The following is a 57671-nucleotide window of genomic DNA, read 5'->3' as shown; positions in this document are numbered from 1 at the left end:
TTTAGCTGCAGAATAAATTACATGACCTGTATCAGCAGAAATTAAAAAGATATCGTAATAACCATATTCTTTCATGTAATATTGAAAATACTCTTCATACTTATCAGTTACATTTTTAAATTGTTGATTATTTATATCAAGTGAAGCTTTTTTGTCAAATCCTATTTCATTAAGAGTTTTAGACAAACTATCAAGAAGAAGTAAAACATCAGTACTTTTTGATAAAACTTCTATATCTCCTACTCTTTCTTTAAAAAAACTTGTAATTTGGTTTGCTTTTGAATCTCTTGCAGAGGTAAGCATAGAGTAATTTTGAGCAATAATTCCCTCTTTTACCTTACTAACAGAAAATCCAGCTAAAACCACAGCTAGTAAACTTAATGAAATTACAATAAGCCCTATAACTTTTGCTTTAATTGTCATCTTCTTAAACATTTGTTTCCCTTATGTATAAATTTTATACATTATAAAATAAAAAGCTTTTAGTTCTGATAAAAATTATTATAAAATATTTTATAATAACGTCTTTTTTATATATAAAGAGCCTATAATTAGGTTTAACTAAATAGTTAATATTTATGAATAATTTTTATAATTAGTATTTATAACTAATAAACTAACGCTATTATCTATTTCTTATAAAAAAATATTAATCTAATTTTTTAAATTTTTTGATAAAATCAAAATAAAAACGGAATAAAATGAACATTGAAAAATATTTTGAAAAAAACAAAGTAATTGAAAATTTAGCAAAGTATGAGATTTATTATCAAGTTTCTTTAGGAAAACTATGTTCTCTTACACAAAATGAAAATATAGATTATAATATAGAACTTCAATATGCATTGGGTTCTATCTATGAACTTTTAAAAGATTTATCTTCTTTAGAGAATATTTATGAAATTTTTGAAGATGAACTAAAAAAACAAGCAGCTATGGACGCACTACAAAAGTTTGCAAATGATAATTTAGATGATGTAAAAACAGAAAAAATTGAAATAGAACACTTTGTTCATGAAATAAATGATAATAAATTTTTCAATAATACAATGACAAAAATTTGCGAAGAAAACAAAAAAACACAAATAAATAAATGGCAAGAAATAATAACTGATGATTTATCAAAAGCTATTATAGAATCTTTAAATCAACTAGAAAATAAATAAAAGTAGAAACTACTTTTATTTAAAAAGAGTGATTAAATCTTTCTTTATCTTTTACCACCTCAGCAGAAGCTACTATATTCATAATCATTTCATCTTTACTATTTGAAAACTTTCTGATTATTGTTTCACAAACTTCCAAAAGTTCATTTTCATTACTTAATTGACTTAAAATAATTGATTTATTGTATAAAGCCAAAGCTACTTGCTTTTGAATTATACCCTGCTGTTTTTCATATTTTATAACAACCTCATCATAAAGTTTTAGGGCTTTTGAAAGCTTATTTATTTCTCTATATCTTCCAGCTTTATTGACATAAGCTTTAGCAACCAACTCTCTTATATTTTCATTTTCATAAGAACTAAAGTTCTCTATTAAATAATCATAAGCTTTTATAGCCTCTTCGTTTTCATTTTCTTTTGCATGTAAAAGTGCAATATTAAATGAAGCATGAGCTAAGTTCTCAATAACTTCTGGATTTAAAGAGTCTTTAAAATTTGATAGTAACTCTTTATATGTAGCAATAGATTTTTCTCTTTGTTTCAACTGATTTGTACAAACAGCTTTATTTAAATAGGCTTTTACTAAAACAATCTCAAGTTGAGAAGAAGTATCTTCAATAAATTTTTCAAGTAAATTATTATAACACTCAAGCTCTTTATCAAAAGCTTTCATTTTTGCATATATTAATGCTTTATTATAGTAACTATATGCAAGATATCTAAAAATTGTATCATCTTTAGTATCTTTAAACTTTTCTATTATTTCATCATAAGTATCAATAACTTCTTGATCTTCATTTAAATTTGTAAGAGCTGAGGCTTTACCCATAAGTGTATAAAATATATCAATTGGCGTACCTTGGGCTAACTCTAAAAGTTCAGGTACTAAAAGTAAAGCTTCATCAAATTCTTTATCTTGCATTTTCTGATTAAACTGACCATATAAATATTCAAAATTTTCGTGATTCAATTTCATCCTTTAAAATTTAATAATTATTTTTATCAAAAATATACTTGATTTATTATTAACTTTTAGCAAAACTCTCTAAAGTTTCACCTTCAAGTCTATATCCTATCCACTCATCTTGACTTTTTGCACCAAGGCTTTCATAAAACTCTCTTGATGGAGTATTCCAGTCTAAACAAGACCATTCAAATCTTCCACAGTTTTCATCAAGTGCCATTTTTGCAAGATGTTTTAACATCTTTTTTCCTGCACCATTTCCTCTTTTTGAATCAGTAATATATAAGTCTTCTAAATAAATACCATTTTTACCAAGCCAAGTTGAGTAGTTGTAAAAATATACTGCATAACCAATAGCAACACCATTTTCTTCACAAATCAATGCTTTAACTGTAGAGTTATCTCCAAAAATAGCTTCCCTTGTTTGCTCTACATTTGTTTTTACTTCATGTTCCGCTTTTTCATAAACAGCAAGTTCAATAATAAAATCTAGTATTGTTTGTGCATCACTTGCTATGGCGTCTCTTATAACTATAGACATTCTTTTCCTTAATTTAATTTTTCTATTTTCTCTTCAAAGTTTTCAAAATAACTAATAAATAAGTCATTATTCAACTCATCTTTAAACTCATTTATATATGCTATGATATTCTCTTTTGTAGTAAACTCTTTAGCAAATTCATCTTTTAGTTTGATATAAATAACTGTTCCTGAACCCTCATCATTAATACAAGGAGCTAAGGTATAAGTAGTTAAATCTTTTGTATTAAACTTATAAGCTGTTTCCTCTGCTACTTTTTTTGAAATTATATTCACACTTTTTGCGATTAAAAACAGAAAATACAATCCTACTTCTTTTAAAGATATTTCTTTATTTTCTATAGAGCTTTCTATTTTTTTTGAAGCTTGTTCTTCAACAAAAGAGTTTAACTCTTCTTGATTCATACCAATACCATTATCAACAATAGTGATTGAGTTATCTGATGGCTCAAAATAGACCTCCATCATACCTTCCCAATCTTCTAATTCTTCTTTAAATTCTGAGCTCTCTTTTAATTTCTTTAGTTTATTTACTGCTTCATTTGCATTTAATAGTAAAGCCTTTAAAAAAAGCTCTTTTTTTAGTTCATTGTTTTGAAATACTTGTTTATACTTATTTATATTAGTTAAATTTTTAAAGTTATTCATATTAAGTTCCTTTCATTTTGAATGATAAAACTTTATCTAAAGATTCTGAAAATAAACTAATTTATATGGTATAAAATTATCAAAGTTTTGTTCTTAAATAATTTTCTATCATAGGACGATAATCTTTTCTACAAACTAAATGCGCATCAAAATCACTTTGTATTCTTGTGAGCTTTAGTTTATCTGTATAACCAAACTTATCTATGATACTTTTTGAAAGCAGTGTTACACCATATCCCGCTTTTGTAAGTCCTAGCATCAGCTCATAATTTTGTAAAGCTAATGTTTTATACTCCAAATCACTATTTTGCTTTGCATAATCTTGTAGATGAAGACAATAAGCACAAGTATCTCTATAAACTAAAAGATTATTCTTAGCTTCTTTATCTTTGGGTTCTACAAAATATATCTCATCTTTAAAGATATTTAGAATTTCTAAATCCTTATGATTTGGATTTCCATTTATAAAAGCTATATCAATTTGATAATCTAAAAGTTGCTCTACTAAATTTAGACTACTATCTATGTTAAACTCTATTTTCATATCTTGGAAGTCTTTATTTAACTGCTCTATTATAGGAATAAGTCTTATGGTTGCATTTGATTGGGTTGTTCCCATCTTTAGAACTTCTTGATGATTTATATTTCTCATTTGAGAGGTTGCTTCTTCTACTTTTTTTACAATATCAACAGCAAAAGGGTATAGTTTCTCACCCTCATTTGTAAGTACAACGCCTCTGTTAGTTCTATGAAATAGGCTATAGCTCAAGTTTTTTTCAAGCTGTTTGATTCTTGAAGTTATGTTTGACTGAGTATAGCCTAACTTTTTAGCTGCACCAGATATGCTTTTTTCATTTTTAACAGTAATAAATGCTTTTAATAAATTTGAGTCCATAAAAATCCCTATAATCTTTTGTATTTAAACAGCTATTGTTTGAACAACTAAACCAACAGCTATAATAAATAGTAAAGCTTTTAAAATCTTAGCATAAAACTTCGCATCGATTTTTTTCTTTATTTTTATACCAAAGTATAAACCAATAGCAACTAAAAACATACTAGCAAATGATATTTCAACAGCTGTACTACTAAATGCTCCAAAATATACAAAAGTTGCTATCTGCCCTACTTTTGTAAATAAAAAGCATAAGTTTGATAGCTGAATCGTATCTTTTTTAGAATATTTAAGCTCTAAAGTGTACATGATAGTCAAAGGGGCCACAACATTTGTAAGACCTGATACAACACCACCTATAAGTCCTAAACCATAAGTAGATGATTTTGGATAAGAAGAGATAAAAGTAGCTCTAACTTTTATAGCTGATTGAATCAAATAAGCAAAAATGATAAAAGCCAAGAGCAACTTAAAATACTCAGAATTAAAATAAACAAGTATATAAGTTCCAACACAAGAGCCAATCACCATAAGAAGTATAATAAACCAAAACTTCTTCAAAGCCTCAAAAAACTTCCCTTCACTTAAAATACTAACCAAGTTAACAATCATAGTAGGAACAATAATATAAGTAATAGTTGTTTGAATATCAGTAAAAAGTGCAACAACAGGCGTAGAAATAAGCCCAAACCCAAAACCAATACTTCCATGAATAAAAGAAGAAATCAGTATAACAAGAGTAAAAACAATAAGAAATTCAGTTTCCATATCATTACCTTTAATATTACATATAACTATGTATAATACCAAATAGTATTACTAATCATTATATCAGAAATTTATTAAAGGGGTTTTAAAGTAGTTATTTTAAAGTAGATACTTTAATATTGTGTTTTTTCATTAAAACTCTTGCTTTAACTTTAGTTTTCATTGATGTTTTTTTATAGCCCTCAATAAAATTTGAGGTTTCTACTGTTTTTAATATTTGAGATTTATTTACTTTAGCTATGTTCATTAATGTCAGCTTTCTACTAAAAACTTTAATATTTCTTAATATCTTCTATTTTTTCTAAAATAAAATGTAGCTTTTCAAAAGAATTAGACATATAAAATATCTTTTAAAGCATATTTTTTAAATGTACGGCTATTGTTGTCAATAGTAGCAATATCAACTTTTAGATTGAGTGACTTTTGTAAATCTTCTTTAATTTGTGAAAGCTTTGAAAAGGCTTCAAAACCTGAGTATTTTTCAACAAAAGTAGGTTCAATATCATAAAGTAAATCTAAATCACTATCTTTTGTCTGTGTATTTTTAGCATAAGAGCCAAACACTCCTACAATTTTAAACCCATCTTTTAAAAGTTTTTGTTTTTCTATTTTGATTTTATCTAATAACTCTTTTTCCATAATATGCCTTTTTAGATATGTAATTATATAATAGAAAATTAGACATACTCAATTTCTTTTAAAATCTCTTGTTTTACTAAAGGTCTTAAGTACTTTTCCCTAGCAACATCAACTTTAGTATTAAAGTAGTTTTCCCATGTCTCTTTGAATAAAGTCTTTTTTTCATGAATATCTGAAAAATTGTTTTCAAGTTCAATAAGAATATCAATGTCACTATTAACTGTAGCATTACCTTTAGCATAAGAACCAAATAAACCAAGTTTAGTAATACCAAACTTTTTTGAGAATTCACTTTTATGTTCTGATAAGTAGTTAATAATATATTGTTTTGTCACTTTTTAATCCTTTTTAGATACATAATTATATCATAGAAAATTAAACACACTCAACTTATCTTATTTCTTATTATGATTTTCAAAAATATCTATGTATCTTAATAATCTTTCTTTTACTTCTTCTTTTTCAAAAGAGTTAGCCCAATCTTTTACTTCAGAAAAAGACCAATTTTCAATAGAAATATCTTTAAAATCTTCTTTCCACTCTTCTATTTCATTATCAAGCTCTGAATCTTTTGCTTTTTCTAAAATAGTTAACATTTTGTATTGAATAAGCTCATTTTTATCATCTTTTACAAGCTGAAAATATAAATTTAAATCTTCCTGTGAATTTGCTTTATTTAGTATCAAATTTGTTTCTATTTTATTTATTAAAGCACTTGCAACTTGTTCTAAAATACTATTATCTTTTGAATCTTCAAATCTTTTTACTACTTCATCATATACTTCTAGGGCTTCTTCACTTCTATCTAATTGTCCAAGTGTTGCACCCTTATTATATAAAGCTTTTGCAACTTGTTCTAAAATACTATTATCTTTTGAATCTTCAAATCTTTTTACTACTTCATCATATACTTCTAGGGCTTCTTCACTTCTATCTAATTGTCCAAGTGTTGCACCCTTATTATATAAAGCTTTTGCAACTTGTTCTAAAATACTATTATCTTTTGAATCTTCAAATCTTTTTACTACTTCATCATATACTTCTATCTCTTCTTCACTTCTATCTAATTGTCCAAGTGTTGCACCCTTATTATATAAAGCTTTTGCAACTTTTTCTAAAATACTATTATCTTTTGAATCTTCAAATCTTTTTACTACTTCATCATATACTTCTAGGGCTTCTTCACTTCTATCTAATTGTCCAAGTCTTACACCCTTATTTACTAAAGCACTTGCAACTTTTTCTAAAATACTATTATCTTTTGAATCTTCAAATCTTTTTACTACTTCATCATATACTTCTAGGGCTTCTTCACTTCTATCTAATTGTCCAAGTCTTACACCCTTATTTACTAAAGCACTTGCAACTTTTTCTAAAATACTATTATCTTTTGAATCTTCAAATCTTTTTACTACTTCATCATATACTTCTAGGGCTTCTTCACTTCTATCTAATTGTCCAAGTGTTGCACCCTTATTTACTAAAGCACTTGCAACTTTTTCTAAAATACTATTATCTTTTGAATCTTCAAATCTTTTTACTACTTCATCATATACTTCTAGGGCTTCTTGATTTTTTTCTAATCGACCTAACGTAATTGCTTTAGACCATAGAACTTTTGATAAACTATTGTCATTTAAACTTTCTTTCTCCAAAATATTTAAATCATCTAAAGCTTCTTGATAGTTTTCTTTAACAAATTTTGAAACAAACAATTTATATTTGTCTTCAAAAGTGTAATCCTTCTGATTTTTAGATGACTTTATTTCTTGTGCTTCTTCTTCTAATTCTTTCTTTTCATCTTCTGTATACTCTTTTTCATCTAATAACTTTATTTTATCTTCTAATTTTTGAGTTAGTCCTTCATTTCTTTCAAATAGTTTTTTAGCCCTATCATCAATCTGCCTTAAATAACCATCAACTTTTGATTTAAACTCATTATCAGCTTTTTCATCTATCCATTTTTTTAGTTCTTTTTCTGCTGCTAACTTAGCTTCTTTTTTTGCACTGTTTGCGTAACTTCTATTTACTAAAAAAACCACTAAACCTGTAAGAATAGCAATTAATGAAAATCCAATCCCCCAATAATTTAAGTTCGAATGAACATCTTCTATTCTTTTATCTTGTCTATCAATTATATTTTTATAATTTTCTAAAGAGTCTTTATCTTTTCTTAATTCATCTAATTTATTTTCTAACTCTTTTATCTCATTTTCTTTTTGAATTATCTGACCCATTATAAGAGTGATTTTTTCATCATTTATTTTTTGAGCATACTCTTGTGAAGTTTTGAGTTCAAATAGTTTTTGATTTACTTCTTCATTTGAAGCGAAAAGAGAAGATACAAATATAAAAGTTAAAATTATAGATTTAAGAAAAGAGTTGTGCATAAAATTATCCCGTGAATTTTTGAACACATTTTATTATTTTATAGCTATATGTGAGGTTAAAATACTTTAGTGATTTGCTTAATAGAGCTAGTTGTATGAAGATTCAAGACGAAATTAGATTTTGACGATTGAGCCTACACATAGTAGGTGATTGAGTCAAAATCTAATTTTAACGCCGAAGGTTTATGCAAATAGCTCTATTATAAAGCTTTTGCTGTGATTCTTGATAGTCTTTGTGCAAACGCTACTGCGTCTGTGATTTCCATACCTTCACTTAATTTTGCTTGGTCTAATAGTACCCATGATACATCTTCTACCATTTTATCATCTGCTAAACCGTTTAATTTTGTTACGATTTCGTGGTCTGGGTTGATTTCTAGGATTGGTGCTGTTTCTGGCATTTCTTGTCCCATTGCTCTCATCATTTGAGCCATTTGTGCCATTTGAGCATCACCTGCGTCTTTTACTACACAAGATGGTGACTCACTTAGTCTGTTTGTAACTCTTACATCTGAAACTGACTCACCTAAAATATCTTTGATTTTTTTAGTGATGTCTTCAAACTTCTCTTCAACTTCTTTTTTCTCTTCTTCTGATTGCTCTACTTTTGGAGCTTCACAAGCTGTGATGTCTTTGAATTCCCACTCTTTGTATGCACCATACATTGGAGTTACGATTTCATCGATTTCTTTGTCATCTAAGATTAAAACTTCGATGTCATTTTTCTTGTATGCTTCTAAAAGTGGTGAGTTTCTAAGAACTTTTTCATTTTCACCTACGATATAGAAAATAGCTTTTTGTTCACTATCAGCAGCTTCTTTATAAGCTTCTAATGAAGTCATTTTTCCAGCTTCTGCTTTTGTAGATTTAAATCTAATTAACTCTAAGATTTTATCTTTATTTGTGAAGTCTTGATAAGCACCCTCTTTAAGTGGTCTGTTGTATTGTTCAATAAATTCAGCATACTTTTCTTCATCTTTAGAAAGTTTTTTGATTTCAGATAAAATCTTTTTAACAGATGATTGTTTGATGTTTGCTAAAATTCTGTTTTCTTGTAAGATTTCTCTTGATACATTTAATGGTAAATCTTCACTATCGATAATACCTCTAACAAATCTTAAGTAAGTTGGTAATAACTCTTTTTCATCATCAGTAATAAATACTCTTTTAACATAAAGCTTAACACCTGGTTGATAATCAGCTCTGTACATATCCATAGGTGCAGTTTTAGGGATATAGAAAAGTGTAGTGTACTCATTTACACCCTCTGCTTTTGTATGAATAGTAACTAATGGATCTTGAGAATCATGAGAGATTGATTTATAGAAGTCGTTGTACTCTTCTTCTTTTACTTTTGATTTTGGTTGCATCCATAAAGCTGTTGCTTCGTTGATTTTCTCATGTCTTTTTTCAACTGTTTTTTTAGCTTCTTTTCCAGCTTTTTTATCTTCTTCGCTTAACTTTTCTTCTACTTCTTCACTGTAATTTAAGAAAATTGGGTAAGCAATGTGGTTTGAGTATTTACCAATAATATTTTCAATTCTTGCTTTACTTGCGAATTCTTCTGCTTCTTCATCTTTAAGTTTGATGTAAATTACAGTTCCTGAAGACTCTTTTGTACAAGGTGATAAATCAAACTCACCAGTACCATCAGAAGACCACTTATAAGCAGTTTCTTCACCAGCTTTTTTAGAGATAACGTCTACTTTTGAAGCTACCATAAATACAGAATAGAAACCAACACCAAACTGTCCGATTAAGTTTGAGTCTTTTTTAGCATCACCTGTTAGGGCTTCAACAAATGATTTTGTTCCTGATTTTGCGATAGTACCAATAGAAGCGATTAAATCTTCTTCATTCATACCAATACCATTATCAATAATAGTTAAAGACTTATCAGCTTCATCAAAAGAGATATTAATCTCACCTGACCAATCTGCATATTGTTCTTTTAACTTATCATCAGTTAATTTTAAATAGTTTAACTTATCAATTGCATCACTTGCATTTGAAACTAACTCTCTTATAAAAATCTCTTTATTTGAGTATAAAGAGTGTGTCATTAAATGTAATAGTTGTCCTACTTCTGTCTGAAATTGATGTTTTGCCATTCTAATTTCTCCTATAATTTTTAAATTTTATTTTGATAATTTTAACAAAACTTTATAAAAGAAAGCTAAAGTTTAGATAAATTTTAGCACTTTTATCAATCAAGTGCTAATTTTATATACTTTTTCAACTTTACATTTGTTAAACAAAATTAAAATATAATTATTTATTAATTATAAAAAGGACTCAAGATGTTAGGAAATATTATAAATAAAAAAAGTATTTATTATGCGACAACTTTGTTTATTGCTTTACTTGTTGGTTTTTATGGTGGAATAGTAGATATACTTCAAACAAATGCTGTTTTTGAAGTAAATAAAACCTTACAATACCCACTATACTTTTTCCCTATGCTTGGAGTATTCAAAATCTTAGGAGCTATTGCTTTACTTTTACCTAGAAATTTTTCTACAATAAAACAGTGGGCTTATGCAGGTTTTACTTTTGATTTTATTGCTGCTTCATATTCACATTTTGCTGTTGGGGATTCAGTTGACAAAGTTATTACACCTTTAGTGATATTAGGTATACTTGCTATATCTTACTTTTTAAAAAATAAATTTTAATTTATTATATAAAAAAAAGATATAAATAGATAGACTTACAAAATAGATAAACTAAAGGATAAAATTTTGGATAAAAACAAATTTTTAGAAGATTTAAATGAAGTATATGAGTACTTAGATGCTCAAAAATCAAATATAAATAAACTAATATCACACTTAGAAAATAAAGATTATGAAAAACTAACTATCATAGATGAGTTTGCTAAAAACTTAAACTTAGATATGAAAGATGATTTAAGATTTGCACTTGTTACTAGACTTGTAAGTTTAAGAGATGATTCACTTGTTCAAGTACTTAAAAAGTACGAAAAAAGTGAAGAAGAGATTATAGAACTTCAAGAAAAAGCATACTGCTTTGTAAGAGACTTTTGGCATGAAAAGCATAAAAATACAGTTGATTACATCAAAAATAACAACTTACTAACTCCTTTTTACCAAGAGATTTTCCAAGGTGTTTACAATGTAGGTCTAAAAATGTCTTCATGGCAAAGTGCCTGGACTGCACATATTATAAATGGTATAAATAAAGAGTTATTAGCTAAATTTGATGGTGATGAGTCAAAAGTATATGAATACTTAGAGAATAATCATCTTTATGACTTAGGTCACAACGATATGATAGCAGATAGATCATACTCAGCACTTGTAAAACAAAAAGAGGATTACAAATCACAGGCATATATCAAAGCTTTCAAAGAGCAAACAACAGCTGTAATAGATGAACTTGAAGATTTTGAAGAAAAACTAATTGAGCTTGAAGATGATGTATATGGTGAGAAATGGAACTATATTTTATATATCCAATCACTAATCAAAGCCTTTAGTGAGGACAAAGAGCATAAACTAGTAGCAAAATGGGCAGATGTAGATAGAGCTTGGATGAAAGTAAAAGCACCAATTCAAATAGGACACCCTTTAGAGTACTATGAAGATCACTTTAGAAAAGCAGTAGCTCTTGAGTGGGATATAAGACTTTCAAACCCACAGTTTGCACAAAATGACCACAGAGTAACAAAAATCAAATCAGCTTTTGCAAAAGTATTTGATAGAATTGAGCAAACGCAAGAGTACAAAAACATCTATGACTTCTCACTAAAATCACTTGATAAAGTTCAACTTTATATAGGAAGACCTGCTGTGTTTTTTGGAGCTGAGTTCAATGGACTATTTTCAGCCCAAGTTGTACCAAATGATGAGATAGTTTCAAAAGAAGAAGGTAAAAAAATCTTTGCCTTTAGTGATGAAATACTTCAAAGCAGTCGTGCAAAGCCATTTTTAAAAATCTCAAAAGAGACTTTTGGACAAGAGTTACTTACAGAAGATAGAACTTTCCTTTTCAATGAAACTTCAAAATGGCATCAAGTTTACGATATCACTACTATTGGGCATGAGTTTGGTCATATTTTATGGTGTGATGATGAAACAGAATCAGCTATGAATAAAACAGGAAACTTCAAAAATATAGAAGAGTTCAAAGCTACAACAGGTGGATTAGTTTCATTTTTCTTAGATGAACAAGATGATGAAAAAGAGCTTGAAAGACAAGTACTTATTGACACAGTAAAAAGAGCTGTTGGACTTATGGGATGGATGGAAGTAGATGAAGTTCAACCATACTATTGTGAAGGGCTTATTCATTTAGCTGGACTTTTTGATAGTGGCATTTTAGATTGGGATGAGAAAAACCTAATCGTTAATATGAGTGATGAAAAACACGAAGCACTTAAAAAGTGGTATATTCAAACTTACACTGATTTAGCAAAACACTACCTTGATAAAAAAGACGCAACACAGTTCTTAAATCAATACGCAGTAAAAGAAGAAAAATACTTCATGCCAGTAAACAAAAAAATCAACTCATTTGTAAAATACTACTTCAAAAGATACCAAGAAATTGGTCAAGAGTTAGATACAGAAGATAAAAAAGAAAACTATATAAAATAAGAGGATTAAATCCTCTTATTCATACATAACAACTCTATCAAAATACAAAAAATAATGTTAAAATAATTAAAACTGTTAAAAGGATATATAATGAAAGTATTATTAACAGGCTCAACAGGATATATAGGTAGAAGATTAAAACATAAACTACTAGCAGATGAAAACATAAATTTACGTCTTTTTGTTAGAAATAAACAATCAGTTACCTTAAAAGACCCAAAAAAAATAGAAATAGTAGAAGGTGATACTTTTGATAAAGAAGCTTTAAAAAAAGCCCTTGAGGGAGTTCATACTGCATTTTATATGATTCATTCACTAAACAGAAAAGATTATAAAAACCTTGACAAAATTTCAGCCCAAAACTTTGTTGATATTGCAGCTTCTTGTGGGGTAAAAAGAATTATTTATTTAGGTGGGCTTGGAGTTGAAAATGAAAACACAAGTGAACATCTTCTTAGCCGACTTGAAACAGGACAGGTTTTAAGTTCAAATCCAAAAGTTCAAACTATTTGGGTGAGAGCTGGTGTTATTATTGGTTCAGGAAGTACAAGCTTTGAAATCATTAGAAACTTAACAGAAAAACTTCCAGTTATGACAACTCCAAAATGGGTAGATACAAAAGCCCAACCAATTGCTATTTCTGATGTATTGAGTTACTTATATGAATCAATTTATTTAAAAGAAGAAAAAAATCTTGTTATTGATGTGGGAGCTGAACAGTTAACTTATAAAGAGATGATGTTGAAAACAGCAGAAGCTTTAAATTTAAAAAGATATATTATTCCTCTTCCTTTCTTATCTATTACCTTGTCATCTTATTGGCTAAATCTATTTACTCCTGTTAGATTTGGTGTTGCTAAAGCTTTAATTGAGGGCTTAAAATCAGAAGTTATAATACAAAATGACAATGCAAAAAAATATTTCCCACATATAAAACCAATTTCATATTTAAATGCTGTAAAAAAAGCTGTAGAAGAGATTGAAAAAAATCAAGTAATCAGTAGATGGAGTGATAGGTTTGGAAAGGCTTGGGATAAAGACCATACAAAAGATTTAGCAGATGCTATATTTGTTGATAGAAAAATAGTTCATTATAAAGAAGTTTCTAAAGAGAATATTTATAAGTCTTTTATTTCTATTGGTGGTAAAAAGGGATGGTTTGATTATGATTTTCTTTGGAAAATTAGAGGTGTTATTGATAAAATGATTGGTGGAGTTGGTTTAAAAAGAGGAAGAAGAGACCAAGATAACTTAAGAGTTGGTGATAGTTTAGACTTTTGGAAGGTTGTTGATGTACAAGAAAATAAAAGACTATTACTTTTTGCACAAATGAAATTACCAGGAACTGCTTGGTTAGAGTTCAAAATAGATGATGAAAAACTTATACAGTCAGCCTACTTCTATCCAAAAGGTGTTTTTGGAAGATTGTATTGGTATGCACTTGTACCTCTTCATTATTTTGTATTTACAAATATGATAGAGAGTATTGTTAAAAAAGCAAAAGAAGAGATGTAGCTCTTCTTTTTTTATTTTATATTAGGAGTGATTTTATCCCAACCATCTGGTAGTTCTTCTATTAGATTAAATTCATCTTTAGAACTAGCTTTTTGGGTATAATCTTCTGGTGTTACAAGAACTAATCCACCTTTTAAAATACTTGTAAAAGTATTTGATTCTACTTTTGAACCAGAAAAAATAGAAAACTTAACGTTAAAACCACTTATATCATAAAACTTAGAATTTTTTCTAACTAAACTTGTATATCTATTATCAATTTGACAATGTAATATAACTTTTGAACCATCAGATGAGAGCTCTTTTTTATGTATTTTTCCTATTTGCACAAATTTATAATAAATAGGTGCATTAAGACCAGCTTTTGAAGCATGAATAGAATTTACTTTAAAAGTAATTCCTTTATGTGTTTTATCTATAGGTGGTAGTTTATCAAAACCAGCAAATGAATTTTCAAATATATTTTTAGCTTTTGAGGTTTCTACACCTATATTTACAGCCATTAAAGCTGAACCTACATCTGATACTTGCTGTAAAGATATAACTGGTTTTTTTAGATAAAAAATAGTTCCTTTTTTAGCAAATTTTTCATAGTCTTTAAAAATCTGTGCTTTAACTACTGCTTTTTGTTGTTTATTTAAAAATATATTAGTTACTTTTCCTATCTTTACACCTTTAAAAATAAGTTTTGAAAACTCCTCATGTAAACCCTCAACATCATCAAAAATAATGCTTATACTATTTGAACTATTTTTCAACTCATCATAAGAGCTGAATATTTTTCTTTTTGTATATTTTGTATCTGTATTACTTTCTAAATGAATTGAACCTTCTAAAAAAGAAGTGAAATTATCAATATTTAGATTTACACCATTTAAACTTGCTTTAAAATCAAGCTTTGATTTTTTATAAAAAGCGCTTGTGTTGTTTATATACTTTTTAAACTTCTTATAAATAAAAAGTTTTGCTTTTGACTGATTTTCATCAAAATCTATTGACTTTACAAAACCTATTTCTCTATTTTGATAAACTACAGCCATTGACTTTTCTACTAAAAAACTATTATCAAAATAGGCTGTATATAAACTTCCCTTATTATAAACCCTTTTTAAATCCCTTACATCTTTATAATTTTCATAAAGTTTAAAGCTATCTTTTGAAAGTTTTTGAGTTCTTTTTTCACTTAATATACCAATAGCACCATTTATTAGTGGCTCAAATCCACTATAATTTATATCTAAATCTAAAGCTTTAATATCTAAAAGTTTTGAACTCATATCATAAAATAAGGTATGATCATTTACTATATTTTCATATCTTTTATCAAGTGCTACTTTTATTTTTACTTTTTTAAAATTATTTGTAAAATCATAATCTACAACTTTTCCAATAGGAATATTTTTAAAATATAGTTTTGATTTCTTTGTAATAGAATTTAAATCTTTCGCATATAAGGTTATGATTTTATTATCTAAACTCTCTTTTATTTCCTGATAATCTTTAGCTATAAAAAGGTCTTGAAAATCTCCTTTTTTATAATCTAAAGAAACATAATCTCCTTTTACTATATTTCCAAGATCTTCTATTCCATCTATACTTACTTTTGGTCTTTTTATAAAAAAGTCTGTATTTGAAGTAAGTAAGTATTTATACTCATCATAAATAAATGCTTTTGTTGAAATATCTTCACTTGTAAGTCTTAATTCAACTATTTTTCCAACTGTTATACCCTTATAAATTATAGGTGTATTTTCACCTATTCCACTTGCATTTGCGAATTTTATATGAAAGTATTTTTTCTCTTTAAAGTCATCTTTACTTGTATAAAGTAAATGAACATCATCTCTTTTTATTTTTTTAGCATCTTTTTGTGGTGTTACAATAGTAATACCACCAACTATCGCAGAATAAAGTGAGCCTAATTGTACATTTAATCCACTAGGCCCATAGTTTACTTTTAAAGCACTATTCATTACAAATTTAGAGCTTGTATTTACTAGATAATTAAACTTATCATAAATATAAGCATTTAAAAATGCCTTTTCAGCTTTAAACTCTTTTGATACAACCTCTCCTATTTGATACTGATTATAAAAAATAGGTGTTCCAACTTCCAAGTTTTCTTTATCATTGACTAACAAAGTTATATAATACCCATCAGCAGATAGTTCATCATCTGGCCTACTATCAAGTCCTTCAAAAATAAATTTCTCTTTTCCTTTTTCAAACTCTTCTTTTGTTCTAAATTTAGGCGATATTTCTATTTTAAAACCACTAATCAATGTACTTAAACCAGAAACTTTAGTAAGAGAAATAGTTGGTCTTTTTATGTAAAATCTTGAGCTTTCACTTGCTACATATTTAGCAACTTCATTTTTTACAAGAATATTTACCTTTACACTTTTTAAATCTTCATGAAGTTTAATATTGGTTACTTTACCAAGTTGAAGTCCTTTATATTCTAAGGGTGTTACATTTTCTTTAAGTCCTTCTGCACTTTTAAAAACAACTTCAATGTTTGTACCTTTTTTCATATAAGACTCATAGGCAATCCATGATAAAATACCTAAAATAATTAAAGGTAAAATCCAAATAAAAGAAACAGCTCTTTTACTTTTTTCTTCTTTTGGTTTATAAACTATATTCTTTTCATTTTGACTACTCATCCCAAATTATCCTTGTATCAAATCTATATGCAGCTATCATTGTAATTACCACTACTAAAGCAAAAGAGGTTGCAGCAATTCCTCCTTTGATATTAAAAAGTTGATCCATTTGAACTATTGATGCCATAATAGCAACAACATAAATATCAATCATTGACCATTTTCCTATAATCTCAATAAACTTAAATATGAAAAGTTTTGTTTTATTACTCATTTTTACACGTACTTTTAAAGTAGAAAAAATCAGCAATAAACCAATAAGTTTAATAACAGGAATAACTACACTAGCGATAAAAACAACTGCTGCTATAAAATAGTTTTCATATTCTAAAAAACTAATAACACCTTCTAAAATAGTGCTTTGTGTTGTTACCCCAAATTTAGTAATTTCCATCATTGGATAAACCATAGCTGGAATATATAAAAGTATAGCACTTATAACTAAGGCTAGTGATATTTGTAAAGAGTGATATATTCTTTTTCTTACAATATGACCACATCTATCACATACAAAATTATCATAATTTGGCTTTTCGAAAACTTTATGGCAGTTTTTACATGAAATTAAACACTTATTCTTCAAAAACTTCCCTTCCATCAAACTTTATATTTGACATATATAAACAAAATAAATATAAAAGCATTACATAAAAACCTAAATCAAACCTTGTACTATCTGCCATTCCTACTAATTTAATATAAGTTACAATCACACTTATAATAAAAACTTCAATAAACCCCCAATGCTTAAAAAAGTTTAAACTATCATGCAATAAAGTATTTGTAAATAATTTAATATTTGTATGAATTTGAATAAATGAAAATATTATTATAATCGAATTTAAAACCGGAGCTAAAAAAATAGTAAAAAAGACTATTAAAGCAACAAAAAAAAGATTTTGCTCAAATAAAGTCAAAATAGTATCATATAATGTTGATTTTAGATGTGAATTATTTATATCCAAACTTATAAGTGGATAGATATTTAAAAGTACAAAAAGTAAAAGTGCAGATATAGCATAAAATAGTGAATCTAAACTATGATTATTTTCAATTGAAAGTTTGCTTGAACATCTAGGACATTTGATTTTTTTATCCCAGGTTTTCTTTCTTTTTTCTACAAAAAGTCCACACCCATAACATTCAACTATATTTTTTGTATCTATTGACATTGTTGGCCTATTTTTTTATTGTTATATTTTAACATAATAATCTTTTTAGTGCTTTAATACTTTTAAGTGAGTATTTTACTTTTGCATAGTATTATTACTTCGCTATAAAGCATAAATATAAACAATTTTAATTTTTCAAAGGTTACAAAAATGGAATTTAATATAACACCAGCACAAGTAGGTACTAGACCTCCTGTAGAGAAACCAAGTCATGCTGTATTAGAGTATCTTGGTGAAGAAGGTATGAGAAAACTTGTATCAGATCATTATGATTTACTAAGACAAAGTAATATCAAAGGACTTTTCCCACCAACAGATGAAGGTTTTGCTAAAGCAAAAGAACACTCAGCAGACTTCTTTATTCAAATCTGTGGTGGGCCACAATATTTTAATCAAAAAAGAGGACAGCCTATGATGGCAGCAAGACATGCACCTTTTAAAATCAATCCAGAAGCTAGAAGAGTATGGCTTGAATCTTATGCAATGGTTTTAGCACAACATGATATGCCAGAAGAGTTAAAAAAATCTTTTTGGAATTATCTTGACATCTTCTCTATTTGGATGATGAATACTAACGAAGCTTAAAAAAAAAGCATAAGATATAAAATCTTATGCTTTTATATAAATTCCAACTCCCTTTTCAGAAGCAATATCTATTTTTTCTAATTTTGATTTTAGTCTATGAATTAACTGTCTTCTTGCTACATCAGAACCTTTTTTATCTTTCCAAATAGCAGTATTTACAGCTTCATACTCTAAGATTCCACCCATTGAATTAATAAGTAATGATAATAAAATACTTTCATTTCTAGTAAGGACAATCTCTTCATCACCTTCATATATCTTTTTATTCTCAAAATCATATTTGTATACATCATTTATGTTTTTCATTTTTCTTTTTTCTAAGATTTGATATTTTGAAATAGCGATTTTAATCATAGTATCTAATTCATCAATTCTTATTGGTTTTACTAAATATCCTACCATATTTACAACATCAGAAGCTCTTTTGATTTTTTCTTCATCATTATAAGCTGTTGTAAAAATAATTGGTAAATTATATGTATTTTGTAATATTTTTGAAACTTCAATTCCATCTGTTAAACCTCTAATTTCAATATCAGAAACAACAACATCTATATTTGTATCAAAAGCAACTTCCAAAGCCTCTTCTGCTGTATCAACAATATCAACTACTTCATATCCAAAATTTTCAATAACTGATTTAAGATTTTCAGCTATCATTTTCTCATCTTCAATTAAAAGTATTCTAATTTTATCCATTCTTTTTTTTCCTTAATTACCAATAGCTAATGAATATAAAACCATACAGTTTTCATCTATAAACTCACAAACTTCATCATCATAATAAGCACCTATCCCACTACAAGATATCTTTAAGTAATTACAAGCAAGATATAACCTATGACCAAGAATACCTGCTTTTTGATATAAAGCTTGATAGTTTTTATCTTTTGAAGTTAAGTAAAAAGTAATTGCACTACTTTTTCCTAAATCTTGTTCAAGACATAGATATCCAGCTTTTGATTTAAAATCACCTTGCTTTATAAGTTTTTTATTTTTATATAAACCAATAGGCATATTTTCTACCCTATTTATTACATAAAAAATATCAATTTTCTCATCACAATCAGAGCTGATTATTTGATTTAATATATTTATTATAGATTCATACTGAGCTTTTGAAATAGACTTATTTGAGAATTCTCGTATAGATCTTCTTTTAAAAATAGTCTCTTTAAAAAGCTCTTTATTATAAATAAAGTTTGGTTTTCCTAATTGTACTATTTTATTATTTATTTTAGATGAGAGTTTATAGGCATTTTCAATTAATTCATTTTTTTCAAAAATATCATCACTATTATTTTCATTTGTTTTATGACCATCTACCCTAGGAAGATTCAAAGACAAAGGTTTTTTTAATTCATCAAAAACCTTCCCACACAAAACAATTGAAGTAAAAAACTCTTTATTATCAAAATTAAAAAGTTTATTTATTTTATTCCTATCAAAATCATAAAGAATAGAAAAACTTTTATTATAAAGATATGATGAAGCTTCAAGAGAACCTAAAATATGTCCAGCATCTAATAAACAATACCTAAAAGCTCTATTTTTATATTTCCATGAAGATCTAAAATAAATTGAAGATATAAAAAATATAAAACCATTATAACTTTTATCCAAATTTAGGTTTGCTTCTATCCCCTCTTCTTTATTTAATTTATAAAGTAAAGTTGCACTTGAAGAGCTTACTTCAAAATGATAAATACCATCTTCAAAACCTTCTTCATTTCTAGCTTGAAAATAAATTTCATTTGGATAAAGAGCTCCAGCACTTGGGTTAATTCTTAAAAAGTATTCAACACCTGGATATACTTTTTTAGCGTTTATACCTGCTGTTAAATATAAAAAATTGTGATTATCTAAATTTGTATTTATATCAATACGTTCATATTCTTTTGGATAGTTTTTAAATGTACTTGGTTGATTATTCCAATCAAGCCTGTTAGGGAAAGCCCTAACAGAATAATAAGAATGTTTTGTTTCTTGATGATATTTAAAAAAATCATAAAACTGTGTCATATTTACCTTATTTTTTACTTGTGTTTATTCCTGGATTTTCACTTGTGCCTACATAATCATCTGGTATAGACGTGCTTTTAAAATACGCAAAAACTGCTCCAACTATTAATAAAATAATTATTACATTTCTTACTGTATTTCTTTTTTCTTCAGACTCATTGCCATTGTAGTCATCTATCTTATCCATACTTAATTCATCATCGAAATCTTTTTTTTCCATAATTAAATCCTTTCATTTACTTCATATAAGTATAACTAATTTTATTTTAACAAACAAATGTTAATTATAAGTTAATATTATATTAATGAAACCATTAATTGATTAACAGTAATAGCTATATCTTTTATATCCTTTGTTTCTTTTGCCATAAAAGTATCCAAATGAGCTCTTACTTTATAAAAAATATCTTTTTCATTTGTAACAAAATTAGCAAAAGCAGTATCAGGTTCTTCATTTACTCTTTTAAACTCTAAAACTCTTTTTGTATAATGAACAACAATAAAATCTATAAACTGTAAGACTTGATTTCTTAATGTCATATCACTTTTATTTGTTATTTTTACCCTATTTAAAGCAATTACAATTTCTAAAATATTAAACTCATGAATTAATGAATAGAATAAAATAATTACATCTTTAAATGTATGATGAGTATCTTCTTTAATCATGATAGCAGCAATAGCAAATCTTAAATAATCAATTACTGAGAAAAACTGATTAAAATCAGCATCATTTTGAATTAAAACTTCTATTTTTTGGTTATGAACTTCAGATAATAGCCTAAATAGTTCTTCTTTATGATCTAAAATATGTGAAGAATCTAACTGATTTTTATTTAGGTACTTTAACATCCATCTTGTACTTGCATATAAAGTATACTCTAGTTTATTTATAAGCTTATACTGTTTTTCTACACTCATTACATAATCTTGATTATAGATTTTTTGTCTAATTACTCTAGCCCCAAATAGCTGTTTTATTATTAGATAAGATTTGATTTTTAATAAAAACTTATCAATACCTAACTTTTCAAAATCACTTACAAAAGTACACCCTTGAGAATTTATAATAATATCTGCCATCATTGTAGCTATTATTTCTCTTTTTAGTGGATGAGTAGAAATATCATGTTCATAAGCACCAACAAAAGATTTAGGGAAATATCTGTATAAATATTGTTGAGCAAATTGTTCATCAATTAAATTTGATTCTAATAATATTTTTTTAACAAAAATTTTACTGTAAGATAATAAAGAACCTAACACTGGTCTTACAATTGAACCATGTATATCTACTATTTCACTAATATTTTCATTTTTAGGAATATAGAAATCTCTTCTATTAAATGCTTCAACATTATTTTCTAATACCTCTATAGTTTTTATAAAATCATTTAAATATTTTCTTGAAAAATGTTCATCTATTGAAATTACAAAAGCTTGATCATAGTTATTTTGTAAAACCATATCTACAACTTGATCTGTTAAAGAATAAAGTGTTTCTTGAACTTGCTTTTGTGTTAAAACTCCTTGTGCTTTTATACTATTAAGTAAAATTTTTAAATTTACTTCATGATCTGATGTATTAACTCCTGCTGCATTATCAATTGCATCTTGATGAATTCTTCCACCAGTTAAAGCATACTCTATTCTTGCTCTTTGAGTAAATCCTAGATTTCCACCTTCACATACTATTTTTGCTTTAATTTCATTTGCATCAACTCTTACTGCTTCATTTTGTTTATCACCTAAATCTAAATTATTTTCATCACTTGCTTTTACATAAGTTCCAACTCCACCATTAAATAACATATCTACTTCAAGTGTTAATAACCTACGACATAATTCCTCTCCTGAAATTACTTTTTTAGTAGTTCCTAATAGTTTTTTTATTTCAGATGAAAGATTTATTTCTTTATCACTTCTTTTGAATACTCCTCCACCTTTAGAAATAAGTTTTGTATCATAGTTTTTCCAACCACCATTTTTTGACTCAAAAAGTCTTTTTCTCTCTTTAAAAGATACCTTTAAGTCAGGATTTGGATCAATAAATATATCACTGTGAGAAATAGCAGCAAGAAGTTTAAATTTTTCAGATTCAATCATTCCATTTCCAAAAACATCTCCACTCATAGAACCAATTCCTACAACTGAAACTTCATCTTTGTAAATATCAATACCTTCTTCAATAAAAAACCTCTTAGTAGACATGATAGAACCACGTGCTGTAATTCCTAAATCTTTATGTCCATATCCATTACTACCACCACTAGCAAAAGCATCACCTAACCAATAGTTTCTACTTATTGCTATATTATTTGCCACATCACTCATTGCAGCAGTTCCCTTATCAGCAGCAACTACAAAATATGGATCATCACCATCATAAGCAACTATATCATTATTTTTAACAACTTCTCCATCTACCATATTATCAACTAAATCAAGGTTTGCATTAATAAACTCAGAATAAACATAAGTAAAAAACTCTTTTGTAATATCAGCAGTATTTTTATTGATTACAAAACCACCTTTTGAACCATCAGGTATAATAATAGAGTTTTTACCTTCTTGCGTAATCATTAAAGATTTAATCTCTTGTCTATAATCATCATGTCTATCTGACCATCTAAGACCACCTCTTGATACCTTTGACATTCTTAAGTGAACCCCATAAAAATCTTGATGATAGATAAAGTTTTCAAAATTTGGTTGTAAACCTCTTAAGTCTTTACCAAAAGTTCTTGTATCAATTTTAAAAGAAATAGTCTCTTTATCTAAAAAATAATTTGTTCTTAAAAGTGATTTTAAAAATAAGAATGTAATATTTAAAACTTTGTCATCAATAATTTGAGGAATTGCTTTAATTTCATCTTTTATTTTTTCTTCAATTAAAGTTAATTCTTTTTTTCTATCTTTTAAATTTGGATCAAATTTCGTTATAAAATACTTAACAAACATACAAGCTAATCTATCATGCTTTGTAAGTGTGTTTAAAATAGTTGCAGAATTTATAGTAAGTACTGCTTGATCTATATACTCTATAAAGGCTCTTAAAAGTTTTATTTTTTTTATTGATAAATTTTGCTTATATACTAAACAAAATGCCTTAGAATGCTTAATATTTGAATCTTTTAAACTACTAGCAATAACATATTCTAAGTTATCTTTGGCTTCTTCTAATTTTGAAATATCAGGAACATTCAAGTTAAATCTTGAAATATAAATCTCTTTATTATTATGTGAAACATTATATGTAACTTCATCAATAATTTCAAAGCCAATATTATGCAATAAAGGAGTTATATGAGATAAAAATAGTTTTTTTGTAGAAAAGATTTTTATATATTTTGTATCTTTTCCATCTAAAATTTTAGAAACAATCCCTTCTTTTAAAACCTCTTCAAAAAGCTCATCGCTAACTGCTAAATCATCAGGTGTTAAAAGTTGTGAACAAATTGCTTGCATATCCGAATTAGCCATCAATTTTTCCTTTTCTTATTAAGTTATTTTATAATATCTTACTCTTTATAAGTTAAGAAATGATTAAAAGCTTGGGTTTTTTATAAAAAAATAATATATTTGTTACTAGGATGTAACCTTAAAAAAATGTGCATTTAAAAGCTTGATTAAATCTTTAGGGTTTACTTCAATATCTAAACCTCTCTTACCACCACTTACAAAGATAGTTTGATAGCTTTTTGCACTTTCATCAATAACAGTTTTTAATCTTTTTTTCTGCCCTAAAGGAGATATTCCTCCAAGTAAATATCCTGTTACTTTTTGAGCTTCTTGCTTATTTGCCATCACAGCTTTTTTAGTTTTAAAAGCATTTGCTACTTCTTTTAAATTTAGCTGCTTTGAAACAGGAAGAACTGCAACTACTAACTCTTTTGGTGATAATTCAACTAAAAGTGTCTTAAAAACTTGGTTTTCATCAAGATTTAATTTTTGGGCTGCTTCTTGCCCATAGTTTTCACAAGCAGGATCATGGTCATACTTATGTATTTTAAATTCACATTTATTTTTTTTAAGTAAATTAATTGCTGGTGTCATTTAAAATAAAACTCCTTTTTATTTTTTCTTCACCATTTAAAATAATAGAGATAAAATGCTCTCCCAAATAGTGTTTTCTTGTAGTTAAGTCTTTAAAACTTTGCTTTTTAACAAAGCTTTTAGTTTTTGTTTTTTGTTCATTTTGACTTATCATAAATACTTTTTTAGAATAATTACCATTAGCTTTTTTATAATAAATAGCATATTCTACTCTTATATTTCCTAACTTATCAGTACTTTCAAGATTAAAAGAAAAATTAAATATACCTTCTTTTTTTACACAAGAATCATAATTAAAATCTATTATGTTTATATGAGAAGCTACTTCATATCCAAAAAGTTTTAATATTTTAATATCACCTTTTTTAAGTAGTGTTCTACTTGCATGCTTACATATCCAATCAAGATTTTTATTTTTACCAAGATTTTTAGAAACAAATTCTATTACTATATTTGGATTATCTTTTGATATGTCATTTAAATTATTAGCAACACTTTTTTGAACATATTTGCTCTCATCATTTTTAAGAAGTTCAATTATTTCCAAAACTTTTGAAGGATCATTTTTAAATCGAGGAAGAGACACTCCCCAAGGAAGCCTTGGACGACATCCCTCACTTGATAATCTTCTTAAATGTTCATTTTCACTCTTTGCCCAAAGTCTCATTTGCTTTAAAGTTTCTTCTTCATATTTTAAAATAAATGCTCTTATAGCAAATTCACTACTACTATCAATTGTAAAAATTTCTAAAGCCATCAAAGAGTTTTCCAAATCCTCTAAGCCAAAAACTTCCACAAAGTCTTGAAAAAACATAGCTTCAAAACCAGTAAAACTACGTGATGTTTGTTTTAAAACCTCTAATTTTTTTTCATAAGAGAAAGGCAAATGCTTATTTAAAGAAATAGCTATATGTCTCATTCTCTGTTTTAATTCTAAGTTTTTCCAAGTTTGATTAAAAATAGAAGTTTCAAAAGCCTGTTTATCAAAATCTTTATAAAAAACTTCAATCTCTTTTGCTAAATTTTGTATGTACTTATTAGTATATACATTTTTTAAAAGTTCTGCCAAAATTTACTCTTTATTCACTAATTAAGATTAACTTTCCTGTTTTAGGGTCTTTATAAACTTGTCCTAAGGACTCATAACCCTTACTTGAGTTTTGATTGTTTTTTAAATCTTTTGGAATATTAGCTAACTCTTTGCCTTGTTTTATTTCTTGTTTTTGCTCTACATTAAAATGATCTTGTAAATTTGGATTTATAGCTACAAGCGCTGCTATTAAACCACAAGCAAAAACTAAAATAATATCAACTAAGTTTGCCAAAGGCCCTAAAGGTTCATCATCTTCTTTTGAAAAATGCTCACTTGAAAATCTACTTCTCATTTTGTTTTTCCATAAAAGTTAAAGCATTATCATACCATCTTCTTCTTAGTCTTGCTATTACAAAACCAATCATTCCAGCAAGTAAACCTAAAACAGTTGTATCAAAAGCCACAAGCATAGCTGTACTAAGTATTTTAACATCCCCATCCCCAAGTGCAGCAAGCCCAGGACCTAAGGGAATTAATGTTCCCATAAGTCCTAACATTGGAGAGATTCTTGTGATAAAATCTGCTCTTTCAATTCTTTTTTTTGCATGAGCTAAAACATAAGAAATATCACTATTATTTTTAAGTTTATTTATTTCACTTAATCGTTCCCCTAAAGTAATTCCCACTTCATAAACTGCAAAAGCCACAAAAAATAAAAGTGCCCAAGATACAGGTTCTAAAAGAATACTTGTTATTTGGTGCATTAAACCTAATGATATAGATGAAAACATTTATATTCCTTTTTTTCTATTTAAAACAAGTGAGTTAAATAAACCTGCAAATAAAACTACTAAAACAGCTATTATCAAGTAGTTTATATAACTTTCATTTGGATTTTTGCTTTCTTCTTTTTGCTTTTTATTTTCTTTTATTTCTTGCTTTTGTTCTTTTAATTCAATCTCTTTTACTGATTTATAATCATCTTTTTGAATTTCTTGTTTTTGAAGTTTTGAAGCTTCAACTTTTTGTGCAAGTTTTAAAGCCTGCTCTTTTGAAATGTTTTGTTTTACAAACTCATAAATAGGATGATTTGAATGAGTATGTCCACTTCCTGGAATTCCATTTTTTATAATATTTTGTGCAAATCTTTGAGATAGTTCTTTCTTTGTTTTTTCATTTGCTTTCCAAAAGTCTTTTTGAATTGCTACTAACATCACAGCTAAAATATTTGTTTGAACATGAACTTGATGATTTGAAGATAAAAATTCATCTAAACCTAAATCTAATTTATCATCAATATAAACAGCTTTTACTTCTTCCCAAACACCATCTTTAATAATCTCTGGATTAGTTACTTGCCATCCCCATAAATACTCTATAAACTCACTTCCCATAGTTCTAGCACCAGAATATCCCTCTTTCATAAGTGGTTTTATCCATTGAGGATTAAAAAACCTTCCTCTTAATTCACTTAAAAGTGCCGTTTGTAAACCATCAATTTTTAAATCATTAGAGTTTGAATGATTAACCACATAAGACTTTGGTTGTTTATTTGTAAGAGACTCAATAGCTAAATTTAATCCACCTAAATAATCAAAAGTGTCATTATTGTCAATTAATCCATAAAGGTTACTTGCTCTTCCAAGATAAGTACTTTCAACCTCTTTTAGTTGTCTTATAAAACTTTTTGTTGCTACTTGTGGTTCATCTTGTATTCCATAAGAATAAGACATTCTTTTAATAAATACTTTTGCTAACTCTTTTCTATCTTCCCACGAACTTGATCTCTCAACTAATCTATTTATACCTGCACCATAAGCTCCTGGAGCTGTAGCAAAAACTCTTTGAATAGCTTGTTTTCCTAAAGTTTCATAATTAGCATTTGGAGTTTGCTTTAAAAGTTCTCTTAATTCATTTACAAAATTTGCAGCAACAGCATTTACTTCTAAGCTCTCATTTCCACCTTTTCTTAAATCTCCTAAAGGCTTTAAAGCACTATCAAGACTTAAAGTTAAAGCAGGATATTTCTTCAAGATAGTATCATAAGAAGCATCTAAAGCCATAAGAACTGCTTTATGTAAAAGTGCCAATTGAGTTCCATATAAATCTCTAAAAAGCCCTGAACCTGTAAATAAAATATCATATCTTTTTTGTCTTTTAGTATCTAGGGGTAATCTTTGTAAACCTTTTACAATACCTCTACTATTCCAAATAGGCTCAACTCCTAAAAGCTCTAAACCAAAGGCTATCATAGCTCCTTCATCTCTTACTGTATCAGAAGCCCATAAAATTACTGCTTCTTTTTTTAGAAACTCTTTTTTCTTTTGTTTTGCTTTTAAAGCCAGTTTTACCCCTACTTCATAACCTACACTTGAAGGGATTAATCCCCCATCAATTGCATAAAAATTTCTTCCTGTAGGTAAAGCTTCATTTGTTCTAATAGGATCATTTCCTTTTCCAGCTGTTACAAAACCTCCATTTAAAGCATTTAGAAAAGATTCCATTTCAGCTTTTGGTGAAGCTATTAAATTTTCTTTAGTTTCTAATGAAATTTCATTGTCTTTACTCATTGATTCAAGCATTGTTTTTATAGCTTTATCATTCCAGTTTTTCCCAAATGTGTGAAGACCTAAGGGCATAAACTCTTCTTGTAAATGAGTTAAATAATGCCCTACTTCATGAAGTAAAAACTCATCATCAACCTCATCAAAACCAATACCTCTTACTTTTAACTCTTCGTCCATACTAGCAATAATTTCATCTTTTAGATTCATTTTATCAATTGACTCTTTTAATTTTACAATTGCATTTTTTCTAATATTATCATCAACAGCAGCCTCAGCACTTTCAATCAATAATCTCAAATTTAATAAATCATCATATAATTTAGTAGTTGCCAAAGGAGGAGTTAAGTGATCAATCATAATAGCTTGACCTCTTCTTTTTGCTTGTATTCCCTCACCAACACCATCAACAATATATGGATAAATACTTGGGATATCTTCAATAATAAGTGAGGGATAATCACTTGCACTTAAACCTACACTTTTTCTAGGTAAGAACTCATAAGTTGAATGTCTTCCAACATGAACAATAGCATCAGCTTTGAAATTATTTTTTAAATAGTAATAAAAAGCTAAGTATTGATGTGTTGGAGGAAAAGATAAATTTGCATGAAGTAACTCTTCATTTAATTCCCATCCTCTTGGAGGCTGTGGAGCTAATATAATATTTCCAAATTTAACAGAAGGGATTAACAGTTCATTGTTCCAAGTCATTACAACACCAGGAAGTTCACCCCAACCTTTTATACCTTCTATTTGTAGATTTATAATGGCATTTTTTAAATCATTTGCATTTTTTAAACTATAGCTTTTATTCTCTTTTGCATTTTCTAAAATAGTTTTATACTCTACTTTTAACTGTTCCAAAAGATTTATAGCTCTTTGTCTACTTTTACTTCTAACACCATCTAAAGCATGATGTAAATTATCCATAGTCTTAGTCATATAGTCATTTAAAGAGCTATATACTTTTTGTTTTTTTAAACTATTTAAATCTTTTGATTCTTCTTTTATAAACTGTTCAATTTTTATATGTAAAGCTTCCAAAGGGCCTTTTGTCATCTCTCCTTGAATATCTTTTGGAAGAGTTTCAAAGTATTCTTTATACTCTTTTGCACTTAGTTTTTCTACATTTTTACTTTGTTGTTCTAAAGCTTGTCTATCATTTGGAAGATTTACACCTTTTTGTTGAAGTAAATCAAGTAAAGCCTCATGAGTAGCTGGTAATTCCCCTACTTCGTAACCTGCTTGTTTTAGACTTTTTAACATCTCAAAAAGTGTTGTAGGTACATTTAAATTATCTGCACCAATATTATGTCGTCCTGGAGGATGATTATAATAAACAATTGCTATTTTCTTATCTTTGTTATTTTTTTTATTTAAAAGCATCCATTTTTTTGATTTATTAACTAAATTTTTAATTTGTTTATCAAGTAATTTTAATTCAAAAGTATTTGCTCCTGTTAAAGTATCAACTTTTGTTAAATCATTTATGGCAACAACATGACTTTGTCCTATTCCTTGAAGTTCTGGCATAGAAACTCTATAGTGAACTGAATTTTTATCTAAACCTTGTGAAGATAATTCATAAGATAAAGAAGAGCTATCTAAGACTTTTATAGCTTTTAAAATAGGTACATTTAAACTTTCAAAACTTTTAAGAACTTCACTTCTTCCTTCACCAGCTCCAATTACAAAATCATGTAAAGATATAATAGAAAAACTTTTATTTTTATCTAAATTTTTTATAATTTCTTTTATACTTTCTACTGCTTTTTTACTTGCTTTTCCCCATGAACTTAAAATAGAAACTGTCTGTAAATTTGAACTATGTTTTAGTTTTTTATGTATTTGCCAAGAAGTACTAGTAGCTTTATCATTATCTAAAATAAAAAGTATATCTTTTGAAAAATCTATACTACTTTTTAACTCTTTTAGAGAATTAATAGTTTTTGAATTATCAGCATTTAAAAAATACCTTATTTGTTTTAACTCTTTAAATTCAGGCCATTTTGAGCTATCATTTGTATTTAAAGACAAAAATTTAAATAAATTTAAACTATTTTGAACTCCTCTATTATCCCAATACGCTCTTGCTTGTAAATACCAAGCATAAGATTTAAACTCTTCTTGTTTTTGCTTTATAGCATTTTTATATGAGTCTTTAAACTCTTTTTTTGATAAAAGATTTGAAGGTAAACGCTTATAATTGGCATTTGAAATATCTTGATTTAAAGCTAATAACCTTCTATCACCTTGTAAAGCTGTAACAATTTGTTCTTTTTGATAAGTTAAAGACAAAAGCCTCTCAACCAAATCTCCAAAAATAGCTGTATACAAAACAATGTCAGCATTATTTACTAAGCTTTGTAATTGAGCCTGGCTCATATTTAAAACTTGTGATTCAGTTCTTATAGCAATCTTATCATTTGAGTTTTTCAAATAGTGTATTGCACCTTGATTTAAACTTGAAACAGATCTATCTGAAACAATAGAAAAAATAGTTTTTTCTTTTGCCTTTAGAGATAAAACACTAAAAACAAAGAAGAAAAAAACAAAAAAAACTTTTAGTTTTTGCATGAAACTTCCTATTAATATTTTTATTAATACAAGAATCATTTAGGGTTATAAACAATAAATTGTCTAAAAGAAGTAATAAAAATATGCCTACTTTCAGGTCACCCCGCCTGATATTTGCATTTTAATTAATTAGGTCGGTCTTCGGACTTAATGAACTTTTTTAAAGTAAAGTTTCCCTTCCCATCATAAATGACAGTGGTTTAAAACTTTTATATGAATTTCATATACATATTACCGCTGCGGGGGCAGTATAGGAATTACACCTATTTCCCATGAATTATCTAATTCACCTAATTTTTTAAAATTGGATTTTATCTAGTTTTTACTTAATCTCATAATTACTAAATACTTAAATTTACTTCATTTTATACTGTTTATATAAATCAATAATTTCTTTTTTAACTAGTTCTTTTTGATTCTTATCACTAAATTCTTTAACCATAAGTCCAAACTCTTTTAACTGTTTGTTATTTAAATTATCTCCAAAAAACTCACTTATTATAAAAGAAACTCCTCCTTTTCCTGATTGAGAATTAACTCTTATTACATCTTCATATCCTCTTTTTATATCTTTTGGATCAATTAAAAGATAAGGTACTTTCCATTCTTTAGATTTATTTTGTCGATAAAAATCTATTCCTTTTTTTATTGCATCTTGATGTCCTCCACTAAAAGCAGTAAAAATCATATCTCCAACAAAAGGATGTCTAGGATTCACTTTTAACTGTGTTTTTTCTTCATACATTTTTTTTACTTTATCAACTATAGATAGATTAATTTTAGGATCAATTCCTTGAGAATAAATATTAAAAGCAAAATTTATCAAATCTAAATTACCTGCTCTTTCTCCATTCCCAAAAAGTGTTCCTTCAACTTTTTGAGCTCCTGCTAATACTGCTAATTCAGCTGAAGCAACAGAAGTTCCTCTATCATTATGGGGATGTACACTTAATATTAAAGCCTGTCTATTTTTTAAATTTTTACTCATCCATTCAATTCTATCTGCATAAATATTGGGCATACAATCTTCTAAAGTATTTGGAAGATTAATGATCATTTTATTCTTTAATGTTGGATTTACAATATCAATTACCTTATTACAAATTTTTAAAGCAAACTCTAAATTTGTTTGAGAAAAACTTTCAGGTGAATATTGATAAGTTATATTTCCTTTAAAATTTTTTGTCAATTCAATTAAGTATTTCATAGAATCTACAGCCATTTGTATTATTTCTTCATCACTTTTTTTAAAAACAACTCTTCTTTGAAACTCATTTGTAGGATTATATAAATGAAATATTCCATTATTAACACCTTCCATAGCTTCAACACTTTTTTTAATCCACTCTTTTTTTGCAGGAATTAATACTTGAATACTTACATCATCTGGTACTAAATTCTCTTCTATTAATTTTCGAGTAAAGTTAAAGTCTGTATTGCTTGCACTAGGATAACTTACTTCAATTTGTTTAAAACCCATTTTTACTAAAGTATTGAAATACTCTAATTTATCTTCTATTCCTAAGGGGTTTATTAAAGCTTGATTACCATCTCTTAAGTCAACGCTACAGTAAATTGGTGCTTGATTAATCTGTTTATTTGGCCATTCTCGTTGAAGATTTTGGACAATAGGATACTGTTTATACTTTCTAAAGTTCATATATTACTCCGATTATTAGTTTGGTTTGATTTATTGATTATTTAATATTAAGAATTTAAGAGGAAATAAAAAAAAGAAATATATTGATTAAAAACATTTATATTCATAACAAACTCCTTTTTAGATTTAGAGTATTGTAACTTATTTATAAAGTTAATTCTTGTACAAAATTAACATTTTAAATTTTTTTGAAATTGTTTAGGAGTTATTTGAAAAACTCTTTTAAAACTTCTATTTAGATGGCTTTGATCAAAAAAACCACTTTGTAAAGCAACCTCAACAACAGGTATATTTAAAAGTAATAACTCTTTTGCTTTATGAACTTTCTTATTTAAAATATAAGAGTGAATAGGAATCCCAAAAACTTCTTTAAAAACTCTGATTAAATGAATTATTGATAGATTAAAGACTATAGACAATTCTTCTAAACTTAACTCTTCCAAGTAATTATTATCTAAATATTCTTTAATTTTATAAGCTAAATTACTATTAGTATTATGTAATATCAAACTTAAATCATCAAATCTATCAAAAATTTTTAAACAAAAGCATATAAAGTTCTCTTCTTTAAATAATAAAGAATTATTTTCATCAAATATAAGTTCGCATAAATCTATAAAGTTTTTATAATAATCTTCATATAAAATATGTTCATAGTTTTTATCATAAAAAAGATTTAATTTTTCTAAATAGTTTTTATTTATATATAAAACATAACCATGTTTAGACTCTTCATTTAAAGTTGCACCATGTCCTATATAATTATTTATAATCATTAATTCTTTAGGTTTTAAAATTTCTTTTTGCTTTGTAAATAAAATATTTAAAGAACCTTTTTTTATAGCTGTAATAGTAAGTTCGTCATGTAAGTGTATTTTCTCACATTGTGTTATTTTATCAATATATCTTAACTCTAAAAAGTTTAGTTTTGAGTTTTTAAAAATTTGAGTGTTCATTAAAAAAAAGAAGAACTTAAAAGTTCTTCTTTGAATTTTTATGCAAATGCAGGTTGTAAGAAAGGAATTACTTGTTTTTTTCTTGAAAGACAACCATCTAACCAAACTTTTCCATCTTCAAGTTTTGCATCAAATGCTTTTTCAAAGATTGATGAATCTTGTGAAGAAACTAATACTTCTGAACCTTCTTTCATAATATCAGTTAAAAGTAAACATGCTGTATGTAAACCATTTTCTTCTCTTAACTTATCTAAATCAGCTTGTAACTCATCTTTGATTGGGTCAAAAATAGCTAAATCAACAACTTCTAATTGTCCAATTCCAACATCATTTCCATGCATATCAAATGGTTTGTAATCTCTTAAGATTAAATCTCTTACAGGAGTTCCATCAACTGCTGATTTAACTTTAAACATTTCCATACCAAGTGCACCAAAGTCTTCAACACCTGCAATTTCTGCAAGTTCTCTTACAACTTCAATATCTTTTGGAGTACAAGTTGGTGATTTAAAGATAACTGTATCACTTAAAATTGCACATAACATAACACCAGCAATATTTGCAGGAATTTCTACACCATGATAATCATACATCTCTTTTACAATCGTATTTGTACAACCAACAGGTCTAATCCAACACTCTAAAGGTGCATCAGTTGTAATATCACCTAATTTATGATGATCAACGATACCAACAACAGTTGCTTCATCAATATCAGCAGGAGCTTGTCCTTTATCAGAATAGTCAGTAATAAATAATTCACATCCAGCAAACTCAGTTTTAAGTTCTGGTGCTTCAAAGCCAAACTTATCTAAAATAAATTGTGTTTCAGGAGAAACCTTACCTTGTCTTGCTGGAATTGCGTCTCTTCCAATTTTGTTTAAAAGGTATGCTAATGAAATCGCTGAACAGATAGAATCTGAATCAGGAGTTGTATGTCCACATGTATAAATTGCCATTATAAAATATCCTAAATTTAATTTTTGGGCATTTTACCTAAAATATGGTTATGTTACTTTTAAGTATTTATAAATAAAATTAATGTTAGATTTTGAATTAAAAATTTATAAGCGTAATAAATTTACTTAATGCTTAAGAACTACCTCTATTTTAGATAAAAATAAAAGGATATAAAATAAAAAAAATTTCCAGTTTAAAAAGAGTTGTATTACTTTTAGTCTTTATTTATTTGTTTGGTGGCGTTTATTTATATTTTTTCCAAAGAACTTTTATATATTTTCCTACTAAAAAAATAGAACATAACTCTTTTGAAGAGACTTTTAATATAGATAAAGAAAAGATAAAAGTAATAGTAATAAATAAAGGTAATAAAAAAGCAATTTTATATTTTCCAGGAAGAAGTGAAACTGTTGCTAATAATATAGAAAACTATAGAAAAAATTTTCCAAATAATACTATTTATTTAGTAAACTATAGGTCTTATGGAGGTAGTAGTGGAATTGCTACAGAAAAAAACCTATACAAAGACGCAAAATATATTTTTGAAAAAATATCAAAAAGACATCAAAGTATTGATGTCATAGGCAGAAGTTTAGGCACAGGTATAGCTACACACCTTGCTTCAAATTCCAAAATAAGAAAACTAGTATTAGTTACTCCTTATGATAGTATTTTAAATATGGCAAGAGATAAATATCCTTTTTACCCTATTAAATATATTTTAAAAGATCAATATAATTCAATAAATAGAGTAAAAAAAATAGTCTATCCTACTTTGATATTTTTAGCTAGTGAAGATAAAACAGTTAAACATAAATATTCAAAAAATCTAATCAAAGAGTTTAAACCTTCACTTTTGACTGTTAAAACTATAGCAAATACAAATCATAAAAATATAGTTGATAAAATCCAATACTTTAAAAACTTAAAAGAGTTCCTAAAATAAAAATAGACATTTTTATTTAGGAATTTTTATTATAAATTTTGCACCTTTTTGTACTACACCTTTATAGTCAAACTGAGTATTACAAACATCTAAAAGTCCATTCATATTTCGCTCAATGATTTGTTTTGACATATAAAGTCCTAAACCTGTTCCTTTTATTTCACCTTTTGTTGTAAAATGAGCTTCAAACACTTTTTTTATAATATCATCTGGAATACCACCAGCATTATCACTTATTTGGATTACTGCATATTTATCTTCTTCAAAAATATCTATAATTATGATTTTTTCATTATCTTTTTCTTCTAAAGCATCTTTAGCATTATTTAAAATATTAAGTAAAACTTGAAGTAATTCTCTTTCATAATTTAAAAGTTCAATATCTTTTATATTTTTTATAACTTCTATATCTCTTTTTTCAAGATGTGAAGATAAAAGTTTGAAAGTTTTCTCTAAACTTGAAGATAAACTAAACTTAGTAACCTGTTTATTTGTTCTAAAAAAACCTCTAAAATCTTCAATAGTTTCAGATAAATGATTTGCTGAATTATTTATAGTATCTACTGATTCTTTTAAAGATTCATCTGTTAACATATCCATATCTTTTTGGAAATTTATTGAACTTGCTGCTGTTGTTATTAAAGATAATGGTTGTCTCCATTGATGGGCTATATTTTCCATCATTTCACCCATTGAAGCTAGTTTTGATTGTTGAGAAAGAAGTTCATATTGCTTTTTGTTTTCATCTACATGTTTTTCAATATCTAATTTGTATTTTTTAAACCTTTTTTCTATTAATATAGAAATATAAAAAGAAATTAAAAGAAGTGCTAAACTAAAAATAGTTGCTATCATAAAAATTTTTCTAGTGTTTTCATTAAAATTTTCAACCATTTCTTTTTCTTTTTTTTCTAAAACTTTATTGATATCATCTAAATAAAAACCAGTACTTATAATCCAATCCCATTTAGGTATTTTTTTTGCATAACTAATTTTTGAATATGAATTTTCATCATTTAGTTTTGAAAAGTTTAATTTTAAGAAACCCTCTCCTAAAGAACTTATATTTTTTGCTTTTTTAACAACTGTTGAATCATTTGCATCTTTTAGTATATCATAGGCATCTTTACCTAATAGATTTTTTCTAGGATGTTGTATATATTTGCCATTTTTATTTATTACTACAAAATAACCATTTTTAGAAAACTTAAATTTATCTATCTGTTCTAAGACTTTTTGCTGAACATCTTTTTCAAAATCTTCTACATATTCTCCTGTACCTATTAACCAATTCAATTCATATATATTTTTTACATATCCAATTTTTTTATACTCTTTTTTACTATCTTTAAATTTTCTCCAATACCACTGATCAAAGCCACCTTCATTATTTTCTAATATTTCTAGTGTTTTTCTAGCAAAATATTTACCCTTTGAATCTTGTGTATTTAAAAGATTTTTTCCCTCAAGAAAATGTAAAATAGGATGAATTAAGTTATTTCCCTTTTTATCATTTACAAAAAAGTACCCTCTTCCATTATTAAACCTCATAGGATAAACAGCTGTTTTTATCATTTCTTTTATTTGTTCTTTTGAGTGAGTATCTTTATAGGTATTATAAATATTTACTATTATTTTATGCGCTTCTTCAACTCTACTTTTTAAAGATTTTTTTAAATTATCTTCTGTATATCTTTGTTCTTCTAATATATAGTTATAAACATTTTCAACTTGGCTTTTAACTAAATGTTTTTGTTCTTCTATATATAGATCTTTTGTTTCTTTTTTGAGTTTTTTTAAATTTATTTCTGTTTCAAAGTATAAAAAAATTGAAATTAATATTGATACTACTAATGTAAAAATAGGTAATGCATATCGAATTAAAAATAGTATCTCATTTTCATTCTTAAGTTTCATTTGCTCTCTTTTTGTTTTATTATTTTATTTTGTCATAATATGACTGAAATTAATAAATTTTCTTTAAATTCCTTTTGTTATAATGTTTCAACTATATAAAAAAGGAGTAATAAATGATTAGCAAAAGTTTACAAAAAGCTTTAATTGAACAATTAAATAAAGAGTATCATTCAGCTTATATTTACTTAGGGATGAGTGCTTACTGTTCTAAAGAAGGTTTCAATGGTGCTTCTAACTGGTTTTTAATCCAATATCAAGAAGAAGTTGCTCATGGAATGAAACTTTTTAAATATTTAGAAGATCAAGATGTTGAAATTAAACTTCCTAAAATTGACGAAGTTGAAGTTGAATATAAATCATTATTAGATGTATTTAAAAAATCTTTAGCTCATGAGCAAAAGATGACAAGAAATTTAAATAACTTATCAGACCTAGCAATGAAAGAAAAAGATCATGCTACTTATAACTTACTTCAATGGTATGTAACAGAACAAGTTGAAGAAGAAGCAACAGTAGGTGAGATTATCGATCATATCAAACTTGTTGGAGATAATGGCTATGGACAATATACTATTGATAAAGAACTAGCAGGAAGAACTTTCGTAGAACCTAAATAAGAATAAGAGCTAACTCTTATTCTTTAATTTGTTAAAATATAACAATAATAATTTTCTTATTTGTATTTATTTTTTCATAATTTTATGATAACATTATATTATTATAAAATGTAGGGGAAAATAATGCTAAATAATCTCAAACTTTCAACAAAAGTGATTTTAAGTCTTGCCATAACAATATTATGTATGTTAATCATATCTATTTCAAGCTATATTGGTTTATCAAAAATTGGAAAAGAAATTGTACAAATTGCTGAATACCAAATTCCTATAAATAAAGTGATTGTTGAATTAGAAAAAGATATTTTAAAAGAAGAGATTTTAACGTATGAACTTATTTTAGAAGGTTCTGATACAAATAGTCAAATATTTAAAGATCTTAAAAAGAAAATAAAAAAAACTGAACAACAAACTAAAATGCAAATACTAAAAGCAGAAGATCTTATAAAAAATGCAATTAAACATACTTATGATGATAATGTTATTAAAAACTATGAAAGTTTTTATGAGAAATTAGTAATTTTAGAAAAAGATCAAAAAAAATTTAAAAAAGATTTAAATTTGATGATTAAATATTTAGAAAATAAAGATATTGAAGGAATAAAAAAAGAAAAAAAGATTCTTCATGAAGAACTTGAAAGAATGGATAGTGAAATTCAAAAGTTAACTCAAAATGTAATTGCTATGCTACAAAAATCTGCTCTTACAGCAGAAGAACATGAAATTACACTTTTAAAAATAATAGAAATTATTTCTATTTTAGGAATAATACTATCAATCATTATTGCCTACTTACTTAAAAACTATATTTCTAAAACTATTAATAATTTTGAAAAAGGAATAAATCAATTCTTTAAATTTTTAAATAAAGAAACAAATGAAGTAATAATTTTAGACGAAAGTTCAAATGATGAGATAGGTAATATGTCAAAAATTGTAAATACAAATATCAACAAAATAAAAACAAGTATTGAGGAGGATACTAAATTTTTACAAGAAGTTGAATATATGGTTGAAGAAGTTAAAAAAGGTTATGTATTTAAAAGATTTAAAACCCCTGTAAAAACAAAAAATCTAGAAACATTGAGAATAAATTTAAATGAAATGTTAGAAATTTTAAATACAAACGTTTGTGGAAGTACAAATAAATTATTTGATGTTTTATGTAGTTATTCAAGACTTGATTTTACAGATAAAATCTATTCAGATAATGGAAAAATTGCTCTTGCGTTAAATGAAGTTGCTGAATTAATTACGCAAATGCTAATTGAAAATAAAAAAAATGGGCTTACTCTTGAAAATTCTGCAAAAAGCCTTTTAGAAAATGTAAATATATTAAATGTTTCTTCAAATGAAGCTGCTGCTTCACTTGAAGAAACAGCAGCAGCACTTGAAGAGATTACAGGAAATGTATCTACAACTACAAGAAAAATTTCAGAAATGTCTTCTTTAGCAAAAGAAGTAACTAATTCATCAAATAAAGGACAAGACTTAGCAACTGAAACAAAAAAAGCTATGGATGAGATAAATGATCAAGTAAATGAAATAAATGAAGCTATTACAATAATTGATCAAATTGCATTTCAAACAAATATTTTATCCCTTAATGCAGCCGTAGAAGCAGCAACAGCTGGTGAAGCTGGAAAAGGTTTTGCAGTTGTAGCTCAAGAAGTAAGAAACTTAGCAGCAAGAAGTGCAGAAGCTGCAAATGATATTAAAGCTTTAGTAGAAAATGCAACAATAAAAGCAAATGAAGGAAAGACTATTTCAGATAGAATGATTGATGGATATGAAGGTTTAAATATGAATATCAAACAAACAATAAATCTAATTTCAGATATTGATTTAGCAGCTAAAGAACAAAAAAGTGGTATTGACCAAATTAATGATGCAGTAAATATGATAGATCAAAAAACACAACAAAATGCAGCTGTTGCAGCACAAACACACACTATATCTTTAGGAACTTCATATTTAGCTAAAAAGATTTTAACTGATGCAGATGAAAAAGAATTTAATGGAAAAGAAGATATAAAACCTGATTCTTTAGATAGTTTATTAGAACAAAGTGAAAAAGGTATAACAGTAAAAGAAAAAGAAGATTGTGAATCTGATACTTGTAAAATTTCTTTTGCAAATAAAAAAACTCAACCAAGTAATAAGATTTAAAATATGGATTGTCAATGTTTAAATATTTTATATCATTAATATTTGTATCTACACTTTATGCAAATAATTCAAATATAGATGCCTATTCTGAATATAAATACAATTATTATTCAGATGGCATAGCTATAAAAACTTATACGATTTTAAAATATGAATTTAATGAAAGCAAAAATCAATTTGGATTTAGAGATATTTTATTATTTTCTTTAAGAGATGCTGCAAGAGAAGCAAAAGAAAAAGGTTTTAAAAATATACATGTTTATTTTAATAATAAATTAAAAAAAGACAATATAAGTATAGATGAGTATCTTACTAACTTTAACCCAAATAATATCAATTACATTTATAATTATAAAATAGGCAAACAAGAAAGCTCTTTTGGAATTGGCTCAATAATTGGATTGGGATTAAATATTGCCTTAGCTACTGTTGCAGTTAGCACATCAAATCATGATCTTTTAGGAAACTCTTTAAATGGTATTGCTAGTTCCAAAAAAGGTGTTAATTTAATCACTGATTTAGGTAGTGCAATAGATAATGCAAATGAAAAAACATATAAAGATAAGAAACTATTTTGTAATGTAATTGAACTTCCTTTTTGGATGATGTATGATGAAAATTTTGACTTAAAAAAAAGAGATACTATTGTAAAGTTTTCAATTAAAGAAATAGAAATATACTTTAAAAAGAAAAACCCTTTTAGAATAAAAGATTTATATACAACTAATAAACATTATATTACAAGAGGATTAATAGAAGAATGAAGAATTTAAACCTTTTATTATTAAGTTTTACAGTATTTATTTTTATTGGATGTGGCAACCCTAATCTTGCTGCACCATCAATTATACAAAAAGAAAAAAATGTTCAATTTATAGAAAAAGATTATAAAGATATCTTATTAGAGGCTAAAATTAAAGTAGATGAAAAAAAACAGTTATTAAATATCTTAAGATATAAACTCCAAAGATGTCTAATTCATTGGTTTGATATAGATCATACATATAGTTTTGTTGACTTAGGGAACGATAAATATAGTGATACAAAAATAAATACAAATGTTTGGTTTGATATAAATAATAAATTTATTAATATTCATTATTATATTAGTAATTTTATAAAAACTAAAGATGCAGGTGTTTTTAAAGATGAATTAATTTTAGGTGGAAAATATGGAAATAGTATTTACAAAATAAGCTTACCTTACACTCTTTCTATTCTAAATAATGGAACGTATAAAATAACTATAAATAATAATAAAAATATCTTAGTAAAAGAAAGTTTAAACTCATTAACAAATAAAGAATATGAGCCATATTTATATAAAATATCTTTAGAGAAATATAAACATTATATTAAAAGCTCTATATCTTGTATAGAATAAAGAAAGTCTAAAATAGACTTTCTTTTTATTTAGCTTAGTTTTGTAAAATAAACTGTCCTAACTTTCTATCTTTTTGAATATTTTCGTATGAGGTTACTACTCCATGCATTGAAATATAAATACCATTATTTATAGGAGCATTTAAAAATCCTATTGCTTGAGAAAAATTCATTGTAGCTTCTACTTTTTTAATACTCATTGGAACCATTGCACCAGTTATTACTATTTGTTTATCAATATTTTTCTCATTTAAATATTGTGCAGTTAAATCCATAGTATCCGTTCCATGAACTATAATTATTTTTTTATTTTTAGATTCAATTATTGCTTTAGAGATAATTTCTCTATCATCATTGTTTATTTCTAAACTATCTTTTGAAACTACATTTTTTACTTCAAAGTTAATATTATAGCAAGACTCTAAAATCTCATCTAATGCTATATTATCGCTTGGAACTTCAAGTTCACCTTTTATAGGATTATATCTTTTATTAAAAGTTCCACCTGTATTTATAATTGTAATATTCATCTATTTATTTCCTTCATAATTACTTACCATATTTTTTGGGTGAAGAAGTTCATCTAATTCTTCTTTTGTAAATAGTTCTTGCTCTAAAATAATATCATATACTCTTTTATTTGTTGCTAGTGCTTCTTTTGCTAAAGCTGAACTTTTTTCATATCCTAAAATAGGATTTAAGCAAGTTACTAAAGTAACAGAGTTTAGAATATTTTCCATACAAACATCTTCATTTGCTGTAATTCCTTTTATACATTTTTCAGCCAATGAATAAAAAGATCTTCTCATCATATTTATAGATGTGAAAAGCTTATAAGCAACTAATGGCTCAAATACATTTAGTTGTAACTGTCCACCTTCACAAGCAATAGAAATAGTAGCATCAGCTCCAATTACTTCAAAAGCTACTTGATTTACAACTTCTGGAATTACTGGATTTACTTTTCCTGGCATGATTGAACTTCCTGGTTGCATTGGTGGAAGGTTAATCTCATTTAAACCAGCTCTAGGCCCACTACTTAAAAGTCTTAAGTCATTACAAATTTTAGAGATTTTAATAGCAACTCTTTTTAAAATACCTGAGATATGTACAAAAGCTCCTGTATCTTGTGTAGCTTCTATTAAGTCCCCTGCACTTTCATAATCTATTCCAGTAACTTCTCTTAGATTGTTTATAACCTTTCTTCTATACTCTTTTTTTGTATTTATTCCAGTACCAATAGCAGTAGCACCTAAATTTACTTCTTTTAGTAAAGCTTGGGCGTCTCTTAATCTATAAATATCTTCATCAACCATGATAGCAAAAGTCTTAAACTCTTGCCCTAAAGTCATAGGAACTGCGTCTTGAAGCTGTGTTCTTCCCATTTTAAGTACATCTTTAAACTCAACTGATTTTTCTTCAAAACTATCTCTTAAATATCTAAGAGAGTCTTTTAACTTATAAATTAACTCATAAAGTGTAATTTTAATAGCAGTTGGATAAACATCATTTGTAGACTGACTCATATTTACATGATTGTTTGGATGAATAACATCATAATTACTTCTTTTTTCACCTAAAATCTCTAAAGCTCTATTTGCTATAACTTCATTTACATTCATATTTGTTGAAGTTCCTGCTCCCCCTTGAATAGGATCAACTATAAACTGGTCATTAAACTTTCCATCAATTATTTCATTACAAGCTTGGATTATTGCATCTCTTTGCTTATCATTTAAATCACCTAATTCATAGTTTGTTAAAGCACAAGCTTTTTTAACCTTTGCAAGAGATTTTATAAAATTTGGAAATAAAGAGATACTTGTTTTTGTAATATCAAAATTCTCTTTTGCTCTTAATGTTTGTATCCCATAGTAGCTGTGAACATCAATCTTTTTTTCACCTAAAAAATCTTTTTCAATTCTGTAATTTTCTTCCATAAATCAACCTTTTAAATTGCATAATAATAGAATCATATAAAACAAAAGTATGCAAAAAGTGTGCTTTATAAAGCAAACTAAACTTTTGCTAAAGTATAGCCTTCTTGAGGAACATTTTTGATTACATTTATAGGAAGTTTATGTCTTAAATCTTTAATAAATGATTTTAAAGCATGGGAAGTCATCTGTTTATCCTGCCATAATTCTAACTCAATCTCTTCATAACTTAAAATAGAATCTCTTCTTTGAAAAAGTATTTGTAAAAAGTCTTTTTCTCTTTTTCTTAAGAAAATAATATCCTTATTCTTATATATCAATTCTCTTTTTAAAGTATCTAAAACTAAACCGTCACATAAAGTTATAGGCTTTGATTTAATATCTAAGAATTTAACTAAAGCATCATTTAGTTTTTTTAGATTTAAAGGTTTTAAAATAAAATGATTTATGTTTAAATTAATCAAATCAACTAAATATTCTTCATTTGTATAAGCAGTAAGCATAATAATAAATACATTTTCATCTATACTTCTAATTTTTTTTACAAGTTGTATTCCGTCACCATTTTTCATTTGTATATCAGAAAGTATAATTTTAGGTTTATAATCTTCATAAATTTCATAGGCCTCTTCTCCACTTCTTGCCTCATATACTTCATCAAAATAATACTTTAATGTTTCAACAACAATTTGTCTAATACCATCTTCATCTTCTACACATAAAATCGGTATATTTTTTAACTCTTCTAATAATATTTTATCCATTGCTCCATCCTGTTAAAACTATTTTAAAAACTGCGCCTTCTTTATCATTTTTTACACTAAGCTCTCCACCCATATTTCTTTCAATAATAAGTTTTGAAATATAAAGTCCTAAACCTGTTCCACTTTTTTCATCTTTTGTACTAAAATAAGGATCAAAAATCAAATCAAAATTTTCATCTTTAATTCCACCTGCATTATCTTTAACTTTTACAATACATAAAACTCCCATACTCTCAATAGTAAGTTCAATTTTGGGCTTATGTATATTTTTTTCAAGTAAAACATCTCTTGCATTTGTAATAAGATTTAAAATAACTTGAGAAAACTCTGTTGGATATCCATTAATTAATTTGTCTTTTTTAACATTAAGTATCAAATCAATATCAGAATCTTTTAAAGAAGCATCTATTAAACCTATTGCTTTTTGACAAGAATCTAAAACATAAAAATCCTCTTTTTTCTTATCAGGTCTATAAAAATTTCTAAAATCATCAATAGTATTAGACATAAACTCAATCATGCCATCACATCTTTGTATGGAATTTAAAATATGCTTTTCATCAACTTTTTTAAATCTTGTTGCTGTCTCAAGCTCCATTAAAACCCCTGATAACTCTGTTAGAGGTTGTCTCCATTGATGAGCTATCATACTTATCATAGACCCCATTCTTGCTAGCTTTGACTGTTGAAGAATTGCCTTATCTTTTCTTTTCCCCTCTTCTATTCCTCTTTGAACTTTTGATTCTAAACTTTTATTTAGCTTTTGAAGTTTTCCTTCTTTATTTTGAACTTGATGTTTATATTTTTTTACAACATCATTAATAATTGAACTCATTAGTAGTGAAAAAAGTGCCATAAAACCAACAATTGAAGCAGTCAAGTAAAACATAAAGTCTTTAAACTCTTCTTGTTTTGATTTATGTTTTTTAATTTTTTGTTTTATAAGATTATCGATTTCAGTTTTATTATTACTTTTTAAAATATATAATTGTTTAAACTCTTTTATATCTTCTTCAAAAGTTTGATTAGTAACTTTTAAATAATAAGAAGTTGAAAAAAAAGACACAAATAATATACTTAAAAAAGGAATTAAAACTGTAAAAAAAGGTATTCCTTCTTTTGTAAACATATTCCACCTCATTAGCTAACTCTATAAGTATAGTTTGACAAAGTTTTCTTAAAAACTAGCTGTGAAAGCTATTCACAACTAGTTTTTTAGCTAATAAAGATGTAACATCTATTAATTTTTTTTGATTATATTGAGTTTTAATTAATGGTAACTCAGTACAAGCAAGAAAGATATTATTTGATTCTATTTGATTTAAAATATAATCAAAATTATTAATAACCTTTTTACTTTCTCCCCCATACTTTTTTACATCATAAATTAATTGATGAACCATTTCAAAGTTTTGTGGAACTTCAATATCAAAAGTTTCATATAAAGATTTAAAGACTGAAAATTCTTTCATTTCAAGAACTGGTAAAGCACCAATAATACATGCTTTTGATAGATTATTTTCATTTATATAATCTTTTACAACATCTAAAGTTGATAAAAACTTATGTTTAAAACCTATTTGCTCTATTTTATTTTCATAAACATTTAAAGTATTACAAGCAATAACAAAAAAATCAACACTTTGACAAATCTGTTCTACTGCTTCTTTTAATGTTTTCCAAACTTTTTCATAGTTCTTTTCAAGCTCCATTGAATGACCTAACTCAGGAACTGATAAAATAGTCACATTTGGTGCATCTAAATCTCCTTGAAAATTCTCTTTTAATAAAGCTTTATTCTCATGTAAAATCTTTTGCCATAAATCAATACCAGCCTCAGGTCCAGAACCTGTAATAATACCAATTTTTTTTCTCATATAAACTCTTTTAAGAAGTAAGAAAACTTACTTCTTATTTCTCTCTTTTATCATTGATATTATCAACAATCTCTTTCCATGTATCTTTATCAATTTTAAATTCATGATAGTCATTGTATCTTAAAACAGGTTTTCTTCCCTCTTTTAATTGTCTATCATACCCTTTAATAAGTCTTAAAACTGGTTTATATAAAATAGCAATTACAACTAAGTTGATTACTGCTAATAATCCCATAGATAAATCGGCAAATGAGAAAATAGAACCTAAATCTTGGAACGATCCCCATACGATTAATGCCACACATAAAACTCTAAAAGCATTAAATAGTGTGATATTTCCCTTTGAGAAGAAGTTTAAACTATTTTCTGCAAGATAGTAGTTATATAACATTGAAGATAAACCAAATAAAAATAATGCAATTGTTACAAAATAACCACCAAATGGTCCAATATGTTCAACTAAAGCATTTTGAGTTAATAATACACCTTGAACACCCTCTTGACCTGGTACATAAACACCAGATAAAAGAATAATAAATGCTGTACAAGAACATAAAATAATAGTATCAATAAATACAGAGAACGATTGAACAATACCTTGTTGAACTGGGTGAGCAACATACGCAACTGCTGCAACATTTGGAGCCGAACCAAGTCCAGCTTCATTTGAGAACATACCTCTTTTTGCACCTTGTAAAATAACAGCACCAATACCACCACCAATAGCAGATGAAGGATTAAACGCTTCTGTTACAATTACATTAATAAGTCCAGGAATTTTATCTAAATTTAAAGCTATAACAACAATAGCAATTAATAAATACCCAACAGCCATAACAGGTACGATAACTTCTGAGAATTTAGTAATTCTTTTAATACCACCAAAAATAGCAGCTGCAAAAATCATAGTAACAATAAATCCAGTAACCCAAGTAGGAATATCAAATGAAGATTCAAAAGAAGTAGAGATAATAAACGATTGAGTTGCATTAAATGCAAAACCGAAAGTAATCATTAATAATACAGAAATAATTACACCTAACCATCTTTGACCTAAAGCCTTAGTAACATAGTAAGCTGGTCCACCTCTATATACGCATGAATCTTGACCATCTTTTTCTTTATATAACTGAGCTAAAGAACATTCAAAGAAACTTGTACTCATACCAATAAGACCAATTACCCACATCCAGAACACAGCACCTGGACCACCTAGAGTAATAGCAACAGCAACACCAGCGATATTTCCACCACCAACTCTACCTGCAACACTTAGCATTAAAGCTTGGAAAGAACTAATATGCCCTTCTTTATCATGCACTGTATCTCTTAAAACTCTAAACATTTTAAAGAAATATCTAAATTGTACAAACCTTGACGTAACCGTAAAAAATATACCTAAAGCAGGAAGTAAATATATTAAAATATTTCCCCAAATTAAGTTATTTAAAAAGTCATTAATTTCAGCTAACATTTTTTCTCCTTTTTAGTTAAAAGCAGTTTAGCAGTACAAAGAGTGATAAAAGTGGGGTTTTAAATATTGGAGATTTTTCAGAGGTAAAAACTAGTGTTTTTACCTTTTTTTAGTTAATTTTAACTATTTTTTTATATTTAATGCTTTTTTTAGCCATTTTTGTGCTGCTTTTACATCTTCAAATTTTTGAGATTTAGCAACTTGATCTTTACCTTCATAAAATCTAACTCTAATACCATCTTCTACATGATCAATTTTTGTTCTTGTGATTTTATTAAGATTAATAAAAACTCTATCATTTAATTGAAAAAACATAAGCTTCCTTTTTTTATTTTTTCGTATTCTATCATTTTTTTATTTTATAGTAAAGATTAATTTACTTTTTTATTTTACTTTTTAAGAAAAAATAAATATAATTTAACTTTACTATGAAAGGATTTAATATGGCTACGGTTTCAAATTCTTATGTACAAAAAAACATAACTGAGGAAATAAGCTCTATTCTTTTAGAGTTAGTACAAGTTTCTAAGAAATTTGTATATAAATATCATATATATTTAGGGTATTTTTAATACCCTAAACTATTTTTATTAGAAAAAAAACTTTCCATAAAGTCCTAAAAAAGACTACTTTTATACACTGAACAAAAATTAAGATTATTTTAAGATTATTTTCTTTTTTTTGATTTATAATTCGCAAATAGAATAAGAAGAATGTAATTATCAAGAATACTAGAAACTTAATACACATACATATTTGGCGATATCTTTAGTAAAAGTTTCTAGTAAAAAGTTGTACTCTAATATATTGAGTACTTTTATACTAACAAATTTAACTTATAGAGAAGTTAAGTTTGTTATATAGGAGTTTAAATGTTAAAAACAATTTTATTTACTTTTTTAGTGTTAAATATTACTTTAAATGCAAATACTATCTCTGTAGAAGAAATAGACTGTGAAAATTTATTTGAGAAATGTATTGCAAAATGTGAAAATAAAAACACTGAAGAAAAAGATCTCTTATGTGTTGAGAAATGTGAATTAGAATTTGATAAATGCCTAATTTCACAAGAAGTAAAACTTCAAAATGAAAATTTAGAAGAATACCAAGAAAACGAACAATATAAAAATTAATAGATATTAATTTCCTTTTATCTTCTTATTCTATATTTTTTAATGAGGAAAAAATGAAAAATTTAACAAATAAAGATTTAGTAAAACTTTACTATGAAGAACTATGGAATAAAAAAAATAAAGAGTTTATAGATATTTTATTTCACGAAAACATCTCTTTTCATGGTTCACTAGGTCTTGAAGCAAATGGGAAAAAAGAGTTTGAAGAGTATATGACTACTATTCATACAGGTATACCATCACTGTTTCATAGTATAATAGATATGGTAGTTGATAATAATAGCATTGCTGTAAGAGCTTTATATACGGGAAAGCATACAGGAAAACTTTTTGAGTATGAAGCTTCTAATAATAGAATTTTATATAATGGTGCTACATTTTTTAAATTTGATGAAAATAAAATAAAAAGTATTTGGGTACTTGGTGATTTAAATACTTTAGTAAAACAATTAAAGGCATAATGTGAGAGTATATATTTTATCAAGAAACCCATCTTTATATTCTACTAAAAGATTAGTTGAAGCAGGAAAAGCTAAAAACTGGGATATTAAAGTAATTGACTATTTAAAGTGTAGTATTGAAATCATGAAAGGTGAGTTAAAGATAAATTATCAAGGTGTTGAACTACCTGCTCCTGATGCAATTATACCAAGAATAGGTGCAAGTAGAACTTTCTATGGTACGGCAATGGTAAGACACTTTGAAATGATGGATGTATTTACAGTTACAGGAAGTTTAGCAATTAAAAGAAGTAGAGATAAATTAAGAAGTCTTCAAATACTTTCTAAAAATGATGTTGATATGCCAAAAACAGTTTTTGCCTCAAATATGTCAAGCTCAAAAGACGTAATAGCTCTAAGTGGTGGAGCACCTTTGGTTCTAAAAATATTAGAAGGAACACAAGGTGTTGGAGTTGTTTTAGTTGATAGTGAAAAAGCAGCTAAATCTGTTCTTGATGCTTTTTATGGGATGGATGTAAACTTACTTGTTCAAGAGTTCATAGAAGAAGCAGGTGGTGCTGATATTAGAGCTTTTGTTGTTGGTGGTGAAGTTGTTGGAGCTATGAGACGACAAGGTGCTGAGGGTGATTTTAGATCAAACTTACATCAAGGTGGAACAGCAGTTGCTCATAAACTTACAAGAAAAGAAAAATCAACAGCCTTAGCTGCTGCAAAAGCTATGGGACTTGGAGTTTGTGGAGTTGATATGATTCCATCAAGTAGAGGGCCTTTAGTTATGGAAGTTAATTCATCACCTGGACTTGAAGGAATTGAAAAATCAACTCAAATTGATATTGCTGGTAAGATTATGGATTATATTGAAAAAAATGTAACACCAAATGAACCTAGTAGAAAAAGAATTAAAAAAGATAGAATAGGAGCATAAATGCAAGATTCTAAAACTTTCATTTTAGGTGGAGTTGAAGTATTAAAAGGTGAAACAAAAAGAGTTAATATAAAATTACCTAAATTATACAATACTCCTGGAAACTTGCCTATATATGTTTTTAGAGGTAAAAAAGATGGCCCTACTGTTTTTGTAAGTGCTGCTGTACATGGAGATGAATTAAATGGTATTGAAATTATAAGAAGAGTAAAAAAACTAAATATTTTAAAAAGATTAAAAGGTACTTTAATTTTAATTCCAATTGTAAATATCTATGGAATAATGACTCTTTCAAGATATACTCCTGATAGAAGAGACTTAAATAGAAGCTTTCCTGGTTCACAAAAAGGCTCACTTGCTAGTAGAGTTGCTAAAATCTTTTTTGATGAAATAGTTAGTATTTGTGATTTAGGAATTGATTTACATACAGCTTCAATTCATAAATCTAATCTACCTCAAATAAGAGCAAACTTAAATGATGAGTTATCTTATAAACTTGCTAAAGCTTTTGAAGCGCCAGTGGTTTTACATTCTCAATTAAGAGATGGCTCACTAAGAGCTTTATCTCAAGAAAAAGGTATTCCTGTTCTTCTTTATGAAGCAGGAGAAGCTCTAAGATTTGATGAAACATCAATTAGAATTGGAGTTAAAGGAATTGTTAATATTCTAAGACAAATGGATATGCTTCCAAAAACTACAACAAGAAAAACTAAAAGACTTCCTATTATTACAAAAAGTAGCAACTGGATTAGAGCCTGTGAAAGTGGAATTTTAAGAACAATAAAAGCCTTGGGAGATACAGTAAAAAAAGATGAAATAATAGCTTATATTGATGATCCAATAGAAGATATTTCTTATGCTATTAAGGCTTCTTTTGATGGAGTTATCATAGGAAAATCTGAAATTCCATTAGTTCATGAAGGTGATGCAATTTTTCATATTGGAAGATTTAAAAATCTTGAAACAGCAGAAGACAAAATAGAATATTTTAGTGAAGATGCTATAGAAATAAGTGAATTTAGTGAGCTAAATATTGAGGATTCTATTGAATAGTATAGAATCCTTAAATCCATTTCTTCTTTTTAAAAATAAGTAATTGAATTACCAAAACTATTACCAATGCTAAAATAAAAATATTAAAAGCATTTTTATCTTCAACTCCTGGCATTCCAGCTATATTTACTCCAAATAAACCTGTAAAGAAACCTAAAGGTAAAAAAATAGCTGAAATTATAGATAAAATATATACTCTTAAATTCATCTCTTCACTTAGTTTATTTGAAAACTCTTCTTGGATTAAACTAAGTTTATCTCTTAATGTTTCTATTTCTTCTATATATCTTATTAAATGATCCGTAATCTCTTTTAATTTTATTTTATCATAATCACTTAACCAAGAAATCGAATTAAAACTTAGCTTATTTAAAGCATCTTTTTGAGGATATAAGTATCTTTTTAAAGATAAAAGTTCTTTTCTAAAAGATGAAATTTCTGTTTTGATATTTTGTTTTTCTTCATTTAAAATATTCTCTTCTAAATTTAAACTACTCTCTTCTAAATCATCAATTGTTTCTTGCATTTTACTTGTTATTTTATCAGTTAAACCAATTAAAAATTCAGCTGAACTTTTTGCACCTTTATTTTGCTTTAATTCTTTTGCCATTTCATGAACAGAAAGCATATCTCTTTTTTTGGTAGTTATAATTAGATTTTCATTTATAAATACTCTTATAGATACCATATCTTCTGGTTCTGAATTTGCATTAAAATTTATTCCTCTCAAAGCAATTAAGATAGAATCATCTAAAAAAACTGTTCTAGGTCTAGTCTCTTCTGTTAAAAGTGCATTTACGACAATCTCATCTAATCCACTTTTTGTTTCTATCCAATTTATACTCTCTTGTTTTGTATAATCAAAATGCAACCAAATTAAATCATTTTCTAATCTATTTTCATACTCTTCTAAATTTATTTGCTTAGCACTACCATTTTTATCTAAGCAAAAAGCATAAATTAACCCATCTATTTGTTTCATATTTTTCCTATAAATAAAGCTCTTTTAATATTAACATCATACTATCAATAGAGTTTTTTGATGTTGTTTCTTCGACAGTATGATAACCAATAGTTGGTACTTGTAAAGTTGTACCTTGAATCATACCCTTACTAGCTTTTATAATTCTTCCAAGTTCTGTAACACCTAAAGATGTTTTTACGCCTGTTTGGTTCATTATATTTTTCATATATTCATCTTTATAATGATATTTTATTTTCTTTCTTAAAGCTATTTTCTTTATCTTACTTTTTAATGGCGATCTAAAATAAGCATTTTCATCTCTATTTCTTAAAACAATATCTAAATGACTTAAATCTTCTATATTTTTATATGGACTTGTATCTAAAACCAATAATTCTTTTGTTGAAATATCATATCTTCTAAAATATTCTAATAAAAATCTCCAGCTCTTCCCTGCTTCTTCAGAAGCAGTAAAAAATGCTGTTCCTTTATACCCTAGTGAATAAAGATGTAAAATCATAGCAATACTTAGTACATTATCAATTTGAGCAGAAATTAAATCATTTTCTATAGTTAATTTATCTAAAAATGCTATTGGTGTTCCAGGAAGTAAATGCTCTAAATCTTTTACTTTAAAAATAATATTATTTCTTCTTTCACATAAAAAGGCATCTTCAATTAAACCTAAACCCAAATAAGATCCAGACCAAGGTTCATAAGCTTGTACTTTTTGATTTACAAATCTCATCTCAAAATTTTTAAGCATTTGTTCTGAATTTGAATTTCCTTTTAAATCAGCTTGATTTTTTGCTATATAAGCGGCATATTGAAATTCATTGTGACCTGTACAAATAAGTCCATGTCTATCTGCATGTGCAGATATATATCCACTAGTTGGTATCTCACCTGTAGCTACTAAAATTCCATCATAATATTCAACTTTTATATTCATTTCTTCAAGTTCTCTTTTTAAATATACAAAAAAAGAGTGTTCAGCTCCAACGACACTTGGTATTCGTATAAGTTGCTTTAAAATGTCATAAAAATTTTCCATTTTTTCCTACTTTATTAAATTGCATAATTATATCTAAATTTCTGATATAATTATGCAAAAAAAGGTATGCTTAATGAGAATTTTCTTAGTGATTTTTTCACTTTCAATTTTTTTGAATTCTGCACAAATAGATAATAGTTTATTTGATAACAAAAACAATAAAGAGTTTTATAAAACACTTGAAAAAAACATAGAAGACTCTTCTTTAAATAAAGAGTTTTCACAAGAGATTATTAATACTCAAAAAATACATTTAAAAAGACTTCAAGAATTGCTTTCTAAAACTATCAATGTTGAGAAATTTGATAACTCAAAGTTTTTGAATAAAAATATTAGTATTAATGATTATTTTGAAGAAATACAAAACTTAGTAAATACACAAATTAAAATTGATAAACAAAATAGTTTATTAACAGATATTCAAAATAAACTTATTTATTTAAAAAAAAGTATAGAAGATATCATTGAAGAAGAAAAACAAAATCTTCTATCATATCAATTACAATATGCTTATTATAAAATTCAAAAAAGCAATATTGAAGAAAGACTAAAACAGTTAAAAGCAAATGAAAGATTACAAATAAATGCTTTATTTAACTACTTAACAAAAATAAAAGAATTTAATTTATCTTTATTAAGTAAAGAATTAGAACAAATTCAAAGTAAAATTAATAAACTTATTCAAGAAAAAACATCTTTTGAACTCGAACTTGAAAAAGAAAGTATTGAAGAAAACAATAAAAATATAGAATCAATCAATAAAAAAATTGAAACATTAGATTTACAAATACAAGATCTAACACAAACAGTTTTAAACATATTATTTAAACAAAATATTTTTAATATAATAAATAAAAATGAAAAAGAACTCTTAAGAAACTATATTGCAAAAAGCGAAAAAATAGATAATTTATCAATCAAAAATAAAAACTATTTTGAAAAGATTGATGCTTTTATAAAAGACTTAGCAAGGAAACATCTTGGTAATACTAAACTTTTTTTAAGTAATTCTATATATCAAAGTCAAGATATATTAAAACAAGCTTGGACATATATAACATCACCTATTTTTGTTTATAATGAAAAAGCCATAACACTATTTAGTTTAATAAAGGCTATTTTATTTATCATTATTGGATTTATAATTGGTATTGTTTATAAAAAATGGTTAAATAACCTTTCTAAAAAATGGCCAAATATGAGCCAAATGTCTTTAAAACTTTCATCAAATGTAGGTTTTTATATCATCATAATTATTACATTTATGATTACTATGAGTGGTTTAGGAATTGATATGACATCAATTTCTTTAATAGCAGGTGCTTTATCAATTGGTATTGGATTTGGACTTCAAACAGTTGTTTCAAATCTAATAGCTGGGGTGATTTTAATGTTTGAAAGAACTATTAGAATCGGCGATATTATAGAAATAAATGATTTATTAAAAGGAACGGTAACAGATATAAGAATTAGATCAACAACTATTAAAACCTTTGATAATATAGATATTGTTGTTCCAAATTCATCTTTTATTCAAAACAATGTTATAAACTGGACACTAGAAGATCCCTCAAGAAGACTACATATACCCTTTGGAGTTGCTTATGGGACAAAGATAGAAAAAGTAAAAGAAGTAGTTTTAAAAGAACTTGAAGATAGTGATTTAAAATATGTAAGAAATAATGAAGATAAAAAACCTGAAATCAGACTTGAAAATATGAATACAAGCAGTGTAGACTTAGAGCTTTTAGTTTGGATAAAAGCAAATGATAAAATACAACCTAACTCTTTAAAATCTGATTTTTTAATCCTTATTTATAATTCTCTTTATAAAAATGATATAGAAATCCCTTTCCCTCAACTGGATTTACATATCAAAAAAGCTAAAAAATAAAACAGTTTTAACTGTTTTATTGATAAATGTACTTAAAAATCCAAAAAAAGTATCAAAAACTATTATGAAATAAATATTTATTAAATTATAATTTGATAAAATAAAAAACATTTTAACAGAAGGATAAAGAAAAATGAATAATCCAATATTTATTTCGATAAAAGGTAGTACACAAGGTTTAATTACAGAAGGTACATTTACACCAGAATCAGTAGGTAACTCATACCAAAAAGGGCATGAGAATGAAGCATTAATAAAAGGTTTTGCACATAACATTAATATACCAAGAGATCCACAGTCAGGACAACCATCAGGACAAAGAGTACATGAACCATTAGTAATATCAAAACTATTTGATAAATCATCACCATTATTATATAACGCATTAACAAAAGGTGAGACATTAACAGAAGTAGAATTAAAATGGTACAGAACAAGCTATGCAGGGAAACCAGAGCATTACTTTTCAATCGTATTAGAAGATGCAGTAATCGTAGATATAGACGCATACATGGATAATGAAGAAGGACAAGCAAAAACACAAGTAGCACCTTTAGAAAAAGTATCATTTGCATATAGAAAGATTACATGGAGACATGAGACAGCAAGTACATCAGGAGAAGATGACTGGAGAATTGGTGTAGGATTAAATGCCTAAACATAAATAAAAATAAGGAGGGAACTCCTTATTTTTTATATATCAAAAAGTAATAGAAAATAAAAAAAAGATAAAAATAAGAATAAATAAAATAATAAAAGTAGCGAGAAAAAATATTATTTTTTAATATATAAGATAAAAAGAAGTATAAAAAAATAAGTAAGGCTAAAAATTGTCCGAAGAAATAAAAAAAAGAATAAATGAGATAGAAAATAACTTACAAGAAGAAATAGAAGAAGCATTTAGTTTAAAAGAGTTAAGAAAAGAAGTAAACCAAGAAATAAGCTGTAGACTAAAACTATTAAATTATAAAGAAAATGAAATAATAGGATTAGGAATATTAGATGGAAGCTATAGTGTATATAAACTAAAAGGGAAAAGTCAAGTAAATAAACCCTATAGCTTTGAACTAATATTTGTAAGTGATGAGTTTATAAATATAGAAGAACTAGTAGATACAGATGTAGAAATAAAACTACAAGATGAAATAAGTCCTATAATAAAAAAAACAATATATGGGAAAATATATAAAGCAAGTGAAGATAGTATAGTAGCAAGAAAACATCTATATAAAATAGAAGTAGTATCACCTCTATATTATTTAGGATTAAATAATAGATATGAAATATATCATGAAAAAAAAACAAGTGATATAATAAAAGAGATAATAAATAGATATAACCAATTATTAAACCTTCAAATAGATATAAAATTAGATTTATTAAAAGCCCCAATAAGAGAGTATACAACTCAATATAATCAAAGTGATTTAGAATTTATACAAATGCTTTGTGAAGAAGAAGGATATAGCTTAATAATAGACTATAGCTCAAATGATCCATATAAACTAATATTGTGTGAATTAAATGAACATGTAATAGTAAATACATACTCTTCAACTTGTTCTTTTAATCATAGTAAAGAGTTTAAAGCAAGTAATCATATAGAAGACTATTATGATAAAAATAAACCAAGCCAAGAATATAAAACACAAAGTGGAGCAAATATAGTAAGCTCAATAAAAGATAATGAATCAACATCACAATTAAGAAATGATATAAAGAAATATACATTAAGAGATAAATTAAACTTGTTAGATGAGAGTTACTATAAAGATTTAAATAGATATACAAAAATAGATTCTCAAAGAGAATATGTACAATCAAATATAATAGAAGGAAGTTCACAAGAGTTAAATATAGAAGATAGCTTGTGTATAAGATTAGAAGATGAGAAAGCAAATAAAAAGATAGATAGTATCATCATAGAAGTAGAATATAAAGGACATTTCCCAAATGCCCTAGATGAATATAGACAAAATATAAATGAACAAGTAAAACATCAACTGCAATATGAAGTAGAATTTAAAGCCATACCAAAAGATATAGAATATAAACCCGAAAAAACGATAAAGAAACCAAGAATAAACTCAATATTAACAGCAAAAGTATCAAATGGGAATTCAAATACAAAAGATTATGATAATAGTATAGATGTAGATGAAGAAGGAAGAATAAGAGTACTGTTTGCATTTGAAGAGAATCAAATAACATCAACATACCTAAGAGTATCAAATATACAATCAGGGAATGGGTATGGGAGTCAATTTATACCAAGAGTAAATCAAGAAGTAATAGTAGGATTTATAAATGGGGATCCAGATTGTCCTATAATAATAGGAAGTTTGCATAATGGGGAGAATAAGAAGGCATATAACTTGCCAGAGAATAAGACACAAAGTTATATAAGAACAAATTCAATGCCACAATATGAGGAGACAAAAGGGTATAATGAGTTATTATTTGAAGATAAAAGAGGAGAAGAGAGAGTATCAATAAGAGCACAAAGAGATTTAAATTTCCATGCTTTAAATAATCAGAATATACAAATAGAGAATAATTCAAAGACCATAGTACAGAAAGATAAAGAGGAGACGATACAAGAGAATTCAAATTTAACAGTAGGGAAAGATTTAAATGAGAATGTAAAGTATAATCATATTTCGACGATACAGAAAGAAAAACTTACTTCTGTTTTGGAAGATTAT

Annotated in this window: 54 protein-coding genes and 1 riboswitch (1 of these 55 running past the window's edge); of the genes, 18 read left to right on the top strand and 36 right to left on the bottom strand. The window is 26.5% G+C overall.

Features of this window, described 5'->3' with window-relative positions; all coding sequences use genetic code 11:
- Positions 1-435 carry the 5' portion of a methyl-accepting chemotaxis protein gene (locus ACH5BH_RS12680; protein WP_423298610.1) on the bottom strand. It extends 2007 nt beyond the left edge of the window, so the window shows 435 of its 2442 coding nt (coding positions 1-435); it begins with the start codon at positions 433-435; its stop codon lies beyond the left edge, outside the window.
- Positions 436-701: 266 nt separating this feature from the next.
- On the opposite strand from ACH5BH_RS12680, the gene ACH5BH_RS12675 reads away from it, so the two are divergent.
- Positions 702-1166: a hypothetical protein gene (locus ACH5BH_RS12675; protein WP_423298609.1), complete on the top strand. Its 465-nt coding sequence runs from the start codon at positions 702-704 to the stop codon at positions 1164-1166.
- Between the two features lie 19 nt (positions 1167-1185).
- Here the strand turns inward: ACH5BH_RS12675 and ACH5BH_RS12670 are convergent, their stop codons facing one another.
- The 10 genes from ACH5BH_RS12670 to htpG all read right to left on the bottom strand — a co-directional run bounded on the left by ACH5BH_RS12670 (position 1186) and on the right by htpG (position 10121).
- A complete protein-coding gene (locus ACH5BH_RS12670) occupies positions 1186-2136 on the bottom strand; it encodes a tetratricopeptide repeat protein (RefSeq protein WP_404307822.1) in 951 nt (316 codons plus the stop codon).
- 55 nt (positions 2137-2191) lie between these two features.
- A complete protein-coding gene (locus ACH5BH_RS12665) occupies positions 2192-2671 on the bottom strand; it encodes a GNAT family N-acetyltransferase (RefSeq protein WP_423298608.1) in 480 nt (159 codons plus the stop codon).
- Between the two features lie 8 nt (positions 2672-2679).
- Positions 2680-3318, bottom strand: a complete 639-nt coding sequence (locus tag ACH5BH_RS12660) for an ATP-binding protein (protein WP_423298607.1) — start codon at positions 3316-3318, stop codon at positions 2680-2682.
- 79 nt (positions 3319-3397) lie between these two features.
- Entirely contained in the window at positions 3398-4213 is an 816-nt protein-coding gene (locus ACH5BH_RS12655; protein ID WP_423298606.1) for a LysR family transcriptional regulator, read from the bottom strand.
- A 24-nt stretch (positions 4214-4237) separates the two neighbouring features.
- Entirely contained in the window at positions 4238-4981 is a 744-nt protein-coding gene (locus tag ACH5BH_RS12650) for a sulfite exporter TauE/SafE family protein (protein WP_423298605.1), read from the bottom strand.
- A gap of 94 nt (positions 4982-5075) precedes the next feature.
- The gene (locus ACH5BH_RS12645) at positions 5076-5228 is read right to left on the bottom strand and encodes a hypothetical protein (RefSeq protein WP_423298604.1); all 153 of its coding nucleotides are present in this window, start codon (positions 5226-5228) and stop codon (positions 5076-5078) included.
- Between the two features lie 83 nt (positions 5229-5311).
- Positions 5312-5620: a nucleotidyltransferase family protein gene (locus tag ACH5BH_RS12640; protein WP_423298603.1), complete on the bottom strand. Its 309-nt coding sequence runs from the start codon at positions 5618-5620 to the stop codon at positions 5312-5314.
- A gap of 38 nt (positions 5621-5658) precedes the next feature.
- Positions 5659-5955: a nucleotidyltransferase family protein gene (locus ACH5BH_RS12635; protein WP_423298602.1), complete on the bottom strand. Its 297-nt coding sequence runs from the start codon at positions 5953-5955 to the stop codon at positions 5659-5661.
- Positions 5956-6015: 60 nt separating this feature from the next.
- Positions 6016-8010, bottom strand: coding sequence for a tetratricopeptide repeat protein (locus ACH5BH_RS12630; protein WP_423298601.1), 1995 nt, complete (start codon positions 8008-8010; stop codon positions 6016-6018).
- 200 nt (positions 8011-8210) lie between these two features.
- Positions 8211-10121: a molecular chaperone HtpG gene (gene htpG, locus ACH5BH_RS12625; protein WP_423298600.1), complete on the bottom strand. Its 1911-nt coding sequence runs from the start codon at positions 10119-10121 to the stop codon at positions 8211-8213.
- A 189-nt stretch (positions 10122-10310) separates the two neighbouring features.
- Here htpG and ACH5BH_RS12620 point away from each other — a divergent pair, with 189 nt between their 5' ends.
- The 3 genes from ACH5BH_RS12620 to ACH5BH_RS12610 all read left to right on the top strand — a co-directional run bounded on the left by ACH5BH_RS12620 (position 10311) and on the right by ACH5BH_RS12610 (position 14144).
- Positions 10311-10685, top strand: a complete 375-nt coding sequence (locus tag ACH5BH_RS12620) for a DoxX family protein (protein ID WP_404307836.1) — start codon at positions 10311-10313, stop codon at positions 10683-10685.
- Between the two features lie 66 nt (positions 10686-10751).
- Complete coding sequence (gene ciaB / locus ACH5BH_RS12615) at positions 10752-12629, top strand: invasion protein CiaB (protein ID WP_423298599.1); 1878 nt, start codon at positions 10752-10754, stop codon at positions 12627-12629.
- A gap of 90 nt (positions 12630-12719) precedes the next feature.
- On the top strand, positions 12720-14144 hold the full coding sequence (locus ACH5BH_RS12610; RefSeq protein WP_404307839.1) for an SDR family oxidoreductase: 1425 nt from the start codon (positions 12720-12722) through the stop codon (positions 14142-14144).
- Between the two features lie 11 nt (positions 14145-14155).
- Here ACH5BH_RS12610 and ACH5BH_RS12605 read toward each other — a convergent pair whose 3' ends face one another.
- Genes ACH5BH_RS12605 through ACH5BH_RS12595 form a run of 3 tightly spaced genes read right to left on the bottom strand, consistent with a single transcriptional unit; the run spans position 14156 to position 17982 of the window.
- Positions 14156-16810 (bottom strand): MlaD family protein, encoded by a 2655-nt coding sequence (locus ACH5BH_RS12605; protein WP_404307841.1) that lies wholly within the window; start codon positions 16808-16810, stop codon positions 14156-14158.
- Complete coding sequence (locus ACH5BH_RS12600) at positions 16803-17393, bottom strand: paraquat-inducible protein A (protein ID WP_404307843.1); 591 nt, start codon at positions 17391-17393, stop codon at positions 16803-16805. The genes ACH5BH_RS12605 and ACH5BH_RS12600 overlap by 8 nt, the downstream gene beginning before the upstream one ends.
- Positions 17383-17982 (bottom strand): paraquat-inducible protein A, encoded by a 600-nt coding sequence (locus ACH5BH_RS12595; RefSeq protein WP_404307845.1) that lies wholly within the window; start codon positions 17980-17982, stop codon positions 17383-17385. Before ACH5BH_RS12595 ends, ACH5BH_RS12600 begins: the two co-directional genes overlap by 11 nt.
- A 150-nt stretch (positions 17983-18132) precedes the next feature.
- Here ACH5BH_RS12595 and ACH5BH_RS12590 point away from each other — a divergent pair, with 150 nt between their 5' ends.
- A complete protein-coding gene (locus ACH5BH_RS12590; RefSeq protein ID WP_404307847.1) occupies positions 18133-18567 on the top strand; it encodes a globin domain-containing protein in 435 nt (144 codons plus the stop codon).
- Positions 18568-18591: 24 nt separating this feature from the next.
- On the opposite strand, the gene ACH5BH_RS12585 is transcribed toward ACH5BH_RS12590, so the two are convergent.
- The 12 genes from ACH5BH_RS12585 to ACH5BH_RS12530 all read right to left on the bottom strand — a co-directional run bounded on the left by ACH5BH_RS12585 (position 18592) and on the right by ACH5BH_RS12530 (position 34397).
- On the bottom strand, positions 18592-19266 hold the full coding sequence (locus ACH5BH_RS12585; RefSeq protein WP_423298598.1) for a response regulator: 675 nt from the start codon (positions 19264-19266) through the stop codon (positions 18592-18594).
- A 12-nt stretch (positions 19267-19278) separates the two neighbouring features.
- Entirely contained in the window at positions 19279-20589 is a 1311-nt protein-coding gene (locus tag ACH5BH_RS12580) for a SagB family peptide dehydrogenase (protein ID WP_423298597.1), read from the bottom strand.
- Positions 20590-20596: 7 nt separating this feature from the next.
- The gene (locus ACH5BH_RS12575) at positions 20597-20809 is read right to left on the bottom strand and encodes a hypothetical protein (RefSeq protein ID WP_404307852.1); all 213 of its coding nucleotides are present in this window, start codon (positions 20807-20809) and stop codon (positions 20597-20599) included.
- Positions 20810-20886: 77 nt separating this feature from the next.
- A complete protein-coding gene (locus ACH5BH_RS12570; RefSeq protein WP_423298596.1) occupies positions 20887-24072 on the bottom strand; it encodes an NAD-glutamate dehydrogenase domain-containing protein in 3186 nt (1061 codons plus the stop codon).
- Positions 24073-24177: 105 nt separating this feature from the next.
- Positions 24178-24645, bottom strand: coding sequence for a Cys-tRNA(Pro) deacylase (gene ybaK / locus ACH5BH_RS12565; RefSeq protein ID WP_423298595.1), 468 nt, complete (start codon positions 24643-24645; stop codon positions 24178-24180).
- On the bottom strand, positions 24629-25714 hold the full coding sequence (locus tag ACH5BH_RS12560) for a DNA alkylation repair protein (protein ID WP_423298594.1): 1086 nt from the start codon (positions 25712-25714) through the stop codon (positions 24629-24631). The genes ybaK and ACH5BH_RS12560 overlap by 17 nt, the downstream gene beginning before the upstream one ends.
- A gap of 10 nt (positions 25715-25724) precedes the next feature.
- Positions 25725-26030 (bottom strand): DUF2149 domain-containing protein, encoded by a 306-nt coding sequence (locus tag ACH5BH_RS12555; RefSeq protein WP_404307860.1) that lies wholly within the window; start codon positions 26028-26030, stop codon positions 25725-25727.
- Positions 26020-26469, bottom strand: coding sequence for a MotA/TolQ/ExbB proton channel family protein (locus ACH5BH_RS12550; RefSeq protein WP_423298593.1), 450 nt, complete (start codon positions 26467-26469; stop codon positions 26020-26022). The genes ACH5BH_RS12555 and ACH5BH_RS12550 overlap by 11 nt, the downstream gene beginning before the upstream one ends.
- Entirely contained in the window at positions 26470-30822 is a 4353-nt protein-coding gene (locus tag ACH5BH_RS12545; RefSeq protein ID WP_423298592.1) for a cobaltochelatase subunit CobN, read from the bottom strand. It lies immediately after the preceding gene.
- 115 nt (positions 30823-30937) lie between these two features.
- Positions 30938-31131, bottom strand: a riboswitch (cobalamin riboswitch).
- Positions 31132-31177: 46 nt separating this feature from the next.
- Positions 31178-32482 carry a 2-isopropylmalate synthase gene (locus ACH5BH_RS12540; RefSeq protein WP_423298591.1) on the bottom strand — a complete coding sequence of 435 codons (1305 nt, stop codon included), beginning with the start codon at positions 32480-32482 and terminating at the stop codon, positions 31178-31180.
- A 170-nt stretch (positions 32483-32652) separates the two neighbouring features.
- Positions 32653-33438 carry a helix-turn-helix domain-containing protein gene (locus tag ACH5BH_RS12535; RefSeq protein ID WP_423298590.1) on the bottom strand — a complete coding sequence of 262 codons (786 nt, stop codon included), beginning with the start codon at positions 33436-33438 and terminating at the stop codon, positions 32653-32655.
- Between the two features lie 38 nt (positions 33439-33476).
- Positions 33477-34397 (bottom strand): manganese-dependent inorganic pyrophosphatase, encoded by a 921-nt coding sequence (locus ACH5BH_RS12530; RefSeq protein WP_404307870.1) that lies wholly within the window; start codon positions 34395-34397, stop codon positions 33477-33479.
- A 230-nt stretch (positions 34398-34627) separates the two neighbouring features.
- Here ACH5BH_RS12530 and ACH5BH_RS12525 point away from each other — a divergent pair, with 230 nt between their 5' ends.
- Positions 34628-35344 (top strand): alpha/beta hydrolase, encoded by a 717-nt coding sequence (locus tag ACH5BH_RS12525; protein WP_423298589.1) that lies wholly within the window; start codon positions 34628-34630, stop codon positions 35342-35344.
- A 12-nt stretch (positions 35345-35356) separates the two neighbouring features.
- Here the strand turns inward: ACH5BH_RS12525 and ACH5BH_RS12520 are convergent, their stop codons facing one another.
- The gene (locus ACH5BH_RS12520) at positions 35357-37261 is read right to left on the bottom strand and encodes a sensor histidine kinase (RefSeq protein WP_423298588.1); all 1905 of its coding nucleotides are present in this window, start codon (positions 37259-37261) and stop codon (positions 35357-35359) included.
- A 113-nt stretch (positions 37262-37374) separates the two neighbouring features.
- Here ACH5BH_RS12520 and ACH5BH_RS12515 point away from each other — a divergent pair, with 113 nt between their 5' ends.
- The 4 genes from ACH5BH_RS12515 (at position 37375) to ACH5BH_RS12500 (ending at position 41431) form a co-directional block, all read left to right on the top strand.
- Complete coding sequence (locus ACH5BH_RS12515) at positions 37375-37878, top strand: ferritin (protein ID WP_423298587.1); 504 nt, start codon at positions 37375-37377, stop codon at positions 37876-37878.
- 123 nt (positions 37879-38001) lie between these two features.
- Positions 38002-40047 (top strand): methyl-accepting chemotaxis protein, encoded by a 2046-nt coding sequence (locus ACH5BH_RS12510; RefSeq protein WP_423298586.1) that lies wholly within the window; start codon positions 38002-38004, stop codon positions 40045-40047.
- A gap of 14 nt (positions 40048-40061) precedes the next feature.
- Positions 40062-40811, top strand: coding sequence for a hypothetical protein (locus tag ACH5BH_RS12505; RefSeq protein ID WP_423298585.1), 750 nt, complete (start codon positions 40062-40064; stop codon positions 40809-40811).
- A complete protein-coding gene (locus ACH5BH_RS12500; protein WP_423298584.1) occupies positions 40808-41431 on the top strand; it encodes a hypothetical protein in 624 nt (207 codons plus the stop codon). Before ACH5BH_RS12505 ends, ACH5BH_RS12500 begins: the two co-directional genes overlap by 4 nt.
- A 34-nt stretch (positions 41432-41465) precedes the next feature.
- On the opposite strand, the gene ACH5BH_RS12495 is transcribed toward ACH5BH_RS12500, so the two are convergent.
- From ACH5BH_RS12495 to ACH5BH_RS12465, 7 genes are all read right to left on the bottom strand, one after another.
- Entirely contained in the window at positions 41466-41960 is a 495-nt protein-coding gene (locus ACH5BH_RS12495; RefSeq protein ID WP_423298583.1) for an asparaginase domain-containing protein, read from the bottom strand.
- Complete coding sequence (aspA, locus tag ACH5BH_RS12490) at positions 41961-43370, bottom strand: aspartate ammonia-lyase (protein ID WP_404307886.1); 1410 nt, start codon at positions 43368-43370, stop codon at positions 41961-41963.
- 77 nt (positions 43371-43447) lie between these two features.
- The gene (locus ACH5BH_RS12485; protein WP_423298582.1) at positions 43448-44131 is read right to left on the bottom strand and encodes a response regulator transcription factor; all 684 of its coding nucleotides are present in this window, start codon (positions 44129-44131) and stop codon (positions 43448-43450) included.
- Entirely contained in the window at positions 44124-45260 is a 1137-nt protein-coding gene (locus tag ACH5BH_RS12480; protein WP_404307892.1) for a sensor histidine kinase, read from the bottom strand. Before ACH5BH_RS12480 ends, ACH5BH_RS12485 begins: the two co-directional genes overlap by 8 nt.
- A gap of 55 nt (positions 45261-45315) precedes the next feature.
- Complete coding sequence (locus ACH5BH_RS12475; RefSeq protein WP_423298581.1) at positions 45316-46008, bottom strand: aspartate/glutamate racemase family protein; 693 nt, start codon at positions 46006-46008, stop codon at positions 45316-45318.
- 34 nt (positions 46009-46042) lie between these two features.
- On the bottom strand, positions 46043-47482 hold the full coding sequence (locus tag ACH5BH_RS12470) for an alanine/glycine:cation symporter family protein (protein ID WP_423298580.1): 1440 nt from the start codon (positions 47480-47482) through the stop codon (positions 46043-46045).
- A 123-nt stretch (positions 47483-47605) separates the two neighbouring features.
- Entirely contained in the window at positions 47606-47797 is a 192-nt protein-coding gene (locus tag ACH5BH_RS12465; protein WP_404307898.1) for a sodium-dependent tyrosine transporter, read from the bottom strand.
- Positions 47798-47925: 128 nt separating this feature from the next.
- On the opposite strand from ACH5BH_RS12465, the gene ACH5BH_RS12460 reads away from it, so the two are divergent.
- The 5 genes from ACH5BH_RS12460 (at position 47926) to ACH5BH_RS12440 (ending at position 51054) form a co-directional block, all read left to right on the top strand.
- Positions 47926-48054 (top strand): hypothetical protein, encoded by a 129-nt coding sequence (locus ACH5BH_RS12460; RefSeq protein WP_423298579.1) that lies wholly within the window; start codon positions 47926-47928, stop codon positions 48052-48054.
- Positions 48055-48354: 300 nt separating this feature from the next.
- Positions 48355-48615 carry a hypothetical protein gene (locus ACH5BH_RS12455; protein WP_404307902.1) on the top strand — a complete coding sequence of 87 codons (261 nt, stop codon included), beginning with the start codon at positions 48355-48357 and terminating at the stop codon, positions 48613-48615.
- Positions 48616-48668: 53 nt separating this feature from the next.
- Positions 48669-49076, top strand: coding sequence for an ester cyclase (locus ACH5BH_RS12450; RefSeq protein ID WP_404307904.1), 408 nt, complete (start codon positions 48669-48671; stop codon positions 49074-49076).
- A 1-nt stretch (position 49077) separates the two neighbouring features.
- Positions 49078-50001, top strand: a complete 924-nt coding sequence (gene rimK / locus ACH5BH_RS12445; RefSeq protein ID WP_423298578.1) for a 30S ribosomal protein S6--L-glutamate ligase — start codon at positions 49078-49080, stop codon at positions 49999-50001.
- On the top strand, positions 50002-51054 hold the full coding sequence (locus ACH5BH_RS12440; RefSeq protein WP_423298577.1) for a succinylglutamate desuccinylase/aspartoacylase family protein: 1053 nt from the start codon (positions 50002-50004) through the stop codon (positions 51052-51054).
- A gap of 10 nt (positions 51055-51064) precedes the next feature.
- On the opposite strand, the gene ACH5BH_RS12435 is transcribed toward ACH5BH_RS12440, so the two are convergent.
- Positions 51065-52036 carry a zinc transporter ZntB gene (locus tag ACH5BH_RS12435; RefSeq protein ID WP_423298576.1) on the bottom strand — a complete coding sequence of 324 codons (972 nt, stop codon included), beginning with the start codon at positions 52034-52036 and terminating at the stop codon, positions 51065-51067.
- A gap of 7 nt (positions 52037-52043) precedes the next feature.
- A complete protein-coding gene (locus ACH5BH_RS12430) occupies positions 52044-53072 on the bottom strand; it encodes a peptidase M42 (protein WP_423298575.1) in 1029 nt (342 codons plus the stop codon).
- A 73-nt stretch (positions 53073-53145) separates the two neighbouring features.
- Here ACH5BH_RS12430 and ACH5BH_RS12425 point away from each other — a divergent pair, with 73 nt between their 5' ends.
- The 3 genes from ACH5BH_RS12425 to ACH5BH_RS12415 all read left to right on the top strand — a co-directional run.
- A complete protein-coding gene (locus ACH5BH_RS12425; protein ID WP_423298574.1) occupies positions 53146-54966 on the top strand; it encodes a mechanosensitive ion channel family protein in 1821 nt (606 codons plus the stop codon).
- Between the two features lie 133 nt (positions 54967-55099).
- Positions 55100-55624 (top strand): Hcp family type VI secretion system effector, encoded by a 525-nt coding sequence (locus tag ACH5BH_RS12420; RefSeq protein WP_404307916.1) that lies wholly within the window; start codon positions 55100-55102, stop codon positions 55622-55624.
- A gap of 172 nt (positions 55625-55796) precedes the next feature.
- The coding region (locus tag ACH5BH_RS12415) for a type VI secretion system Vgr family protein (RefSeq protein WP_423298573.1) at positions 55797-57671 on the top strand (1875 nt) is incomplete at its 3' end.

This window comes from Arcobacter rhizosphaerae (assembly GCF_049472155.1).
Lineage (GTDB): Bacteria > Campylobacterota > Campylobacteria > Campylobacterales > Arcobacteraceae > Arcobacter_B.
This window is presented reverse-complemented; position numbering and strand designations above follow the sequence as displayed.

What these genes read in the sequence shown, in the direction of transcription:
- ACH5BH_RS12665 (WP_423298608.1), bottom strand. Translation starts at nt 2,671, where the DNA reads ATGTCTATAGTTATAAGAGACGCCATAGCAAGTGATGCACAAACAATA.
- ACH5BH_RS12505 (WP_423298585.1), top strand. Translation starts at nt 40,062, where the DNA reads ATGTTTAAATATTTTATATCATTAATATTTGTATCTACACTTTATGCA.
- ACH5BH_RS12465 (WP_404307898.1), bottom strand. Translation starts at nt 47,797, where the DNA reads ATGTTTTTTCAATTAAATGATAGAGTTTTTATTAATCTTAATAAAATC.
- ACH5BH_RS12420 (WP_404307916.1), top strand. Translation starts at nt 55,100, where the DNA reads ATGAATAATCCAATATTTATTTCGATAAAAGGTAGTACACAAGGTTTA.
- ACH5BH_RS12605 (WP_404307841.1), bottom strand. Translation starts at nt 16,810, where the DNA reads ATGAGTAGTCAAAATGAAAAGAATATAGTTTATAAACCAAAAGAAGAA.
- ACH5BH_RS12570 (WP_423298596.1), bottom strand. Translation starts at nt 24,072, where the DNA reads ATGGCTAATTCGGATATGCAAGCAATTTGTTCACAACTTTTAACACCT.
- ACH5BH_RS12580 (WP_423298597.1), bottom strand. Translation starts at nt 20,589, where the DNA reads ATGACACAGTTTTATGATTTTTTTAAATATCATCAAGAAACAAAACAT.
- ACH5BH_RS12550 (WP_423298593.1), bottom strand. Translation starts at nt 26,469, where the DNA reads ATGTTTTCATCTATATCATTAGGTTTAATGCACCAAATAACAAGTATT.
- ACH5BH_RS12555 (WP_404307860.1), bottom strand. Translation starts at nt 26,030, where the DNA reads ATGAGAAGTAGATTTTCAAGTGAGCATTTTTCAAAAGAAGATGATGAA.
- ACH5BH_RS12585 (WP_423298598.1), bottom strand. Translation starts at nt 19,266, where the DNA reads ATGGATAAAATTAGAATACTTTTAATTGAAGATGAGAAAATGATAGCT.
- ACH5BH_RS12675 (WP_423298609.1), top strand. Translation starts at nt 702, where the DNA reads ATGAACATTGAAAAATATTTTGAAAAAAACAAAGTAATTGAAAATTTA.
- ACH5BH_RS12455 (WP_404307902.1), top strand. Translation starts at nt 48,355, where the DNA reads ATGTTAAAAACAATTTTATTTACTTTTTTAGTGTTAAATATTACTTTA.
- ACH5BH_RS12460 (WP_423298579.1), top strand. Translation starts at nt 47,926, where the DNA reads ATGGCTACGGTTTCAAATTCTTATGTACAAAAAAACATAACTGAGGAA.
- ybaK (WP_423298595.1), bottom strand. Translation starts at nt 24,645, where the DNA reads ATGACACCAGCAATTAATTTACTTAAAAAAAATAAATGTGAATTTAAA.
- aspA (WP_404307886.1), bottom strand. Translation starts at nt 43,370, where the DNA reads ATGGAAGAAAATTACAGAATTGAAAAAGATTTTTTAGGTGAAAAAAAG.
- ACH5BH_RS12450 (WP_404307904.1), top strand. Translation starts at nt 48,669, where the DNA reads ATGAAAAATTTAACAAATAAAGATTTAGTAAAACTTTACTATGAAGAA.
- ACH5BH_RS12430 (WP_423298575.1), bottom strand. Translation starts at nt 53,072, where the DNA reads ATGGAAAATTTTTATGACATTTTAAAGCAACTTATACGAATACCAAGT.
- ACH5BH_RS12655 (WP_423298606.1), bottom strand. Translation starts at nt 4,213, where the DNA reads ATGGACTCAAATTTATTAAAAGCATTTATTACTGTTAAAAATGAAAAA.
- ACH5BH_RS12435 (WP_423298576.1), bottom strand. Translation starts at nt 52,036, where the DNA reads ATGAAACAAATAGATGGGTTAATTTATGCTTTTTGCTTAGATAAAAAT.
- ACH5BH_RS12650 (WP_423298605.1), bottom strand. Translation starts at nt 4,981, where the DNA reads ATGGAAACTGAATTTCTTATTGTTTTTACTCTTGTTATACTGATTTCT.
- ACH5BH_RS12515 (WP_423298587.1), top strand. Translation starts at nt 37,375, where the DNA reads ATGATTAGCAAAAGTTTACAAAAAGCTTTAATTGAACAATTAAATAAA.
- ACH5BH_RS12470 (WP_423298580.1), bottom strand. Translation starts at nt 47,482, where the DNA reads ATGTTAGCTGAAATTAATGACTTTTTAAATAACTTAATTTGGGGAAAT.
- ACH5BH_RS12480 (WP_404307892.1), bottom strand. Translation starts at nt 45,260, where the DNA reads ATGTTTACAAAAGAAGGAATACCTTTTTTTACAGTTTTAATTCCTTTT.
- ACH5BH_RS12630 (WP_423298601.1), bottom strand. Translation starts at nt 8,010, where the DNA reads ATGCACAACTCTTTTCTTAAATCTATAATTTTAACTTTTATATTTGTA.
- htpG (WP_423298600.1), bottom strand. Translation starts at nt 10,121, where the DNA reads ATGGCAAAACATCAATTTCAGACAGAAGTAGGACAACTATTACATTTA.
- ACH5BH_RS12530 (WP_404307870.1), bottom strand. Translation starts at nt 34,397, where the DNA reads ATGGCAATTTATACATGTGGACATACAACTCCTGATTCAGATTCTATC.
- ACH5BH_RS12540 (WP_423298591.1), bottom strand. Translation starts at nt 32,482, where the DNA reads ATGAACTTTAGAAAGTATAAACAGTATCCTATTGTCCAAAATCTTCAA.
- ACH5BH_RS12590 (WP_404307847.1), top strand. Translation starts at nt 18,133, where the DNA reads ATGGAATTTAATATAACACCAGCACAAGTAGGTACTAGACCTCCTGTA.
- ACH5BH_RS12640 (WP_423298603.1), bottom strand. Translation starts at nt 5,620, where the DNA reads ATGGAAAAAGAGTTATTAGATAAAATCAAAATAGAAAAACAAAAACTT.
- ACH5BH_RS12485 (WP_423298582.1), bottom strand. Translation starts at nt 44,131, where the DNA reads ATGGATAAAATATTATTAGAAGAGTTAAAAAATATACCGATTTTATGT.
- ACH5BH_RS12645 (WP_423298604.1), bottom strand. Translation starts at nt 5,228, where the DNA reads ATGAACATAGCTAAAGTAAATAAATCTCAAATATTAAAAACAGTAGAA.
- ACH5BH_RS12510 (WP_423298586.1), top strand. Translation starts at nt 38,002, where the DNA reads ATGCTAAATAATCTCAAACTTTCAACAAAAGTGATTTTAAGTCTTGCC.
- ACH5BH_RS12495 (WP_423298583.1), bottom strand. Translation starts at nt 41,960, where the DNA reads ATGAATATTACAATTATAAATACAGGTGGAACTTTTAATAAAAGATAT.
- ACH5BH_RS12620 (WP_404307836.1), top strand. Translation starts at nt 10,311, where the DNA reads ATGTTAGGAAATATTATAAATAAAAAAAGTATTTATTATGCGACAACT.
- ACH5BH_RS12500 (WP_423298584.1), top strand. Translation starts at nt 40,808, where the DNA reads ATGAAGAATTTAAACCTTTTATTATTAAGTTTTACAGTATTTATTTTT.
- ACH5BH_RS12520 (WP_423298588.1), bottom strand. Translation starts at nt 37,261, where the DNA reads ATGAAACTTAAGAATGAAAATGAGATACTATTTTTAATTCGATATGCA.
- ACH5BH_RS12595 (WP_404307845.1), bottom strand. Translation starts at nt 17,982, where the DNA reads ATGTCAATAGATACAAAAAATATAGTTGAATGTTATGGGTGTGGACTT.
- ACH5BH_RS12440 (WP_423298577.1), top strand. Translation starts at nt 50,002, where the DNA reads ATGCAAGATTCTAAAACTTTCATTTTAGGTGGAGTTGAAGTATTAAAA.
- ACH5BH_RS12545 (WP_423298592.1), bottom strand. Translation starts at nt 30,822, where the DNA reads ATGCAAAAACTAAAAGTTTTTTTTGTTTTTTTCTTCTTTGTTTTTAGT.
- ACH5BH_RS12425 (WP_423298574.1), top strand. Translation starts at nt 53,146, where the DNA reads ATGAGAATTTTCTTAGTGATTTTTTCACTTTCAATTTTTTTGAATTCT.
- ACH5BH_RS12610 (WP_404307839.1), top strand. Translation starts at nt 12,720, where the DNA reads ATGAAAGTATTATTAACAGGCTCAACAGGATATATAGGTAGAAGATTA.
- ACH5BH_RS12535 (WP_423298590.1), bottom strand. Translation starts at nt 33,438, where the DNA reads ATGAACACTCAAATTTTTAAAAACTCAAAACTAAACTTTTTAGAGTTA.
- ACH5BH_RS12475 (WP_423298581.1), bottom strand. Translation starts at nt 46,008, where the DNA reads ATGAGAAAAAAAATTGGTATTATTACAGGTTCTGGACCTGAGGCTGGT.
- ACH5BH_RS12575 (WP_404307852.1), bottom strand. Translation starts at nt 20,809, where the DNA reads ATGGAAAAAAAAGATTTCGATGATGAATTAAGTATGGATAAGATAGAT.
- ACH5BH_RS12660 (WP_423298607.1), bottom strand. Translation starts at nt 3,318, where the DNA reads ATGAATAACTTTAAAAATTTAACTAATATAAATAAGTATAAACAAGTA.